Genomic DNA, 53,097 nt, shown 5'->3' on the forward strand with positions numbered 1-53,097 from the left:
GGGTCGCCGGAATCGTCCGCGGGCTCCTCCGTACGGGTTCGGTCCGCGTCGGTCATACGTCGCCACACGAGCGGGAGGCGTATCAGTCCTCGCCGCCCGCGACGGCGACCCGCCGGGATTCCGGGAACCGAACGTCTTAGGGACGGCCGAACCTAACCCGCTCGTAATGAACACGCTGTTCTGGGTGCTGACGGGGATCCTCGCGTACTCCGCGGTCGCGATGTGGCTGCGGAACCGGGGGGTCCTCCCGGACGCGTTCAGGGTCTCCGGCCCCGTGTTGACCCTCCGGACGCTCCGCGGGCGCGCCTTCCTCGGCCGACTCGCGGCCCCGAAGCGGTTCTGGCGCGCGGTCGCCAACCTCGGGCTCGGGGGGGCCTTGGTGGCGATGGTGGCGTCGTTCGCGCTCATCCTCTCGTCGGCGCGGTCGGCGTTCACGAACGCGCAGCCCGCCGCGATCCAGCAGCCGCAGAACTTCCTCATCATCCCCGGCGTCAACGACTTCCTCCCGCTGTCGGTCGCCCCCGAGATCGTCGCCGGGCTCGCCGGCGCGATGGTGATCCACGAGGGGGCCCACGGCCTCCTCTGCCGGGTCGAGGACATCGACATCGACTCGATGGGACTCGTCTTCTTCGCGCTGCTCCCGGTGGGCGCGTTCGTCGAACCCGACGAGGAGGCGACCCAGGAGGCCTCCCGCGGCGCCCGCGCCCGGATGTTCGCGGCCGGCGTCACCGCGAACACGGTGCTGACGATCGTCGTCTTCGCGCTCCTCTTCGGCCCCGTCGTCGGCGCCATCTCGCCCGCGGCGGGCTACGCGGTCGGGGAGGTGAACCCCGGCTCCCCGGCGGCCGCTGCGGACCTCTCGCAGGGCGACCGGATCGTCGAGGTCGCGGGAACCCCGATCGAGACGAGCGCCGAGTTCGAGGCCGCGATCGCCGACGCCGGGGAGTCGGTCGCGCTCACCGTCGACGGCGGCGAGACCCGCGAGACGGTGACGGTCGACCGCGAGCTACAGGTTGTCGGCTCCGCCGGCGGCAACCCCCTCGGGGTCATGATCGCGGAATCGCCCGTGACCATCGCGGCCGTGAACGGCGAGCCCGTCGCCACCGAGTCGGCGTTCTTCGCCGCGGTCGGCGACGCCGAGCGCGTGTCGCTGACGGTGACCGGGAACTCGACCGTCCTCGAACAGGTCCGCGACGCGCCCGGCGCCGAGAACGCGTCGGGGGTCGAAACGGCTGACGGCGAGGCCGCGGTCACCGTCTCTGACGTGCCAATCGGCGCATACGTCCTCGGCGTTCAGGAGGGGGGCCCGATCCACGACGAGGGCGCTCCACTCGGCGAGCCGCTGACGATCGTCTCGGTCGACGGCGAGCGCGTCGTCGACAACGAGGCGCTCTCGGCCGTTCTCGTCGACCGCGATCCGGGCGAGACCGTCCCCGTCACGGTGTACGACGCCGACGGCGAGCGCGAGACGTACGACGTGGAACTCGCCGCGCACCCGAACCGCGGCGGCGGGTTCATCGGGGTCAGCGTCTTCCCCGGGATGAGCGGGCTCGCGCTCGACGACGTGGGCGTCTCCGAGTACCCCGCGGGCGCGTACCTCGAACTCCTCGGCGGCGACGGCGGCGCGGAGGCCGCGGACGGGATCCCGCTCGGCGGGGTCACCGAGTCGCCGCTCGGCCTCGTGTTCGTCGCGCTCATCCTCCCGCTCGGCAGCCTGTTCGGGCTCCCGTTCAACTTCGCGGGGTTCACGGGCGAGGTGACCAACTTCTTCGTGGTCGAGGGGCCGCTCGCGGCGCTCGGCGGCGGGACCTTCCTGCTCGCGAACCTCCTCTTCTGGTCGGGGTGGATCAACATCCAGCTGGCGCTTTTCAACTGCCTGCCGGCGTTCCCCCTCGACGGCGGCCGCATCCTCCGGATGGTCGCCGAGGCGGTGATCAGCCGGGTGCCGATCAGCGACCGACACGCCGCGGTACGGACGATCACGGTCTCGTCCGGGCTCGTGATGCTGGCCGGGCTGATCGCGATGATCTTCGGCAACCAGATCCTCACCGCGCTGGGGCTGATCTGAGGCGGCCGGCCGACTACCGCCGCGGTCGCCGGCGGCGGTCCCCTCTCGGCCGAGGGAAACCGGTTTCCCGGGCGGGCGCGACGCCTCCGTATGACCCACTCGCGGACCGTCGAACTCGAGGGCCACATCATCGACAGCGGCACGATACAGCGCTGCTTCGGCGCAGTGATGGACCTCGGCGGCTCGTTCGACGTCGAGCGGTTCGACGTCGGGAAACACGAGACCGAGGAGTCGTACTGCCGGCTGACCGTCTCCGCGGACGACCCCGAGACGCTGCGGGACATCCTCCACGAGCTCCACCAGAACGGCGCGGTGCTCGAGGACCCCTCCGAGGTGGACCTCGTCGCGGCGCCCGCGGACAGGGTGGTCCCGCCGGACTTCTACTCGACGACGAACCACCCGACCGAGGTGCTGTACGACGGCGAGTGGATCGCGGTCGAGCGGATCGAGATGGACTGCGCGCTGGTGGTGGACCCCGACCCGGCAGCGGACGCCGGCGAGGGGAACCGAGCGGACGCCTCGCGAGGCGAGGACGGCTCTCCGCGAGCCTACACGAAGACCCTCAACGCGGTCGAGGAGGGCGACCTCGTCGCCACCGACCAGTCGGGGATCCGAGTGAACCCCCCCGAGCGCCCGCGGAGCGGCGGCGGCGCGTTCGGCTTCATGCAGGGCGGCGTCTCCGCCGAGCGCCCCTCGGAATCGACTATCCGCGAGGTCGCCGAGGAGCTGCGCGCGGTGAAAGACGAGGGCGGCAACGTGATGGTCGTCGCCGGCCCCGCGGTGATCCACTCGGGGGCCGGCGACGCGCTCGCGGACCTGGTCGCCGCGGGCTACGTCGACGCGCTCTCCGCGGGCAACGGGTTCGCCACCCACGACCTGGAGCGCTCCATCTACGGCACGTCGCTCGGGATGAACGTCGAGACGCTCGAACACCCGCGGAAGGGTCACAAACACCACATCTGGACCATCTCGGAGATCATCCGCGCGGGCGGGATCGAGGCCGCCGTCGAGGACGGCGTCGTCACCGAGGGGGTGATGTACGAGTGCGTGCGAAACGACGTCGACACCGTGCTGGCGGGGTCGATCCGCGACGACGGCCCGCTGCCGGACACGATCACCGACGCGGTGGAGGCGCAGGACGCGATCCGCGAGCAGGCCCACGAGGCCGACATCGTGATCATGCTCGCGACGCTGCTCCACTCGGTCGCGGTCGGGAACTGCCTCCCGTCGACGACGAAGACCGTCTGCGTCGACATCAACCCCGCCACCGTCACCCAGCTCCTCGACCGCGGCTCGGCGCAGGCGATCGGGATGGTCACGGACATCGGGACCTTCGTGCCGACGCTCGCGGAGTTCGTGCTGGGTGACGACGCGTGAGCCCCGAAATCCGCCCCTACGACCGCGAGCGCGACGCGGACGGCCTCTACGAGCTGAAGCGCGCCTTCGAGCGTGGCCTCGGCGCGACCACCGGCGGCGACGAGAAGGCGGCCGCCTACGAGGGGAAGCTCACCGACGCGTACCGCGACCGCTGGCTCGACTGGGTCGACCGCTGCGTCGATGACGACGATCCGCGATGCGTGACCGTCGCGGTGGAGGAGACCGAGGACTCCGGGAGCGAGGTCGTCGGCTACGTCTTCGTCCTCCCCCAGCGCATGTCGATGATCTGGGACGCGGCGGTGCTGAACGAGATCTACGTCGCGCCCGAGTATCGGGAGACCGGCGTCGCCGACGACCTGATGGACGCCGCGCTCGCGCTCGCGGCCGATCAGGACCTCCCGCTCGACCGTATGGTTCTCGACGTCGACCCCGCGAACGAGCGCGCGAAGGGGTTCTACGACCGCCACGGCTTCGAGCCGTGGGGCGAGATGGTCGCGCGGCCGCTCGACGAGTCCTGAGGGGCGACCCAGTCCGCGACCGGTCCCGCGACGGTTCCGACTCCCGAAGCTACAAGCGCGCTCGCCCGTTCTCGACGGCCGTGATACAGATCGGGATCGTCGGCTGCGGCGTCATCGGGAACCGCCTCGCCGCCGCGATAGACGACCACGACCGGTACGAACTGGCCGCCGCCTGCGACCTCGACGCGGACCGCGCGGCGTCGCTCGCGACCGACCACGGCACCGACCGCACCGCGACGACGACCGACCACGCCTCGCTCGTCGAGCGCGACGGCCTCGACGCGGTGTACGTCGGCGTGCCGCCGCTCGCCCACCGCGAGGTGGTGGCCGACGCGCTCGCGGCCGACAAGCACGTCATCTGCGAGAAGCCGATCGCGGCGGACGCGGAGACGGGACGGGAACTCGTCGCGCTCGCGGAGGAGACCGACCGGATCACGGCCGTGAACCTCCCGTTCCGCTACACGCCGGGGTTCGTCCGCCTCCGCGAGGCGGTCGCCGCGGGCGAGATCGGCGCTCCGCGCCGGGTCGAGCTCCGGTTCCGGTTCCCGGAGTGGCCCCGCGAGTGGCAGGACGTGGCGTGGCTGGAGTCGCGCGAGCAGGGCGGCCCGCTCCGCGAGGTCGGGACGCACTTCCTGTTCGGCGTTCAGGAGCTGTTCGGGCCGATCGAGGCCGTTTCGGCGGACGTCGGCTACTCGGGACCGGACGCCTACGAGGCCGACGTGGTCGGGACGTTCCGGGCCGACGGGGTCCGGGGAACGATCGACCTGCTGTGCGACCACGCGGGCGAGGAGGAGAACTCGATCACGGTCGTCGGCGACGAGGCGTCGCTGTCGCTGACGGCGTGGTACCGGCTCGTCCGGAACCGCGGGCGCGACGACGAGGAACCGCTCGTCGACGAGCGCGGCGACACCGTGAGCGCGCTCCTGACCGAGTTCGCGGCCGCCGTCGACGACGACGGCGGCGACCTCGTCTCCTTCGCGGAGGCGACGCGCGTTCAGGCGGTGCTCGACGCGATCCACGCCTCCGAGGGCGACCGCGTTCGTCCCGGGATCGACGCCGGCAGAGAGTGAATCGGCCGCGAACTCGCCGGCCGGGAACGCCCGACAGGAATTATGTGTCTCTCGGACCCATCTCCGCGTATGAGTTACCTCGTTGCGACCGACGGATCGGCGGAGAGCGACGAAGCCGTTCGGTACGCGGCGCGACAGGCGGTCGCGTTCTACGAGACGCTCGAGATCGCCCACGTGTTGACGCCTGACTCGGAGCTGGTCGACGGGACGATCGTCCTCCCGGGCGAGGAGGCCGCCGTCGAGGCCGGAGAGGGCGTCTTGGAGGGGGCTCGCAGCATCGCAGAGGCGGCGGTCGACGAGCCGATCACCGTGGAGACCCAACTGCTCACCGGACGTCCGGCCGACGCGATCGCCGAGTACGCGGCCGAGGAAGGCGTCGATGCCATCTACGTCGGCCACCGGGGGCTCTCAGAGGAGCGCGAGCAGGTCGTCGGCAGCGTCGCGAAGAGCGTCGTCGACAAGGCCGACGTCCCGGTGACGGTGATCCGCTAGGCGATGGCGGACGCCCGGGGAGGGGTCGGCGGACCCCGCGGCGAGGCCGGTCGCGAGCCGCGGCGGCGTCAGAGACGCTGGCAAGGACCTCCGTTATCCGGTCCTCAAAAGTAGTTGGGCACGTAAGATGAAGTGATGTCTGAAGACGTACTCGTCACGGCGGACTGGGTCGAAGAGCGACTCGACACGTTCCAAGACGACGACTCCGATCATCGGCTCGTCGAGATCAACAACCCGACCGTCACCGACGAGTCGGAGTACACGCCCTACGAGGAGGGCCACATCCCCGGCGCGCTGAACTTCGAGTGGGACGCCGTGTTCACCGACGAGACGGAGCGCGACATCGTCTCGAAGGAGGACTTCGCGGCCCGGAACGGCGAGGGCGGCATCGACGCCGACACGACGGTCGTCGTCTACGGCGGCGGGCGCGTCCCGAACTGGTTCGCGCTGTTCGGCTACTGGATCTACAAGTACTACGGTCACGACGACATCCGCGTGATCGACGGCGGGAAGGGGTACTGGGTCGAGAACGACTACCCGCTCTCGACCGAGGAGCCCGAGTTCACGCCCCGCGACTACGAGGCCCGCGGTCCCTTCGAGAGCGTCCGCGCGTACAAGGACGACATCGACAAGGCGATCGAGGAGGGGATTCCGATGGTCGACGTCCGCTCGCCCGAGGAGTTCTCCGGCGAGGTCATCGCGCCCGAGGGGCTCAACGAGACCGCCCAGCGCGGCGGTCACATCCCCGGCGCGAGCAACGTACCCATCGGCACCACGCTGAACGAGGACGGGACGTTCAAGAGCGCCGACGAGCTCCGCGAGCTGTACGGCGACGCCGGCGTCGACGGCGACGAGTCGACGATCACCTACTGCCGCGTCGGCGAGCGCTCGTCGATCGAGTGGTTCCTGCTCCACGAGCTGCTCGGCTACGACGACGTCCGTAACTACGACGGCTCGTGGACCGAGTGGGGGAACCTCGTCGGCGCGCCGATCGAGACGGGCGAGTAAGCGCCGCTCCGCCGCACCGTTCCGACCAGCAACGCAGCCGGTTTACAACTTCTTTCGCATCTCGACGACCCGTCCGGTCACGCCCGTCCCTTCTTGACTAGAGAACTCGTGGTCGCGTTCGGCGACCCGGTCGTACCCGTGCGCCTCGTAGAACGGAACCGCCGGCAGGGACGCCGTCAGGCCCACGGCCTCGAAGCCGTGCTCGCGGGCGCGGCGCTCCAGCTCCTCGTAGAGGCGCGACCCGACGCCCTCGCGGGCGACCGCCGGAAGCACGTAGACGGCGGTCACCTCCGCGTCGGGGTCGGCCTCGTAGCCGTCGGGAGGGTCGGCGGTCAGCGTCCCGAACCCCACGACGACGCCGTCGCGCTCGGCGACGACGCACTCCGCGTCCTCGGCGTCGATCCCGTCGGCGTAGTCCGCGTCGCCGCACCCGGCGGCCCACGCTCGGACCTGCCGCTCGTCGTATCCCTCCGGGCCGAGCCCGACGATCGACGCGTAGTGGACGGTCCGGACGGCCTCGGCGTCCCTCGGCGTCGCGTCGCGTACCTCCATTCCGAGTCGGGAGTCCCGCCGCGCGATCAGTCGTCCAGCGACGCGACCGCGGTCCGCTCCGCGCCGATCCGGCGGTCGAGGAAGTCGTCGAGCAGCTCCAGCGAGCGGATCTTCTGGTCGATGTCGCCGGAGCCGTGGCCCTCCTCGCCGAGCTCCTCGTACTCGTACTCGTCGCCCGCCTCGAAGCCGGCGTCGTCGAGCGCGTCGCGGAGGATCCGCGCCTGCGAGACGGGCACCCGCGGGTCGTTGACGCCGTGGACGATCAGGAGCGGCGCGTCGACGTTCTCGACGTAGTTGACGGGGCTGCGCTCGCGGTAAATGGCCTCGTTCTCGTCCGGCTCGCCGAGGTTCTTCACCATGAGCTCCGTCCGGAAGTGCGGCATGGTGTTTTCGTACATGTCGAACAGGTCGCTCACGCCGACCCACGTGATCCCGGCGGCGTACAGGTCCGGGTACTGGACCATCTGCCAGTTCGCGGAGTAGCCGCCGTAGGAGCCGCCGTACACGACGACGCGGTCCTCGTCCAGCCAGTCGTGCTCGTCGAGGACGTGCTCGGCGCCGGTCGCCACGTCGCCCTGCTCGGCGCCGCCCCAGTCGTCGTACAGCTCCTGGACGAACTCCCGGCCGCGTCCCGTGGAGCCGCGGTAGTTCACCTGGAGGACGGAGTACCCGCGCGAGAGCAGGAACTGGACGCGGTAGCTGAACCGTCGGGCGTCGTGGTGCCGCGGGCCGCCGTGGGGGTTGACGATCAGCGGCGAGGGCCGTCGCCCGGAGTCGAACAGCAGCCCCTCGATCTCGAACGCATCGTAGGGGTCGTGGTCGACCGCCCGCGCCGGCGTCTCGGGGACGCCGTCGGAGACGAACGAGACCGTCTCGGGCTCGACGAAGTCGTCCGGATCGAACGGGCCGTACTCGGCCTCGAACACCGTCTCGGCCGCGTCGGCGTCGAGGTCGTACGCGACCAGCTCCGGCCGCCGGCTCGACGTGGTCCGGTACGCGAGCAGGCGGTCGTCGGCCAGCCGCCCCTCCGTCACGTTGGCGACGCCGGCCGGGAAGTCGAGCTCGCGACCCTCGCCGGTGTCTGCGTCGTAGACGACCGGGACCGTCACGGCGCCGCGCGTCCGGCTCGCGACGAACCGGTCGCCGCCGTCCAGGAAGTGGCTCGGCGACTCCTCGAGCTCGTCGCCGCCGAACCAGGTCACGTCGACGTCGCCCTCCCCGCCGACCCCGCCCGAGAGGTCGACGATCCCGCTCCGACCGAGGTCGGTCGTGTTGTCGACGACGAGCAGGCGGTCGCCGTCGGGGCTCCAGTCGATCGGCGCGGCCTCCGCGCCCACGTCACCGATCTCGAGGTTCCGCGCGTTCGAGCCGTCCGCGTCTGCGACGTAGACGTCGCTGTTCTCGTAGGCGTCCGTCTCGTTGGTCGCGTACGCGATCCGGTCGCCGTCGGGCGACAGCTCGCCGGCGGCGACCGCTCGCTCGTAGTCGGCGAGCTTCGTCGTCTCGCCGCTCGGTACGTCGTGGCGGTAGAGGTTCATCTGCCCGTCGCGGCTGGAGCCGAGCAGGAGCGTCCCGCCGTCCTCGCCCACGTCGTGGAGGCGGGTCTGGCCGTCCATCTCGACGACGGGTTCGCTCTCGCCGTCGAGCGACATCGCCCACACGTCGTGCTGCTCGTTCCCGCCCTCGTCGCGGTGGTAGAAGAGGCGGTCGCCGCTCGGGTCCCACTCGAAGCCCGCCCGCACGGAGCGCGGGACATCGCCGTCGCTCAGTCGGGTCAGCGACCCGTCGGACGGGTCGAGGAGGTGGAGTTCGTTGCGGCCGGTCACGTCGTAGTAGAGCGCGACCGTCTCGCCGTCGGGCGACACTCGGGGACTGGAAAACGTCGGGAGCTCCGCGAGTTCGCGGAGTACGTCGGATTCCTCGGTCTCAGACATCCGATTGTAACGGGCGTCGGAACCGCCTTGAACGTTTCCCGGGGACCCGGCCGAGCACGACTCGACGACCCCGACAGACCCTTGTCCGGACGCGCCGAACCTCACGACGAGATGGGTTCGTCCGACGACGCCCCGCTTCCGACCGCGCCGGAGCCCGCGAGGGTTCGGGCCGCGGTCGAATCGGAGCCGCCGGGCACCGTCGTCTGGCACCGCGCAGACCTGCGAATCTCGGACCATCCGGCGCTCGCGGCGGCCGCGGCGGAGTCGGAGCGGATCCTGCCGCTGTTCGTCTTCGACCCGGCCTTCTACGACGAGCGCGGCGCGGCCTGCGACGCCCGGATCGAGTTCCTCCACGACTGCCTTCGCGACCTCGACCGGCAGTACCGCGACGTCGACGGTGCGGGGCTGACGTACGCCCACGGCGATCCGCTGGACGTCCTCGGGCGGTTCGACGACGCCGGCTGGGACGTCGTCGCGGCCGCGACCCCGACGGGTCGGTACGGGCGACGCCGGGACGAGCGGGCCCGGGAGCGGCTCGGCGTCCGGTTCGTCGAGGGCGACGGCTTGGTCCGGGACGCGGACCGTCCCCGCGACGGCTGGAGCGATCACGTCGAATCGTGGCTCGCGGCCGACCCGTTCGACTGGGACCCCCGGTCGGTCGGGGTCGAAGGCGTCGAGACGGGCGTCGACCCGGACCGCGCGAGCGACGCCTACGGCGTCGATCCGACGAAGACGCGCGTTCCGACCGGCGGGCGGGGACCGGCGCGCGATCGGCTCCGCGCGTTCACGGAGCGGATTGCGGAGTACCCCGGCTCTATCTCCTCACCGGTCGACGCCCGCGACGGGACGAGCGGGCTCTCCCCGTACCTCCGATTCGGCTGTCTCTCCGTCCGCGAGGTCCACCGGCACGTCGACGAGCGCGCGCCGGACGGGCGCGGGAAGTCGATGTTCGTCTCCCGGCTCTTCTGGAACCGTCACTACGCCCAGAAGCTGCTCGACTGGCCCGGGTGGCTCGACCGGGCGGTGAACCCGGTGTACGAGGGGTTCAATCGCGACCGTCACGACCCCGACCTCGTCGCGGCGTGGAAGCGCGGCGAGACGGGGTTCCCCATGGTCGACGCGAGCATGCGCTGCCTGCGCGAGACCGGCTGGCTCAACTTCCGGATGCGGGCGCTGTGCGCCTCCGTCTACTTCCACGTCCTCCAGCAGCCGTGGCGGATCGGCGCCGACCACTTCCACGAACACCTGATCGACGGCGACCCCGCGATCAACTACACCCAGTGGCAGTCGCAGTGCGGGCTGGTCGGCCGCCCCGGGCTGCGATTGTACGATCCACGCAAGCAGGTTCGCGACCAGGATCCGGGCGGTGAGTTCGTCACGCGGTGGGTTCCCGAGCTCGCACCGCTGCCCGCCGCGCACCTCGACGCCCCCGAGAAGACGCCGCTCGCGGTCCAGCGCGAGGTAGGCGTCGAAATCGGTGCGGACTACCCGTACCCCGTCGTCGACTACGAGGCGGCCCGCAGCGAGTTCCGCGAGCGCTACGGGGCCGTCCACGGTGCGGCGGCGGCGCGCCTCGGCGACGAGGCGATCGCCCGCCGCGCGTCGCTGTCGGGCGGGATAGCGGGCGCGCGGTCGATCGCGGCCGACCACGGCGAGCCGACGGGAACGGGAGCGGGCGACGGGCCCGCACAGACCGGTCTCGACGACTTCGGATGACCGAAGCGACCCGCTCGCGTGAGCGGGAGTGCGACCCGCCGCGGTGGAAAGCTTCATACGGTTGTGGTTAGTATTGTATGTTATGGACCAAAACGTCGGTGCGACGGACAAGCGCGTCAGGACCGCGGTCGGCGCCGTCGCCGGCCTCGCCTCGATAGCGACCCTCGCGAACGCCGCGCCGCTCCCGGCCCTCGCGGCACCGGTCTTGGGCGTCGTCGCGCTCGCGATGCTCGCGACCGCCGCGACCGGTACCTGCGGCCTGTACGCTCTGTTCGGCGTCGACACCTGTCCCGCGGACGCCGGTGGGTCGCGCTGAAAATCGCTCCGGAAGCGTCGAATTATAGCGTCAAGACGGGTTTAAACCATATTTTCGCTTCGGACCGACGGTGCCCTCAAGTGGCCCGAGTGCGTACCGATCACATGTTCGACTGCGACCCGAATCGACGGGGTATCGGGACGGACGGCGGCGCCGGCTCGCCCGGGGTGAGCGCCGCGTGAGCGACGACCCGACCGTCCTCGTGATCGGCGGCGGCGCGACGGGCACCGGGATCGCTCGGGACCTCGCCGCCCGCGGGGTCGACGCGACGCTCGTCGACCGCGGCGGGCTCGGGAGCGGGACCTCCGGCCGCTCCCACGGCCTCCTCCACAGCGGGGCCCGGTACGCGGAGGCCGACGCCGAGGGCGCCCGCGAGTGTATCGCGGAGAACCGGACGCTCAGGTCGATCGCCGGGGCCTGCGTGCGCGACACCGGCGGACTCTTCGTCCGCCTCGCCGGCGACGACCCGGAGTACCTCGAGGAGAAGGTCGCCGCCTGCGAGGCGATCGGCATCGAGACGGAGCGGCTCGACGCAGACGCCGCCCGGGAGGCGGTGCCGGGGCTCGCGGACGACGTGGCGGCGGCGTTTCGGGTCCCGGACGGCGTCATCTACCCCTCGCGGCTGGTCGCCGCAAACGCCGCTGACGCCGAGCGCCGCGGGGCGACCGTCCGCCCGCACGCGCCCGTCGAGGACGTGACCGTCCGCGACGGCGCGGTCGAGTCGGTCCGGGTGGGCGGCGACGTCGACGGGACGCTCTCGCCCGAGGTCGTCGTCAACGCCACCGGCGCGTGGGCGGACTCGATCGCCGAGATGGCGGGCGTCGAAGTCGGGATGGCGCCGAGCCGGGGCGTGATGGTCTCGGTGGAGTACGACGGGCTCGGCCCGGTGTTGAACCGGTGTCGCGACCCGGACGACGGCGACATCGTCGTCCCCCACGACGGCGAGGTCGTGCTCGGCACGACGAGCGTCCCCGTCTCGGACCCGGACGACTACGAGACCGCCGACTGGGAAGTCGAGCGCTCCGTCGAGGAGTGCGCCGCGATGCTCCCCGCGGTCGCCGACGCGCCGACCGTCCGGACCTGGTGGGGCGTCCGCCCCCTCTACGCGCCGGACGAGGCCGGAGAGGAGCGCCGCGGGATCTCCCGCGGGTTCACGCTGCTCGACCACGAGCGCGACGGCGCCGCCGGCCTCTACAGCGTCGTGGGCGGGAAGCTGACTACCTACCGCCAGATGGCCGAGACGACCGTCGACCGCGTCTGCGACCGGCTGGGGGTCGACGCCGCCTGCGAGACCGCGGCCGAACCGCTCGCACACGCCGACGAGCCCGATCGGCTGGACGAACTCGTCGTCGAGTACGGCGGGGCGAACCCCACGGACGCCGACGTGGTCGGCGCGCGAGCGGGCGACTGACCCGGCCGGTCGGCGACTCCGCGGCGGGGAGCCCGCGCCGGCACGCACACTCAAGTCCCTTCCGGGCGACGGCGTCGTATGGACACCGCGAACTTCCTCTTCGTCTCGGCCGACGCGGCGCTCATCACGGACCTGGCGTGGCAGGTCCGCCGCGAGGGCCACGACGTGAAGTACTACATCGAGGCCGAAAGCGACCAAGAGATCGGCGACGGGTTCGTCCCGAAGACGGACGACTGGCGCGCCGAGGTCGACTGGGCCGACGTGATAATCTTCGACGACATCTGGGTCACGGGACCCGACCAGCGGGAGGGTCCCGGAACGAACGAGCGGGGTGACACCCCGCGAGTCGGATCGGATGTCGGCACCGGTGAACTCGCACGGGAGCTCCGCGAGGACGGGCACGCGGTCGTCGGCGGGACGCCGAACACCGACCGGCTCGAGGAGGACCGCGGCTACGCGATGGAGGTCCTCGAAGCGCACGGCGTCAACACGGTCGAACACCACGTCTTCCACGAGTTCGACGCCGGCATCCGGCACGTCCGGGAGAACCCCGCGCCGTACGTGATCAAGCCGCTCGGGGAGGTCCAGAACGTCAAGCGCCTGCTGTACGTCGGCAACGAGGACGACGGCAGCGACGTGGTCGACGTGCTTCGGGCGTACGAGAAGGCGTGGGGCCACCGGATGAAGGGCTTCCAGCTCCAGCGGAAAGTCGAGGGCGTCGAGGTCGCGGTCTGCGGCTTCTTCGACGGGAACGAGTTCGTCGATCGGGTGAACTTCAACTTCGAGCACAAGAAGCTGTTCCCGGGGAACATCGGCCCGTCGACCGGAGAGATGGGGACCTCGATGTTCTGGGCGGGAAAGAACAGGCTGTTCCAGGAGACGTTCGGCAAGATCGAGGGGTGGCTCGCCGACGAGGGGTACGTCGGGAGCATCGACATCAACTGTATCGTCAACGAGACCGGCATCTACCCGCTGGAGTTCACGCCGCGGTTCGGCTACCCGACCATCGCCCTCCAGGAGGAGTCGATCGAGTCGTCGACGGCCGAGTTCTTCTACGACCTCGCGCATGGGGACAAGCCCGAGCCGGACCTCCACGGCGGCTACCAGATCGCCGTGCGGGTCGTCCTGCCGCCGTTCCCGTTCGACGACGAGAAGACGTACGACGAGAACTCGCGGAACGCGGCGGTCGTCTTCCAGACCGACGACCGCGAGGGAATCCACCTGGAGGACACGAAGCAGGTCGACGGGCAGTGGCGCGTCGCCGGCGAGAGCGGGATGCCGATCGTCGTCACCGGGAAGGGGGAGACGATGGGCGCGGCGCGCGAGCAGGCGTACGACCGGATCGACGACGTGGTCATGCCGAACCTGTACTACCGCGACGACATCGGCGAGCGCTGGGTCGACGGCGACGGCGACCGCCTCCAGGCGTGGGGGTACCTCGGACCGTGACCGCCGGCCCGAGCGACGACTCCCGACCCGCGTCGCCGGCCCGTCGGTGACGGACCTCGCCCTCCACGACTTTTTAATGACCCGGCCCCACTACTCGTGGTATGCCGAAGTACTCGACGGGCGGCGGCGGCGGCGGCGACGACGGCGACGCGTGCGAGCTCTGTGGCCGCGAGACCACGGACCTCCGGAAGGCGACGGTCGCCGGCGCGAAGCTGCTCGTGTGTTCGAACTGCCGCCCCCACGACGACGCCGGCAACGCGCCGAGCGGCGGCGGCGGGTCGCGCGGCGGGAGTTCCGGTGGCAGCCCCGGCGGTGCCGGCGGCTCCGGCTCGGAGGCGACCGAGAGCCGGAACAAGGAGCTCGCCCGCAAGCAGGCGAAGATGTACGACTCCGCGACGGGGGACTCGAAGCGCTGGGAGGAGGAGGGAACGAGCTACGAGGCCGACCGGCTCCCGTACCTCGTCTCCGGCTACGGCGACGTCGTCACCGAGGCGCGACGGGACGCCGGGCTGACTATCGAGGAGGTCGCCGCCGAGCTGGAGGTCGACGAGGACGACCTGCTCGCGGTCGAGGACGGGCGCGCCGCGACCGCCAACGTGGGCGGGTCGGTCGTGCGAGCGCTCGAAGAGCGGTTCGGGATCGACGTCGTCGACGAGTGACCCGCGCCGTCTCCCCCGTCGCCGCGTCCAGTCCGCGGACCGAGCGGGACCTCCGGTGCCGGCGATGAAGGCGATCAAGGACAGCGTCCACGGCCACGTCCGGCTCGGCGACGTCGCCGCCGAGCTGGTCGACACGCCGGCGTTCCAGCGGCTGCGACACATCAAGCAGCTGTCGACGGTCCGGCTCGTCTACCCCTCCGCGAACCACACGCGGTTCGAGCACAGCCTCGGCGTCTACCACCTCGCGGGCCGCGCGGTCGAGGGCCTCGGCGTCGACGACGACACCGCGGCGCACGTGCGCGCCGCGGCGATGCTCCACGACGTCGGCCACGGCCCGTACGGCCACCAGACCGAGGGGATCATCCGGCGCGCGACCGGGCGCGACCACGACGACGTGGGGTGGCTCCTCACCGACGCGGACCGCGAGGCCTGTCAGGTCCTCGAACGCAACGGCCTCGACCCCGAGCGCGTCGCCGGCCTCATCGACGGCGAGGGCGCGTTCGGCCCCCTCGTCTCGGGCGAGCTCGACGTCGACCGCATGGACTACCTCGTGCGCGACGCCCACCACACCGGCGTCCCGTACGGCACGGTCGACACCGGCCGGCTCGTCACCGAACTCCGACTGGTCGGCGGCGACGAGACGGGAGCCCCCGCCGACCTCGTCTTAGACGAGGGGAACGTCGCCACCGCGGAGAGCCTGCTCGTCGCGCGGTCGCTGATGAACGCCGTCGTCTACCGTCACCACGTCTCCCGGGTCGCGGGCGCGATGCTGGAGCGTGCCTGCGAGCGGTACCTCGACCGCACGGAGACCGACGTGGCGACGTTCCGCCGGATGGCGGACCACGACCTCCTCGTCGAGCTCCGGGACCGCGTCCCGGCGCTCGGCGAGCGCATCGAGCGGCGCGACCTCTACAAGCGCGCCGTCTGGGCCGGGATCGACGAGGTGCCGGCCGGCACGGTCGACGCCGGACGCGCGGAGGAGCGCGCGGCCGAACGCGAGATCGCGGACGCGGCGGGGATCGACCGCGACGCGGTCCTCGTGGACATCCCCTCGCGTCCGGCGCTCAAGGAGTCCGGCTCCGCCGTCGTCGTCGACGGCGTCCCCCAGCGCCTGGAGGACGCCTCGGAACTCGTGACGGGGCTCCGGGCCGCGGAGCGCCGCCGCTGGACGCTCGGCGTCTACTGTCCCGCCGAACGCGTCGACGCCGTCGCGGGCGCGGCGCGGGAGGTCTTGGGGCTGCGCGCGACGGGGCGACTCTCTGTCTGAGCACCGCGGTCGGTTTTTCACCAACCGTCGCACGTTGCGGTCGGCTTTTCACCGAGCGTCGCGCGTCGCCGCCTTACTCTCCGTCCGGCCCCGGAACCGCCAACACCGGGCGGTCCGCGTTCAACACGACCGTCTGCGTGGTGCTGCCGAAGACGGCCTTCCCCGCCGGGCTCCGCTTGCGACCCGAGACGCAGATGAGGTCGGCGTCGACCTCGTCCGCGGCCGCGATCAGCTCCTCGCCCGGATCGCCGCTGGCCTCGTAGTGAACGCAGTTCACGCCGGCCTCCTCCAGAATCTCGCGGGCGCGTCGGACGGTCCCGAGCTGGTGGACCGACGCCCCCTCCGGATTGTCCTGGAAGACGTGACAGAGGTGCGCAGTCACCTCGTTCGGCGCGTCCGGGAGGTCGGCGACGACCTCGGCCTGTGCGACCGCCCGCTTCTCGTCGTCGAGCCCGATACCGAGTAACACGTCGTACATACCCGGCGCTTCGGCGAGCCGGAACATAAATCACCCCGCGAATTCACGGTCGGCGGAACCGGGTCGCGGCGGAGTCGACCTGCCGCGGTCGACACTCCCAGCCTTTTATCGGTTGCCGCCGAAGGCGACGTATGATCACGGTCAAGGACACCGTCCACGACCACATCGAGATCGACGGTGTCGCCGCGGACCTCGTCGACACCCCCGCCGTCCAGCGGCTCCGCCACGTCAAACAGCTCGGCACGGTCCAGCTCGTCTACCCCTCCGCGAACCACACGCGGTTCGAGCACAGCCTCGGCGTCTACCACCTCGCGAGCCGCGCGCTCGATCACCTCGGAATCGAGGGGAAACGCGCCGACCGTATCGAGGCCGCGGCGATGCTCCACGACGTCGGTCACGGCCCGTTCAGCCACAACCTCGAGTCGCTCACCCACCGGCGAACCGGGAAGTACCACGACGACGTCGACGAGTTACTCGCGACCGGCGCGGTCGGGGAGGTGCTTCGCGATCACGACCTCGATCCGGACCGGATCGCCGGGGTAGTCGCCGGCGAGGGCCCCTACGCCGGGCTCGTCTCGGGCGAGCTCGACGTCGACCGCATGGACTACCTCGTGCGCGACGCCTACCACACCGGCGTCCCGTACGGCACCATCGACACCGAGCGGTTCGTCCGCGAGCTGACGTTCGTCGAGCGCGACGCGGTCGCGGACGGCGACGGGGTCGGTGCGGACCGCGACGCTGCCGACGACGACTGGACCGGCCGCCACGGCCCGGAGCTCGTCTTGGACGAGGGGAACGTCCAGACCGCCGAGAGCCTGCTGCTCGCGCGCGCGCTAATGAACCCGGTCGTCTACACCCACCACGTCGCGCGCATCTCGAAGGCGATGCTGCGTCGGGCCGCGAGCGAGCTGCTCGACGCGACCGCGACGACGGCCGCCGACCTCCGCCGGATGGACGACCACGACTTCCTGGCCGCGATCCGCGACTGCCGGGCGACCGCCGAGCTCTCCCGCCGCTACGACCAGCGCGACCTCTACAAGCTGGCGGTGTGGGCCGAGTACGACGACGTCCCCGAGCGCGTCCACGAGGCGGACCACGCGGCCGAGACGGCGCTCGAACGCGAGATAGCGGCGGAGGCGGGCGTCGCCCGCGACCACGTGATCCTCGACGTGCCGGCCGAACCGACGATGCGCGAGTCGACGGCACGCGTCACCGTCAACGGCGAGATACGGCGCCTGGAGCGACAGTCCCCGCTCGTCTCGGCGCTCCGGACCGCCCAGCGAGACCAGTGGCGCCTCGGCGTGTACGCCCCGGCGCCCGCGACCGAGCGAGTCGGGCGCGCCGCCGCCGACGTGCTCGGACTCGACCCCGACGGGCTCGTCAGCGAGGCCCGGAAGGCGATGCCGACGACGCTCGACGAGTTCGAGTAGCGAACTCCGCGGCGCTCCACCGGCCCCTTCCCGTGACGTTTTAACCCCGCGCTGGCGAGCCATCGGCATGCATCTCGAGGGGACGGTTCTGGTCGGTCCCGACTTCGAGCCGGTCGAGGGCCGGGTCGTCGTCGCGGACGGCGAGATCGTCCGGATCGAAGAGACGGGGGTCGAGAGCGACGCGGTGATCCTCCCGGCGTTCGTCAACGCGCACACCCACATCGGCGACTCGATCGCCAAGGAGGCGGGCGAGGGGCTCTCGCTCGACGAGCTCGTCGCGCCGCCGGACGGGCTGAAACACCGCCTCCTCCGGGACGCGGACCGCGAGGAGAAGGTGGCCGCGATGGCGCGCACGCTGCGGTTCATGGAGGCGACGGGGACGGGCACTTTCCTGGAGTTCCGCGAGGGCGGCGTCGAGGGCGTCGCCGCGCTCCGCGACGCGCTCGCGGGCGAGGGGGTCGCGTTCGGCGAACGCGCGATCGAGTCGGTCGTCTTCGGCCGCGACGACCCCGACGTGCTCTCGGTCGCCGACGGGTACGGCGCCTCCGGCGCGCGCGACGCCGACTTCGGCGCGGTCCGGGCGGCGGCGCGCGACGCCGACAAGCCCTTCGGGATCCACGCGGGCGAGCGCGACGCCGCCGACATCAATCCCGCGATGGACTTAGAGCCGGACTTCCTCGTCCACATGGTCCACGCGGAGGGGATCCACCTCGAACGGCTCGAAGACCGCGGCACGCCCGTCGTCGTCTGCCCGCGTTCGAACCTCGTGACGAACGTCGGCGTGCCTCCGGTCCGCCGGCTGACCGAGCGGACGACCGTCGCGCTCGGCACCGACAACGTGATGACCGACTCGCCGTCGATGTTCCGCGAGATGGAGTTCGCGGCGAAGCTCTCCGACCTCCCGGCCCGAGAGATCCTGCGGATGGCGACGGTCAACGGGGCCGAAATCGCCGGGCTGAACCGCGGCGTGGTGCGGAAGGGGGCCGACGCCGACCTGCTCGTCCTCGACGGCGACTCCGACAACCTCGCCGGCGCGCGCGACCTCGTCCGCGCGGTCGTCAGGCGCGCCGGCCACGCCGACGTCTCGCGGGTCGTGATCGGCGGCGAGCCCGTCGTCCCCCGCGACGGCTGACGCCCGGCCGGTCCGGCGTCTCCGGGCGGGGGCTCCCCCGCCGACGGAGTGAAACGGCTCCCGCCCGTGTCCCTCCCTATGACGACGCTCTCGCTGCTCGCCGGCCTCGCGTTGGGGCCGGTCGTCGGACTCGTCGCGACGCTCGCGATGGACGTGGTGATGGCCCGGCTCCCGGAGGGAACGACCGCGCCGAAGGTGGCCGCCGGCGTGCTCACCGAGACGCCCGTCGACGACGCGCCCGAGCGGCTGGCGACGTGGGTCCACTACGTCGCCGGCGGCGGCTCGGGGCTGCTGTTCGTCGGCCTCGTCGCAGCGACCGGGCGGGTCCTCGGGGCCGGGACCGCCGTCACGGTCGCCGTCGCCGGCGTCGCGCTGTTCGCGCTGATGGTCGGCTTCTTCGCGCTCGTCCCGCTGCCGCGCGCGTCCGGACTCCCGCGCCAGCGGCTCGGCCCGATACGGCGCGACTGGGCCGCGTCCGCGGCGGCGTACGTCGTCGTCGCCGCGGTCGTCGTCGCGGTCGCGACCGGGATCTGACGCGGCGCCGGCGGGCTCGACATCGCGCCCGTCGTGCCCCGGGAGAGAAACGGTTTAGTCGCTGGCTCCGGCCCGATACGGTATGCACGCCATCACTCGATCCGGGTGGATCGAGGTCATTTCCGGGTCGATGTTCTCGGGCAAGACGGAGGAGCTCCTCCGCCGGCTCCGGCGCTCGGAGATCGCCGGCCAGTCGGTCGCCGTCTACACGCCCGCGATCGACGACCGCTACGGCGAGGCGACCATCGGGAGCCACGCCGGGCGGCAGTGGGAGGCGACCGTCGTCGACAACGAGGGCGACGGCCCCCTCGAGATCCTCGACGACGACCCGGCCGAGGTCGTCGCCATCGACGAGGCGAACTTCTTCTCGGACGCCCTCATCGAGGTCTGTAACGCCCTCGCGGACCGCGGCAGCCGCGTGATCGTCTCGGGCACCGACCAGACGTTCCGCGGCGATCCGTTCGAGCCGCTCCCGCAGCTCATGGCGACCGCCGAGTACGTCGACAAGCTCCAGGCCATCTGTTCGGTCTGCGGCGAGCCCGCCTCGCGGAACCAGCGGCTCATCGAGGGCGAGCCGGCTCACGTCGACGACCCGACGATCCTCGTCGGCGCCGAGGAGTCCTACGAGGCTCGCTGTCGCGACTGCCACGTCCTCCTGACCGGCGACCGCCCCGAGGGGGAGCGACCCTTCGAGAGCGCCGAGGCCGACTCCGCGAACGACTGAGCCGACCCCCGGGGGCGGCCGACCCGTCGGGAGTCGGCGGCGCCGTCGCGGGCCCCCGGCTCAGTCGGTCGAACGCGCCCGCCGGTAGGCCCACAGGTGACCCTCTCCGTCCGGCAGGTCGATCGGTCGGTACGTCAGGATAAGCGTTCCTCCGTTCGCGAGCGCGATCCGCTCGCCGTCGACCGGGCGTCGCCCCTCGATTACCGCTTCGATCCGCTCGACGAACGCCTCGGGGTCAGCGAACGACGCGCTCAGTTCGGCGGCGAGCGCCTCGCAGTCGCGGCCGGCGGCGGTCTCCGGGTCCCCCTCGACGTCGAACAGCTCGTACAGCCGCTCGTTCACCTGGAGGACCCGTCGGTCCGCGTCCTCGACGAGCATCCCCACCGGCAGCGCGTCGAGCGCGGTGGACAACACGGCGTTCGTCCGCTCGATCTCGCGTTTGCGCGCCGTCGCCTCAGTGACGTCTTCGAACTGCGAGAACACGCCGATCACCGCCCCGTCGGCGTCGGTCACGACCTGGTTGTGCCACGCGCAGCGGATCCGCTCGCCGTCGCTCCGGACGTTCTCGTTGACGCTCTGGAACCCGCCCCTGTTCGAGAGCAGGTCGCGTTCGAGCGCAGCGACGTGACGGCGCTCCGGCTCGGGGACGAACGGGAGCCACGTCCCGCCGAGCAGCTCCGACTCGGCGTACCCGAGGATCTCCTCGGCGGCCGGGTTCACCCGGACGATCCGGAACGCGTCGTCGTACTCGATCGTCCCCAGCGGCGACTGGTCGATGAACCGCGAGAGCCGCTCCTCGCTCTCGGCCAGCGCGACCCGCGACCGGTGCCGATCGACGGCGTTTCGCACTCGGTTCGCCAGCACCTCGTACTGGTCGTTACGGCCGCGCTTCTGGATGTAATCCGTCGCGCCCGCCGAGATGGCCTCGCTCGCGATCTCTTCGCTCCCCTTTCCGGTGAACAGCACGAAGGGGACCTCGATCCCCCGGTCGCGGACCCGCTGGAGGAGCGTCAGCCCGTCGGTCTCGCGCATCTCGTAGTCCGAGACGACGCAGTCGATCGGCCCCGTCTCCAGCGCGTCGAGCGCGGCGTCGACGTCCGTCTCGGACGTCACCTCGAACGCCTCGTCGATCCGTTCGAGGTAGGTCGCGGTCAGATCGAGGTAGGCGGGGTCGTCGTCGACGTGGAGGACGCGAACCGTCGACGCGCCCTCCGACCTGTGGTCCGCGGGAGGCCCCGACATGCGAACTCGTACCGGGACCCGTCGGATATACGTTCGGATCAGTCGGCTCGGCGGCGCGGGCGGGCTATCGGCTCACTCCGCGGCCGACGCGGCGTCGTCGTCCGCGGTCGCGAGCCGGAACAGGCCCACGAGCGCGCCGGCCGCCACCAGCGCTCCCTCGGCCTTCGCGGCCGCGTACGTCCACTCGCGCGGCTCCGCCTCGCCGGCGTTCCGGTAGAGCGCGCGCGTCCAGAGCGCGACGGCGCGCCGCGGCGCGACGGCTTCGAGCAGTCCCCCGATTCCGGCCACCAACAGCAGGAGCGCCTTCATACGCCTCCTTCGCCGGCGACCCTCAAAAGGGAACGGGGGATCGTCGCGTCCGACCGAATTCGGGTCCGCTCAGGCGCCGGTCACCCGTTCGGCGGCGTCGAGGTAGCGCCGACAGGTCGCGGCCGCCCACTCGCGGACCGACGGGTCGTCCGTCCACAGGAGGGCGGCCACCCCGTCTCCGTCCGTCAGCCCGACGACCGCGCGGTCGTCGACGAGGGCTACCGTCACCGGCGACTCCCCCTCGTGACGGTACGCGTCGACGCCGCGGTCGACGAGCGCACGCCGGACGATCGACCCCGCCGCCCCGGAGAGGCGGTCGGCCGCGGACCCGGTGAACACGACGCGGACCGCCCGCAGCGCGCTCGCCCGGAACTCCTGGTCGCTCTCCCCGTCCGTCTCGTCGCCTCCGGCCGCCGGCGACGCGTTCAGCCGTCGGGCGAGGTCGGCGTCGAACCGCGGGACGACGGCGACGACGCTGTCGGCCTTGCCGACGAGTTCGGCCAGTCGTCCGGCCGGAGTCGCGGCGGCGTCCCCGGCCGCGTCGACGGCCTCCGACCCGCTCCCGCGCTCGACGACCTCGATTCGACCGGCGAGGTCCGCGGGGTCGGCGTCGACCGCGCGCGACACGAACGACCGGAGGACCGCCGCGGGCGACCCGGAGTCGTCGTCGCTCACGCGTCCCGCCCGTCCGCGTCGGTCGAGTCGTGTCCCTCACTCGGCCACCGGTCCGGCGCCTCCGGGCGCGTCGGGTACGACTGCCGGCCGCCCGTCGCCTTCCGTGCGAGCAGTCGAGCCGTCGCGCGGCGGCGGTCGCCCGGGCGCTCCGTGGTCGTCTCGTCGTAGTAACGCACGCTCAGCCCGAGCCCGGCGCGGAGCAGCTCGTTCGCCGCGAAGCGGTAGCGGTCGTCGCTCGGCCCCGACGGGGACGGCTCCGCCGACCGGAGGTGGCCCTCAACGAAGAGGTACCCGCCGGGCGCGAGCGACTCGACGAGGTCCGCGAACCGATCGAGCGTGTGGAAGTAGCTCATCGCGATCACGTCGTACGTCTCGGTCGGGAACTCGTACGTCGACACGTCGGCCCGAATCGTCTCGATCCGGCCGCCGATCCCGCGCTCCGCGGCGCGCTCGCGGACGATACCGAGTCCCTCCGCCGAGGCGTCGAGCGCGTCGACGTCGCGGCCGCGGTCCGCGAGGAACACCGCGTTGCGTCCGGTCCCGGCGGCCACGTCGAGCGCGCGGCCCTCGGGAAAAGACGGCTCGTACGCGCGGAGCACGGGGGACGGCTCGGGGGCGCGCGGGTACTCGCCCGACGCGAAGCGCTCGTCCCAGTCGGTGTCGGTCACGGTCGCCCTTCGGCGCGCCAGGGCGTAAACCTCAGGGGCGCCTCGCTCGGAACGGGGGTATGGAGGACGCGACGGATCCCGCCGAACGCCTGAACGCGATCCTCGGCGACCGCGACGAGACGCTGGCGACCGCGGAGTCGCTCACGGGCGGACTGGTCGGGTCGCGGGTGACCGACGTGCCGGGCGCGAGCGACTACTTCGACCGCGGATTCGTGACCTACTCGTACGACGCCAAGCGCGAACTACTCGGGGTCTCCCGCGAGTCGCTCGACGCGAGCGGCGCCGTGAGCGACCCGGTCGTCAGCGAGATGGCGGCCGGCGCGCGCGACCGAGCGAACGCGGACTGGGCGGTCGCGACGACCGGTATCGCGGGGCCGACGGGCGGGACCGACGAGAAGCCGGTCGGACTCGTCTACGTCGGCGTCGCGTACGCCGCCCCGTGGGGCACCGAGGCGTCGTTCGTTCGCACCGAGCGGGCGGTCCTCGACGGCGACCGCGACGCGGTGAAGCGATCCGCGGCCGAGCGCGCGCTCGACGCGCTCGTCCGGGCGATCGAAGACGTCGACGGCTGAGACGCGACCCTCGACCGACACGCGTCCGCGAGGCGTCCGACACCGACATCAGCAGGCAGTCACGCGGCGGGGAGTCACGCGGGGCGCCGCGCTCGTCGTCACTCGATGTAGGCGTTACCGACGACCGCGACGAGCAGCGCGGCGATCACGATCCAGGTAAGCGGTTCGACGGCGAGGAGGCGGAGCGGCCGTGTGACCGACCCATCGAAGCCGAAGAGCGCGCCGGCGGCGAACGCGATCGCCGCCACGAGTGCGCCGACGATTCCGGCCACGCCGAGCAGCGCGCGGTCCGACGGGTCCATACCCGACGTGCGCGTCGCGGGTACTTAAGAAATTTCCGCGGAAGGAGTCGTGGAGCGGGGCGACCACGCCGTTCGAAGCCAGGGCAGGGATTTGAACCCCGGAAGTCTCGATTACAAGTCGAGTGCATGACCCACCCATGCTCCCCTGGCGCGTGCGGCCGTACTCGGTCCTCCTATGAGTGCGTGTCGCTTTCCGCGAACCCGGCCGGCGTCAGTCGCTTTCGACCGCGGATTCGGCGTCCTCGTCGCGGCCGTCGCCGCCCTCGGCGTCGTCGCTCTCGTCGCCCGAGTCGTCGGCGTCACCGCCCTCGTCTCCCAGCGACTTCGCCAGTTCGACGCGGTGGGGGTCGTAGCCGCGGTCCGCGTAGAACGCTCGGGCGCGGTCGTTGTCGGCGAGCGCCTCCAGCGCCACTCGCTCGGCGCCCATCTCGTCGAGCGCGCGCTCGGCCGCGTCGAGCAGCGCCGCGCCGACCCCCTCGCCGCGTCGCTCCGGCACCACGAAGAGGTTGCTGACGGTGCCGCGGACGGCGTCGCGCTCGTAGTCCCCGCGTTCGAGCGAGAAGCCGACGAAGCCGACGACGGCGGACCCGTCCGGTTTCGAGTCCCGAGCGACGAGCAGGTCGCCCGTGACGACCGACCCCGCGACCCACTCGCGGACCGTCGCGCGGTTCGCCTCGGCGCGGAGCGTGGCGCCGTACTCGCGCTGGCTCGCCGCGAGCGCCACCCACATGTCGGTGACGGCGTCGACGTCGTCGGCGGTCGCCGGTTCGATTCGGGCGTCCGTCTCGGCCATACGTTCGGCTTCGGCTCGCGGCGTGTTGAGGCTGCCGCCCGGGGAATCGACCGCGCCGTCGGCGCGTCGAGCGTCGGGTCAGCGACTCAGATCTCGCGACAGTTCGGACAGACGGCCTGCCCGTTCGCGGTGACGAGGTCGGGGACGAGCGCGCCGCAGTTCTCGCAGACGCCCTGCGTGGAGGCCCCGATCGACGCTCCCGCGACCGCCTCGGAGCCGTCGGTGTCGGGGGCCCCGCCGCGCGACGCGGTCCCGTCGCGGCCCGCTACCGCCTCCGGCTCTATCGACGCTCCGGCGCCACGCTCCGCGTCGGAGTCCGCGACGGTCGCCGAGGGCACCGTTCCGTCCGGCCGGGGGTCGCCGGTCGCGGTCTCCTCGCCGAAGCCGTCGGTCCCGGTCCCCGTTCGCGGAGCGCCGGCGGCGAGCACGTCGCCGTCCGTGACGACGCCGACCGCCTCTCCCTCGTCGACGGCGACCACTCGGTCGGCGCCCTCCGCGACGAGGCGCTCCTCGACCGACGCCAGCGAGTCGTCCGGCGACACCGCCGGCAGCGGCGGGCCCATCGCGTCGGCAACGGTGCGGTCGGCGGGGTCCGCGGCCCCGTCCGCTCCGCCGCCGACGGCGGTCGCGTCCAGCAGCGCGTCGAGCGCGTCGCGGGCCTCCAGCCGTCCGACCGGTTCGCCGCCGCGCACGACGACCAGGCAGTTCGTCTCCTCGTCGACCAGCAGCGCGGCCGCTTCCGGGAGCGAGTCCGACTCGCTGACGCCGAGGAACTCGCGGTGCATCACGTCACGGACCGTGGTGTCTGTTCGCATATGACTCGGATCCGCTCCGACCGGCTAAAAGGTGCCCCCGGTAGCGTTTTATTCGCGCCGGCCGTACGCATGCGATCGGTTCGCACGCTCGGGCGAGAGACGCCCTGTGCTCGGCGGTGGCGAGAACCACGCGCGAGGACAAAAAGGGAGCGTTCAAACCCTCCGACGTTCGAACGTCGGTATGGTCATTCCCTCGTTCGTGATCGGGATCGCGGGGGGGACGGGCGCCGGGAAGACGACGGTCTCTCGACTCGTCACCCGCGACCTCGGCGACAGCGTCACCCGGATCCCGCTCGACAACTACTACGAGGACCTCTCGCACCTCGCGTTCGAGGAGCGCCAGGAGGTCAACTACGACCACCCCTCGGCGTTCGAGTGGGACCTGCTCAGGGAACACCTCGAGGCCCTCTTGGAGGGACAGTCCGTCGAGATGCCGCAGTACGACTTCGAGATCCACAACCGGAAGGACGAGCGCGTCACCGTCGAGCCGACCGACGTGATCGTGTTGGAGGGAATCCTGGCGCTGTACGACGAGGAGATAAACGACATGATGGACCTCCGGCTGTTCGTCGAGACGGACGCCGACGTGCGGATCCTGCGGCGGATTCGGCGCGACGTCATCGAGCGCGGGCGCGACCTGGAGGGCGTCATCGACCAGTACCTCTCGACGGTGAAGCCGATGCACGAGCAGTTCATCGAGCCGTCGAAGAAGCACGCCGACGTGATCATCCCGGAGGGCGCCAACAGCGTCGCCGTGAACCTCCTCGAAGAGAAGCTCCGCGCCGAGGTCGAGGGCGATGCGGTCCGCAGCTGGGAGCGCGGCAGCCTCGAACAGGAGCTCGGCGAGAAGCGCTCGCTCGACGTCGACGGCGACGACTGACCCGGCCGGCCTCGCCCGCGCACGGCTCGCCGCCGGACCCGGGGAGAGACTCCGTGGATACCGGTATCGCGACCCCGTGATCCCCAAACGCTGATAGGAACCGACGCGAATGAGCGGCTATGAGCGAGGGGAGCGGCCGATCCGTCGACCCCAACGAGGCGTTCAGTCTGGTCGCCAGCGAGACGCGCTTCGCCGTCCTGCGAGCGCTGTGGGACCTGACGACCGGGACCGGCGAGCGGTCGGCCTCGTTCGCCGACCTCCGCGAGGCCTCCGGGATCAGCGATTCGGGGCAGTTCAACTACCACCTCGACCAGCTCACCCCGCAGTTCGTCCGCAAGGCCGACGGCGAGTACCAGCTGACGGCCGCGGGTCGGCGGGTCGTGGGCGCGGCGTTCTCGGGGGCGTTGACCGACATGGAGACCGCGGTCGATCCGCGCCCGGTCCGAGACTGCCCCGAGTGCGGCGGACCCATCTCCCTGCGGTACGAGGGCGGGCAGATGCACGTCGAGTGTCGCGACTGCGGACACCACGAGGCCGACATGCACGCGCCGCCGGCGCTGGTCGCGGCGGCCGACTCCGACGAGCTCGAAACCCTGCTGGGAAAGCACCTTCTGACCAAGATTCAGCGGCTGAACCGCGGTTTCTGTCTGTACTGTAGCGGTCCGTTGGAGGCGGAGTTCCACCGCGACGACGACGGGCAGTTACACGAGGACTGGAGCGTCACGTTCTCCTGTGAACTGTGCGGACACGTCGCGTACTCGCTCGTCACCGGCGTCGTGCTCGACCATCCGGCCGTCGTGTCGCTGCTCCACGAAGCGGGGATCGACCTCCGCGAGACGCCGCTCTGGGAGCTCGACCCCCTGATCGAGGCCACGGAACGGGTCGTCGGGGAGGACCCACTCCGGGTCGAGACGACCGTCGAAACGGCCGACGCCGCGCTGACGCTCCGCCTGGACGAGTCTCTGTCCGTCGTCGAGTACGAACGTCGCGAGCGCGACCACGCCGTCGAGTGAGATCACAGGGACCGGTCAGTGCCGCCGGCTCGCCACCCGCTCCTCGGCGGTCTCGGCGCTGACGAGCTCGTAGAGGGTCGCCCGCCCGCCGTCCTCCTTCGGGCGAAGCACGCGGCCGAGCCGCTGGGTGAACTCGCGCTCGCTGCCCGACCCGGAGAGCAGGACCGCGACGTTGGCGTCGGGAACGTCGACGCCCTCGTCGAGGACGTTGGCGGCGACGACGCGGCCGTAGGTGCCGTCGCGGAAGCGTTCGAGGATCTCGCGGCGTTCCTTCGCGCCCGTCTCGGCGGTGATCGCGGGCAGCAGGAAGCGCTCGGAGAGCCGGTAGACGAGGTCGGTGTGGGCCGTGAACACGATCACGCGGTCGTCGCGGTGACGGTCGAGGATCTCCGCGAGCCGGTCGATCTTGCGGTCGGCGTTCATCATGATTTCGCGGGCGTCCTGCTTCGCGAGGAGGGCCTCCCGGGCCGCCGGGTCGTTGCCGGACCGCTTGACCAGTTCCTGGTAGTCGCTCCCGCTCGAAAACGTGATCCCCGCGTCGCGCACGTACTCGACGAACGTGCCCTGCCTGTCTTCGTAGCGCTCGCGCTCCGCGTCGGTCAGGTCCACCTCGATCCGCCGGATGTCGTAGGGCGCGAGGTGGTCGCCCGCGAGGTCGTCGACGTCGAGCGCGTAGACGCGGTCGCCCACCAGCTCCGCGACCGCCTCGTGGGCGCCGTCCGGACGCTCGAAGGTGGCGGTGAGGCCGAGCCGCGCGGGCGCCGCGAGCAGTCGGGCGGCGTCGCGGTAGCCCTCGCCGCCGAGGTGGTGGACCTCGTCGAAGACGACGAACCCGAAGGCGTCGCCCACGCCGTCGGCCTTCAGGTACGCCGAGTCGTACGTCGACACCGTGATCGCCTCCCGGCGCTGCTCGCCGCCGCCGAACCGGCCGATCGGGAGGTCGAACTCGCGCTCCAGTTCGCGCTGCCACTGGTCGAGCAGGTCCACCGTGGGGACGACGACGAGCGTCGGGACGCCCACCTCGACCATCGCGCGGATCGCGATCACGGTCTTGCCGGCGCCGGTCGGGAGCTCGATCACCCCCCGCTCGCCGGCGTCGCGCCACGCGTCGAGCGCCTCGCGCTGGTACTCGCGGAGCTCGTAGTCGGTGGCGAGCGCGTCCGGCAGCCCGGCCGCCTCGGCGGCGCGGTCGCTCGCGTCGAGCACCCGGTCCTCGACGCCGATCCCGGCCACCCGGAGCGCGCGACGGAGTTCGGCGTAGCGGTACGCGGGCGCGCGGCTCGTCCCGGAACGCGGGTCCGTCTCGACGCCCGGGAGCGGCGGGAGCGCGTCGGGCGCGAGGTCGGCGTCCGCGTCGACCCGGATCGTCCCGTCCTCGTAGGTCAACCGGACGTCCATCGCCCGGAATTGCCGACCGACTTACAAAGTCCCACCGCCTTGGTCCGCCATGCGCGCGGCCGAACTCGACCCGGACCTCGCCGCGGCGATCGACGAGATCGAGTCGCTGGGACCGCCCGCGTGGAGCGACCTCTCCGTCGCGGCCGCCCGACGCTTAGAGGACGAGCTGTTCTCCGGTCCGCCCGAGCCGCCCGTGGCTGACGTCCGCGACCTCGCGTTCGACGGGCCCCACGGCGAGGTACCGGTCCGGACCTATCGTCCCGAGGGCATCGTTGAAGACTCGGCGGAGCCTCGCGTCCTCGTCCACTTCCACGGCGGCGGGTGGACGCTCGGCACGCTCGACTCGGTCGACGGGATCTGCCGCGAACTCGCGGTCCGCGCCGACGCGGTCGTGGTCTCAGTCGACTACCGACTCGCCCCCGAACACCCGTTCCCGGTCGCGGTCGACGAGGCGGCCGCGGCGGTCGCGTGGGTCGCGGAAACCGCGGGCGCGCTCGGCGTCGACGCCGACCGGATCGGCGTGTCGGGGACCAGCGCCGGCGGCGCGCTCGCGGTCGCGACCGCGCTCCGTGCCCGGGAGTTCGATTCCCTACCGACCCCCGCCGGCCAGTTGCTCCTCTATCCGATCGCCGGCCGCGACTTCGAGACGGACTCCTACCGGGAGAACGCCGACGGCCCCCTGCTCACTCGGGGGGACATGCGGTGGTTCTACGACCGGTACCTCCGCAGTCCGGTCGACGCCGCGAACCCCTACGCGGTGCCGCTCCGGGCGACCGACCTGGGTGACCTGCCGCCCGCGACGGTCGTCACCGCCGGGTTCGACCCCCTGCGCGACGACGGCGTCGCGCTCGCGGAGCGGTTCGAGGACGAGGGAACCTCGGTCGAACACCGCCACTACCCGGCGATGGCGCACGGGTTCTGTAGCCTCGCGGACCGGGTCGACGCCGCGGAGGCGGCGCTGGAGGCGGTCGCGAGGGACGCGCGGAGCTATCTGTGACTGTCGCGGGGACTCAGGCGTCGACGGTCGTCTTCACGATGCTCACCGGGGCGGGGGACTGCCGGGAGACGCGCTCGGTGACGGAGCCGAGCATCCGGCGGTAGTCGCCGGAGCGCGTCTTCGACCCCATCACCGTGAGGTCGACGTCCGCCTCGTCGACGTACCGGAGGATCTCCTCGTGCGGGACGCCGTACCGCAGGGCGGTGACCGCCTCCACGCCGGCCTCACGGGCGCGTGTCGCCACCGCGTCGAGCGCCTCGCGTCCGGTCTCTTCGAGCGTCTCCTCGGCGCCCTCGGCGCCGTCGACGAACTCGTCGCCGGAGTAGGCGTTCACCACGTCGCTGTCGACGACGTAGAGCACGTGGAGCGTCGCGTCGTAGCGCTCGGCGGCGTCGATCGCGTGGTCGGTCGCGCGGTCGACGCCGACGCTTCCGTCGGTGGGCAGGAGGACATCGTCGTACATACGCGGCGCTTCGTCGGGCGAGCGAATAAATCGGTCGCCGGTTCCCGACCGGCGCGGTCGCCGTTTCCCGAACGGTTAACACGCTGTGTGCCCCCCGAATTCCCATGACAGAGGCCGCGGACCGGATCTTCGTGAACGGGGAGGTACACACGCTCGCGGACCCGGACGACGGCGACGCAGACGACGGCGACGCGGTTCACGAGGCCGTCGCGGTGCGCGACGGCGCAATCGTCCGGACCGGCCGGACGCACGACGTGGAGCTGCTCGCGGGCGTCGACACCGACGTGGTCGACCTCGACGGGCGCGTCCTCCTCCCCGGGTTCGTCGACGCGCACACGCACCTGACCACCGTCGGTCGCTACCTCGTCCACGCGGACCTCTCGGCCGCCGACTCGCCCGAGGCGGCCGTCGACCTGCTCGCGGAGCGCGCGTCGGAAGTGGAACGCGTGGCGAAAGCGACGGGAGAGGAGGGAGACGAGGGGGACGGGACAGACGACTGGGTGCTCGGCTACGGCTACGACGAGTCGACGTGGGCCGACGCTCGCTACCTCACCCGCGCGGACCTCGACCGCGTCTCGACCAAGCGACCGGTCGCGGCGTTCCGCGAGGACATGCACGTCGCCGCGGTCAACGGCGTCGCGCTCGACCGGTTCGCGGACGACCTCGCGGCCGCCCCGGACGGGACGGTGCCGACCGATGACGACGGCGAGCCGACCGGAGTCCTCCTCGAAGCCGCAATCGACCCGATCTACCGGGCGGTCGAACCGGATCCGTCCGAGACGCGCGACATCGTCGAGGCCGCGCTCGAAGGCTGCGCCGCCCGCGGGGTCACCGCCTTCCACGACATGGTCCGAGACTCGCACGCCCCCCGCGTCTACCGCGATCTCGACGCGGCAGGGGAGCTCACCGCCCGCGTCCGGATCAACTACTGGAGCGACCACCTCGACGCGGTCCGGGAGGTCGGCCTCGCGACGAACGCCGGAAGCGAGATGGTCGAGACCGGCGCGATCAAGTCGTACACCGACGGGAGTATCGGCGGCCGGACCGCGCGCCTCTCGGAGCCGTACGCCGACGCGCCCGACGAGACCGGCCAGTGGGTCGTCGACCCCGAGGAGCTGAACGAGACGGTGGCGGACGCGACCGACGCCGGCTTCCAGTTCACCGCCCACGCCATCGGCGACGAGGCGGTCGACGCCGTGGTGGACGCCTACGCGGACGCCTCCCGAACCGACGCGGGCGACGCTCGCCACCGGGTCGAACACGTCGAACTGGCCGACGACGACGCGATCGGGAGACTCGCGGAGACGGGCGTCGTCGCGAGCGTCCAGCCGAACTTCCTGAAGTGGGCGCGGGAGGGCGGTCTCTACGAGGAGCGACTGGGGCCCGAGCGCACCGCGGAGACGAACCGCTACCGCGACATGCTCGACGCCGGCGTCCGACTCGCGTTCGGCTCCGACGGGATGCCGATGGACCCGCTGTTCGGCGTCCACCACGCCGTCAACGCCCCCGCGGCGGCGCAGCGGCTCACCGTCACCGAGGCGCTGCGCGCGTACACGAGCGGCGCCGCCTACGCCGGCTTCGACGAGGACCGGCTCGGCACGATCGAACCGGGAAAGCGGGCCGACCTCGTCGCGCTCGACGCGTCGCCGTGGGAGCACGACGACGCGATCGACGAGGTCGACGTCGCGCTGACGGTCGTCGACGGCGAGGTCGTGTTCGACGGGCGGTGAGTCGGCGGGTTCGGGTGGCCCGACGAGGGTCGACGGCGAAACGCGCAATCGCTGCCAGAAAACAGTAGTTATTAATCGTGTAGTTCCAAGTAGTGCGCATGACAGAGATAGCCATCGAGTACGCCGCGGGGGACCGCCTCCGGTCCGAGGCGGAGACCGCCCGACGGCTCATCGACGCGTATCTCGGCGACCGCCCCGACGTCGACCGCGTCACGTTGTCTCCCTCCGGCGACTCCGTCTTCTGCGTCAGCGTCGAAGGGGACCGCATCTGGTGTACCGACCCCCGCGAGTGGATCGACGCGATGGAGGCGGTGACCGCCGCGCGGCGGCGGCTCTCCGAGGTGTCGTAGCGCTCCGTTCCGCCGCGCGGGGGCTCTCACCCGGAGCCGTCGTCGCGGGCGCTCGCGTGCGAGTACGCGAACTCCCGCAGCAGTTTGCCCGCCACCGCCGCCGCCTGTCCGTCGTCGCGATCGTTCACTTCGACGACGTCGAACCCGTCAGCGCGCGGCGCGACCGCCCGGACCAAGTCGCGGACCTCCCGCGGCTCCAACCCGAACGGCTCCATCGTCCCGGTTCCCGGAGCGTAAGCGGGGTCGAGCGCGTCGACGTCGACCGAGCAGTAGACGGAGTCGTCGGCGTCGAACGACGGGTCGTCGGCGTCGAACGGCGGCCCGCCGTCGAGCGCGTCGAGCCACCCGCGGGCGTCCTCCGGCGCGACGACCTCCACGTCGGCGTCGGCCGCGCGGTCCCACTCCGCCTCGGAGCCGGTCCGGGCGCCGACGATCACCGCGCGGTCGACGCCGAGGTCGTCGAGACACCGACGCGTGACGCAGGCGTGGTTCCACGGACTTCCGTCGTAGCTCTCGCGCAGGTCGAGGTGGGCGTCGCAGACGACGAGGACCTCGGGGTCGACGGCGTCGACGCCCGCGTAGGTGACCGTGTGTTCGCCGCCGACGAGGAGGGGGACCGCGTCGTCGTAGGCGACGCTCCGCAGTTCGGCGGCGAGGTGGTCGAGGTACGCCGGCACGTCGTCCCACGGGCGCACGTCGCCCGCGTCGTGGACGCCCAGCGCGGAGAAGCGACTGTCGGTGCGGCGGTCGTAGTCGTCGCAGTTCTCGGCGAATCGCCGGACTCGGTCCGGTCCGAACCGGGTACCCGGCTGAAAAGTGGTCGTGGCGTCGAGCGGAGCGCCGACGACCACGTAGGAAGCAGCTTCGCGGTCGGTCGTCGCCCCGGGGAACATGCCGGCTACCCGATGATCTTCCGTTGGCCCTCGTAGTCGAGGTACTCGATGTTGTCGTCCGAGGTGAACTCCTCGCCCTCGGGGATACGCATCGTGAACGTGTCGTAGGTGTCTAAGTCCATCACCTGGACCTCGTCGCCGCTCACGTTGACGACCTGTCCCTGCTTGCGCTCGATGATCGGGACCCACACCTTCGCGTCGACCGGCTGCGAGAGCGAGCGCTTCTTGTCGTCGAAGACGCCCTTCCCCTCGACGCGGGCCTTGGCGCTGCCGTGTTTTCCGGGTTTGGCGGTGCTGTAATGGTTGATCTTACAGGGCGCGCTGTCCATCATCACGTAGCTGCCCTCTTGGAGTTCGCGAACCTGCTTCTGCTCTCGCGGCATAGGCGCTACTTCCCGCGGCGCGTGTATAAACGGTTTGGAACGCCGTCGGGACGCGGCTCGAAGCGGCGTTCACGCCCGGTCACGGGGCGGAAGAGCGGGGCGGAGGGGTGAAGTCGACCGTCGGGTGTGACGGTGACGGCCGCGGCGACGTAACGGCCGAGAGAGCCGCGGCGGCCGGACCGGGCCCGAGGAACCGGTCTACGGGTCGAGCTCGTCGACGTACTCCTCCGGCTCGTCGTCGTCGACGTTCCCGTCCGGCGGGACGAGCCCTCCCGTGTACAGGTAGCTGACGAGGAACATGACGATGAAGCCGACGCCGACCGCGGCCGTCGTCCGGACGACGAACGGGAAGTCGACGAAGTAGAGGGCGCGGTCCGCGACCGCGATAGCGACGAACGCCACCAACAGCACCTTCTGCTCGTCGGTCGGGTCGCGGACGAAGCCGACCACGTCGTCTTTGAGGTCACCGAGCAGACCCATCAGGCGTCACCCCCGCTTTCGGTGGTCGCGCGGTCGGCGGCGGCGTCGACGCCGTCGGCCGCCTCGATCACGCGGCTCACCCGGTCGAGACCCTCCTCCAGTTCGTCGGTCGGGAGGCCGAACCCGATCCGGAACCGATTCGGGAACCCGAACAGGCCGCCGGGCGCGAGGACGACGCTCGCCTCCTCGACGACCGTCCGACAGAACGCCTCGGCGTCCGCGAAGCCCTCAGGGACGGTTACGAACGCGTTGACGCCGACGGGGTCGAGCCAGTCGAGGTCGTGGTCGTCGACCCACTCCGCGACCGTTTCGCGGTGGTCAGTCGCCAGCTCGCGGTTCTCCGACAGGATGCGGTCCTCGCGTCGGCCGAGCGCCTGCTTCGCGACGTGTTGGCCGAAGAGGCTCGGCGAGATGGTGGTGTAGTCCTTCCAGCGCCACGCGCGCTCGACGACCGGCTCCGGGCCGGCGATCCAGCCGAAGCGCAGTCCGGCGAGGCCGTACGCCTTCGTGAGACTCGTGGTGGAGATGCCGTGCGCGCCGTAGCTCGCCACCGGCGGCTGCGGGTCCTCGGCGAGCAGGCGGTACACCTCGTCGCAGAGCAGGTAGGCGTCGCGGTCGACGGCGACGTCGTAGACCGCCCGCATCGCGGCCTCGTCGTGGTACCGCCCGGTGGGGTTGTTCGGGTTGTTGACGACGATCACGGCGGTGTCGTCGCGGGCGGCGTCAGCGACTGCCTCGGGGTCCAGTTCCCACTCCGGCGGCTCCAGTTCGACGCGGCTCACGCCGCCGAACGCGTCCGGGACGGCGTGGAGCGCCTGATAGGTGGGGGTGACGACGACCGCGTGGGTGCCGGAGCCGACGCCGGAAGGCGGGGCGGCGGCCCCGTTTCCGTTCCCCGCACCCCCGTCGACCGGGCGCTCGTCGCCGAGCAGCGAGAGGAACGTCAGGAAGTTCGCCTCCTGCGTGCCGCAGGTGAAGAGCACCTCGTCGGCGGCGCGGTCGTAGCGATCGCCGACGGACGCCCGGAACTCGGGGTCGCCGTTCGTCGGGATGACGTAGCCGAGCTTCCCCGGGTCGAGGTCGAACCGGTCCGCGTCGAGCGACCGGATGCCGCTTTCGGCCAGCATGATGTCGGCCTCGTGTTCGTGCTCCGCGAACCAGCGTTCGAGGCCGAACGGGTCGATGCGCATACCGGCTCTCGGGCGGGCGCGAGGTTAGGTGCTGTGGTTGCCGGCGACTCACTGCCGCCGGCGCCGTCGCTCACCGGCGCACGGACCGACGTCCGCGCTCGCACCCCAACGACTATCCTCGGGGATCGAGACGTCGGAGCATGGGTATCAACCGCCAACGGCTGCTGGGCGTGCTGCTCGTCCTCACGGCCACCCTCGCCGCGGTCGTGCTGGCGGAGGTGCTGCGGACGGTCGTGTTCGCGGTCACCGTCGCGTACGTCCTCTATCCGGTTCGCAAGCAGCTCGTGGGTCACGGCCTCTCGCGGCGGATCGCGTGCGCCGCCACCACCGCGGTCGCCTTCCTCGGCGCAACCCTGCTCGTGGCGCCGCTGTTGTACGCGCTGTACCGCCGTCGGTCGCAGCTGATCGCGATCCTCCGACAGATCCCCGACGCCGTCCCGATCAGCGTCGGCGGCTTCCAGACGACCGTCGAGGTCGCCCCGTACGTCGCGGCCGCCGAGACGTTCATCCGGGACGTCGCGCTCGGGGTCGCCGGCGCTGCGCCGGTGCTCGTCTTACAGCTCATCGTGTTCACCTTCCTAGTGTACGGGATCCTGTATCGGCCGGGCGCGGTCGGGACCGCGCTCTTCGGCGTCGTCCCGGCGACGTACCACGACATCCCGACCCGGCTCCACGAGCGCACGCGGCGGACGCTGTACTCGATCTACGTGCTTCAGGCCGCGACCGCGGCGGGGACGTTCGTCCTCGCGCTCGGGGTGTTCTGGACGCTGGGGTACGGGTCGCCGGTCCTGTTGGCCGTCATCGCGGGGATCCTCCAGTTCATCCCCGTCCTCGGCCCGAGCGTCCTCGTCGTCGCGCTCGGGGCCGGAGACGCGCTCGTCGGCGAGACCGGACGCGCGGTCGCCGTGCTGGTGATCGGGATCGTCGTCATCGGCTTCGTCCCGGACGCGGTGATCCGGACCCAGCTCGCCGACTGGACCGGGAAGATCTCTCCGGGGCTGTACTTCGTCGGGTTCGTCGGCGGGATCCTCACGCTCGGCGCGATCGGCGTCATCGTCGGCCCGCTCGTCGTGTCGCTGCTGCTCGAAGTGATCGAGATGCTCTCCGAGACCGACGCCCCGACGGAGTCGGCCGACGGGACCGCGGACGCGGCCGAGTAGCCCGACCGGCACGGCTTTCCCTCGGCCGACCGTCCGTTCGGTATCTGATGCCCCCGACGGATCCCCCCGTTGCGGTCGGCAACGCGCCGACCCTCACGCCCCGACGGCTCGACGGCCTCACCGAGCGCGTGACGCGCTCGCGGCCCGCGGACGACGACGCGAGCGACCGCGGCGACCGCATCGACGTGTTCGCTCCGGCGACCGCCGAGCGGATCGGGAGCGTCCCGGCCTGCGACGCGGGCGACGTCGAGGCCGCGGTCGAGCGCGCCCGGGACGCGCAGGCGGAGTGGGCGGAAACGCCCGCGGCGGAGCGCGCCCGAATCGTCGAGCGGTTCGGCGACCTCGTCGCGGAGCGCCGCGAGGAGCTGCTCGACGTCCTCCAGGTCGAGACCGGGAAGTCCCGGCGCACCGCGGTCGAGGAGGTGTTCGACGTGCCGACCGGCTGCGCGTACGTCGCTGGCGAGGCGCCAGACGCGCTCGCTGCGGAGCGGCGGCGGGGCGTCGCGCCCGGAATCGCGACGGCGACGGTCACCCGCGAGCCGGTCGGGGTCGTCGGCGTGATCTCGCCGTGGAACTACCCCCTCACCCTGTCGATGGCCGACGCGGTCCCGGCGCTGGCCGCGGGCAACGCGGTCGTGCTCAAACCCGACGAGAAGACGCCGTACGGCGCCCTCCTGTGCTCCGAACTACTGGAGGTCGCCGGCCTCCCCGACGGCCTCTTCCAGGTCGTCACCGGCGAGGGCCCTCAGGTCGGCCCCCCGCTGATCGACGCGGTCGACTACGTCGCGTTCACCGGCAGCACGTCGGTCGGGCGGACGATCGCCGAGCGCGCGGGGCGGAACCTGATCGGCTGCTCGCTGGAGCTCGGCGGCAACAACCCGCTCGTCGTCCTCGGGGACGCCGACGTCGACGAGGCCGCCCGCGGCGCGGTCCAGGCCTGTTTCTCGAACGCGGGCCAGCTCTGCCTCTCGGCGGAGCGGATCTACGTCGTCGAGTCCGCGTACGACGCCTTCCTCGACGCGTTCGTCCGCGAGACCGAGACGCTGACGCTCGGGACCGGCTACGACTACGACGCCGACCTCGGCTCCCTCGTCGACGCCGACCAGCTGGCGCGCGTCGAGTCGCACGTCGCTGACGCTCGCGAGCGCGGCGCGACCGTCGAGACCGGCGGGCGAGCTCGCCCCGACGTCGCGCCGTACTGCTACGACCCCACGATCCTGACCGGCGTCGACCCGGACGCGACGGTCGCCTGCGAGGAGACGTTTGGCCCCGTCGCCGCGGTGACGCCGGTGCCGGACGCGGACGCGGCGGTCGCGGCCGCGAACGACTCGCCGTACGGCCTGAACGCGAGCGTCTGGACCGGGGACCGCGAGCGCGGCGCGGCGCTCGCCCGCGAGATCGACTGCGGCACGGTGAACGTCAACGACGCGTTCCTCGCGACGTGGGGCGCCGTCGACGCGCCGATGGGGGGGTTCGGCGACTCGGGGCTCGGGCGTCGGCACGGCCGGGAGGGGATTCAGCGCTACACGGAGACGCGGACCGTCGGCGTCTCGCGGGTCGGCCCGCTGACCTTCCCCGACCGGATCCCGGCCGACTGGTTCGTCCGCGGCGCGTTCGCGGCGATGCGTGCCGCTCGCGGGACGCGTCGAGCGACGAGGAGAATTCGTCGTCGGCTGTCGCGTCGCTGAACGGAACGGGTCGCGCTGCTCGCGCGGGAGGGCGCGCCGAAATGTCCCCTACTCCCCGTCGTCGCGCCTACTCCCCGTCGTCGCGCAGGTCCCCGAACACGCTGGCCGCGGTGTCGGGCACGTCGAAGTCGTGGTAGTGCTCGCCCTTCTCGTTCGAGAGGATGTTGAGCGCGGCGGCGGCGCCGTCGCCCGCGGAGATGACCGCCTGCCACTCCTCGGCGCGGGCCATCGCGCCGGTCGCGTAGACGCCCTCGACGCTGGTCTCCATCGAGACACCGACGCTGACGGTGTCGTCGTCGTCGAACTCGCAGCCCAGCTCCTCCGCGAGGTCGCGGTTCGCGCCCGTGGCGAGGACGACGTAGTCGGCGTCGTACTCGCCCTCCTCGGTCGAGACCGTGAAGCCGTCGCCGGCCGACTCGACGCCGGTGACCTCCTCGCCCTGGTGGCGGTCGACGCCGAAGTCGTCGACCTGCTGGCGCGCGGTCGCCATGAACTCGCTGCCGCCGATAGAGCCCACGCCGAGGTAGTTGAACAGGTGCGCCTTGTGCATCCACGTCCCGTCCGTGTCGAAGAGGACGGTGTCGAGTCCGTTCTTGCTCGCGAACAGTCCCGCGCTCAGTCCGGCGGGTCCACCGCCGACGATTGCGACATCTGTCATGGGCCCACTTACGCGGCCCGGGTCATAAGGGTTGACGGAAGCGGGGATCGACAGGGACGGGACCGTCGACGGCGCTGACGGACCGGGCGATCCTCACTCCGCGAAGTCGGTGAGCGACCCGGTTCCGTCGACTTCGGGATCGTCGTCTTCAGCCCCATCGTCTCCGGGATCGTCGTCTTCAGCCCCATCGTCTCCGGGGTCGTCAGGTTCGGAATCGTCACCAGTCGACTCCGGACTCTCCCACGGATCCTCGGGGTCGACCGGCTCGACGGTCCGGTCGAGCTCGGCGGCGTCGTACTCGACGTCCTCGTCGAGCAGCATCGCGAGCCGCTGCCAGCGCGCGCTCTGCTCGTCTTCGCCCTCCGGGCCGACGCGGGCGCCGTGGGTCTTGAAAAACCGGGTGCCGCGACCCCGCTTTGACCCCTCGCCGGTGTGGCCGTCGAAGACCGCGTCGAACCTCCCGTCGGGTTCGAGGTCGCCGACCGGGAAGTCGTGGGCGGGTTCCTCGCCGCGTTCGCGGGCCTCGGCGCGGGTCTCGGCCACCGCGGAGAAGTAGGCGTCCGCGTTCGACGCCTCGCGGGTCGAGCGAGCGCGAGCGGCCGCGAGCGCGGCGTGGATCGCACAGAGGCGGCCCTTCCACGCGTCCGGCTCCCAGCGCTCGGTCGCGAGCTCCTCGTAGCGCTCGATCAGGAGCGCGACCTCGTCGCCCGCGCGGAGGTCCTCGACGACGTAGAGGTTCAAGCGGTCCCAGAGGTTCCAGGCGTACCCCGAGCGGGCAAGCTCCCACGCCGCCCACGCCGCGACCTCCTCGTCGGAGCGCCTGACCGCCTTCTGGAGGAGGCTGGAGACGACGTACCGACTGTACCCGCCGTCGGTCTCGTTCGGCCCCTTCTCCTCGCCGTAGTCGTTCTCGCCCGTCGCGTCCGGCGTCGTCTCGGTCTCGAGGCTTCCGTCGGACCCGAACGTCGCCTGTCTGTCGTCGCCGTCGGCCATGCCCCCGCTCCCGCCGCGAGCGACTTAATTGCCGCGCGGCGAGCGCGGACACGAGGGCTTCGCCGCGGCGCCCGGGTCAGTCGATCGGCGCCGCGGTACGGCGGATCACACCGGTTCTGAAAGGGAACGCTTAAGTCCGATCCAGCGGCTACGTTTCGGTAACCGCCCTTAGCTCAGCTTGGTAGAGCAGTCGACTGTAGATCGACTTGTCCCCCGTTCAATTCGGGGAGGGCGGATACCAACTCCTCGCCGATTCTGGGTGGAACCCGGAACCGGCGATTTCAGTCCGTAGAAGACGTGAGCCGTTAGGCCACGTTTTCAGAAGACGCCCCGAAAAATCGGAGTTCAACAAGGTTCGTAACGCCCCCCGACGCCGTCGTGCGAATTTCGAAGTGGACGGGGGTGAAGCATGAGTACTCGTCGCGACAGCGACGAGACGGTCGACATCGAGATCGACATCGAGGGCGACACCCTCGAAATCGAGCGCGAGCGGATCGAGAACGTTCGCGTCGACCAGCTCTTTCAGCCGGTCGAGTCGGGCCGCGCCGACGCGCGCCTCCAACTGTGGAGCGACAGCGCCGGGTGGAACGGCTACGAGCGTCGCGACGGCGAGTTCTACCACGTCAACGTCCTGACCGAGACGACCATCAAGGACGACCAGGTCGTCGTCGAGTCAACCTACATCCACGAGGAACAGGTCCCACCGGAAGACGTGGCGGAGTCCGTTCGCGACCACGTTCTCGACAGACATGCGGGTGCCGTCGGTACCTTCGTCCGGGGGTGTTCTCCCCCATGAGCCGGTCTCGCTCCGGAGGTCGGTTCGAGGAGTTCGGTCGCGTCGACACCGAGATCGGCGAGTCGATCAACTTCGACCGCCTCGCCGGTTCGGACGACACCTCGTGGAACAAAGCGGTGCCCTACGAGTCCGACATCGAGACCGTCTCCCGGCTCGGGTTCAAGGTACGCTCCCCGGACAGCAAGGAGTGGCACCACGTCGTTCTCGCTCGCGAGGGAGACCACCACGTCGGTCTCTGCGACTGTAAGGGGTGGGAGTACAACGACGGCCCCTGCGTCCACCTCTGCGCTGTCAGAAAGGCGGCATGGACCGGGGTCACGCCGGAGCGCGACATCAACGGGCGGACGGTCCGCATCTGCGACCTCGACGCCGCCGACGCCGCCGAGCGCCGCTACCCGTACCTGACGGACAAGCAGCGCGAGGCGTATCTGGCGTGCGAACTCGGCGACACCGGCGTTCGCGAGTTCCAGCGCGAGCAGGGCTACTCGTCGCCCGGCACGGTCTCGAACCGGCTCCGGGTTGCTCGCGAGAAGGTCCACGAACACGAACAGCAGCTCCGCGCCGACGGCGGTCGCGACGGTCATCGAGATCCCGCGACCGACGATCGCCGCCTGCTCGGCGAGGGGGTGAGCCGATGATAGACGCGTTCTGTGTGACAGACGGCCGCCGTGTCACACAGGCAGTTTCCGCAGTCAACGGGGGTAACAAGAACGCTACTGCCGGAACTGCCCTGTGTCACACAAACGGGGGCGCGTCATCAGAACGGCGTCTCCCCTCACACACGGGCGATGTGCGGGCGAACTTAGCGCGGCGCGCGCGCCGGTGCGCATTATGCGACCGCCCGAGCGTCCGCAGGCGGAGCGGGGTTGGCCGATGAGCGCCGGTTCGGCCGGTAAGCGCGTGTCGGCGCGAGTGAGCGACGACGACCTCCTCAACGCGCTCGACGAGGCGGCGGACGAACACGGATCGCGTTCCGAGGCGATCCGGGCGGCGCTGCGCGAGACCTACGCGGACCGCGACCGCAACGAGGTCAACGTGGCCCGGCACCTCCCGGACGACCCGATAGTTCGCCGGGGCTACGAGGTTCTCTGTGACGAAGCCTCGCCGTTCCAGTCCCGGATTGATATCGACACCGCGATGAGCCGGGTCGCGAACCGCCTCAACATCCCGAAGGGGAGCGTGAAGCGGCGCGTGATCCTCCCGCTCGAACGGCAGCGGGTCGGCGGCAAGCAGATCGTGGAGCCGAACTGGGGCGTGCTGGTGGTCCGACAGCCTGACGAGCTTACCGAACTCGCCGGCGCCGTGCGGACCGACGGAGGGGAGCGCGATGCGTAACGACGCGACGGTCCAGGGCGCGGCGCCGAACATCGACCTCCGCGGGAAGCGCGACGTCGAGGCCGCCGCGGATCGGAACCGGCGCCGGGTTTTCGACGTGACGTGCCTGACGTGCGGCCACAGCGAGCGGGTCCGCGTCGAACCGGGCGACGACCGGACGGTCGAACACGACCGGCAGAACGCGACGCACTGGGTCGAGTACCACGAGGTGGGCCGATGACGATCAAGCACCGCGCTACCTGCCCGGAATGCGACTACACGGGGGAGCCGAAGTTGATGAACGGCGCCGCCCGCGATGCCGATGAACACCGCGACGAGACCGGCCACGCCGCGAAGATCGAGCGCGCCGGGGTCACCGACGGCGGTGTCTCTCGTGACGACCTCAAGGAGTGCTGGTGCTGCGACGGCCTCCACGACAATCCGGGCACGCTCTGCCCGAACTGTTCAGACGCCGGTTGTAACCGGTTCACGGACGGCTGCGAGTCGGATCACAAGCCGGCGCTGCCCGACGGCGGCCGCGAGCCGGGTGAAGGCGAGAGCTACGACTGCGCCGGCCACGTCCGCCCGGTTCCGCCGCACGTCCCGCCGACGCCGGAGGTGGACGATGTCGAGTGAGCAGCCGACCGACGCAGTCATTCAGGGTGACGCGTTCGACGCGCTCGCTTCCCTCGAGGAAGACTCCGGCCACGCCGCGATCGTCGATTACCCGTGGAAGTTCGAAGCGCAGAACGGCACCGGTCGGTTCGGGAACGACGGGGATCGTGGCTTCGACGCCTACGGGACCGAAGACCACGAGCGCCTCGCCGACGTTCTCGACGAGCTGGCGGAGTCGTTGGTCGACGGCGCGTGGATGTTCGTATTCGCCGACGACGAGACGAGCCCGGAGTTCCGTCGGATCGTTGAAGAGTCGCCGCTTACGTACCGACGAACGCTGGCGTGGGACCGCGAGAAGTTCGGGATGGGGACGTACCACCGCGTTCAACACTACCCGATCATCTCGGCGACGAACGGCGAGACCGAGCGATACATCCGCGACCGAGGAACAGTGTTCCGGGCGATGAAGCACGACGGGACGCCGTCGACCAACGACTACCCGACAGCGAAGCCGGTCAAGCTCTACCGACAGATGCTCCGGCCGCCTGTCCTCGAGGAGGGCGAGCGCCTGCTCGAACCGTTCTGCGGGAGCGGGCCGGGAGCCGCGATCGCCGCCGAGCGGGTTCTGGACTACTGGGGGGTCGACGCCAACCCGGACGCCGTCGACCAAGCTCGCGAGCGCCTCGAACAGCAGCGGATCGGGCAGGTGACCCTCTGATGACCCGCGACATCACCCACGCGGTGACCTGCGACAACTGCGGAGCCGAGACCTTCGCGTTCGAACGCAACTGCGTGAACTGCGGGGTGAACCGGTGGCGTGGTAACGCCTAAGACGAGTTTGGGATTCTCTATATAGAAACCCAAACTCGCACCTTCCTTCCCCTGAACCGTTTATAAACCAACTACCTCGAAACACCCCGAACAATGGAAACCCAAACTCAGGACAAAGCGACCGTCTGGCTGAAGCCGGAGCAGGTCGACCGGATGCGTTCCGCGACCGTCGAAGCGAGCGCGCCGTACCTCGCCGCTCGCAACGACGCGCTGATCGCGACGCTCTACGACTCCGGGCTCCGCGTCGCGGAGGCCGTCGCGCTCGACGTGGCCGACCACGTCGACCTCAACGACGGCGTTCTCGCGCTCCCGGCCGACATCCAGAAGGACTACCCGACCGACCGCACGCCGAACTACACCGAGATCGAACTGGCCGACGAGACCGTCCGGACGCTCCGGACGTACCTCGCCGGCCGCTGGAAGGAGACCACAGCCCTGTGGCCGTCGCGACAGTCTGACCGGATGACTACGGAGTCCGTTCGGAACGTCGTTCGAGAGGCCGCCGTCGGCGCCGACGTGCGACCGATAACGGTCACCGGGCGAGGCGACCCGGAGGACGTGACGCCGCACACGCTCCGGCACAGCGTCGCCTACCGGATGCTCAACGTCGAAGAGGGCCACACCTTCTACGACGTGCGGAACCGGCTCAGGCACGCGACGATCCAAACCACCGAGCGAGTCTACGACCACATCGACCGAGTTTAAATCGCTATAATATCCTCGGAGACATTTCGTACTCTTCTGGTAGTTTCTCGATTCGAACTTTTACTAACATTGGATGCTGTTCCGTATTCGCCTCTGAAATCGCTTCTAAGACTTCTTTCTGGTCGCGTTCCAGCTCAGCGTACTCTCCAGACTTCACCTCTACCGGGAAATGAATCTCTTTTTGGATATTCCATTTATTTGTGATTCGTCCATCCCGCCCCCATTCAATCTCATCCTCGTAGATTTCAGGTATGACTTTCGCGGTAAATGCCCCGTCTGTCCGAGCGGACACTGTTTCACCGTTTTCAGTAGATACTTTGAAATGGTCGGCAGATCCGTGAGAGACTCGAATAGGTGTGTCCTCTGCTAGTGAATATGTATCTTCGATAAATGATCGTATCTCGTCTTCAATCGGGTTTGGCACAATTCGACCACCGAAGACGAGTGCTTCACCGATCGCCCCCTTCTGATTGGGACCAACGCTGTCTGTTTCCATACACAAACGTCTCGAACACAGTTATATGAAAGACGGCTTTTGCCCCAGTCTGATCGTCTCCTCTTCACAATTTATTCAGTTATTAATTGAGCAATAATAACTATACAGCGGCCGTGTGACGTGTCGGTATGGTCGCCACAGACCTACCGACGCCGAAAGAGTTCGAGGAAGCACAGGAAGCAGCCGAGAACGGCAACCACGACGAAATCAAGCCCTTCTACGGGTTCAGCCGCATCGAGGAGTTCGACGACTACACCGACTTCATGAGCTACGTGGCCGCGAAGAAGGCCGCATCTGCCAGCGAGGACGCGTTCGAGACGCGGAGGTCGTTGGATGGCTACGAGAGCGCCGCGAAGGGGCTGCTGCTCGGTATCGGTGCCGCGGCTCTCATCGAGGCGGTGATCGGTGATGCGCGTCTCTGAAGCCGGCGCCGCCCTCGCGCTCCAGCCGGAGGACGAGGGCGAGCGGACCGCGCTCTCACGGCTTCGCGAGATCTACCGCCGAGCGACTGCGTACCGCCTGCCGTGTCCGTTCTGGGACGACGATCCGGGCCGGTACTGTGACCTCAACCCGACCGGTGCCGACGCCCTGGTGCTTCGCGACGGGATGGGCTCCGACGCCGTCGACGGCGAGGCTGCCGAAGGGGCGCGCGTCGACGACGGGGAACCCTGCCCGTCGCTCGCGTTCGACCCGACCGGCGCGGACATCGCGGAGGGCTGTGCGTGACGGAGATCGTCGAATTCGGCACCCGAGCCGACGCCAACGCGGTGCGCGACGACCACGCCGACCACCTCACCGGCCGGTTCGACCGACGGTTCGCCAAAGTCGAGCTCGCCGACGACATTCCCGACGACGTCGAGGCGGAGATCCGCGGCATCGCCGCCGACGGCCGCGCCGACCGGGAGGGCGGCGCCGGGCACGTCGAACTCACGGACGGCGAGAAGCGTCGCGTCGGCCCGTTCACCGGGTCGAACAACTACCGGAAGGCGACCGCGGTCAAGGCGGCGTTTCTCGACGCGGGGATCGACGACTGGGAGGCCCACTACGACCCGACACTCACCGCCGACGAGAACACCGGTCGGATCGAGGAGGTGCGCCAGCAGCAGACGGGCGCCGACGTGAGCGACGGGCCGACCGAACAGGAACGCCTCCAGAAAGAAGCGGACGCGGCGCAGCGCGTCGACGGCGAGGGATGCGACCACGCCCGGAACATGTGCCAGCACGGCAACCCGGACGCCTGCGAGCATCTCGCCGAGGACTGCGGCGCCGACGAGACCGAGATCTCGTCTCTCCTCGATTTCGCCGAGGCGGTCCCTTACAAACACCTCGACGGGGAGACGAAGGGCGCCCTCTCGCGTTCGTGGCGCGGCTACAAGACCAGCGTCCGCCGGCTCGCGGGTCTCCTCGACGAGGTACAGCGCGAGTTCCGGAACGCGGAGCGCGCCGCTGCCGCGATCGACGCGATCGAGGAGGGGATCAGCGACGCCGACACGGAGCGGTTCGAGGCGCTGGAAGGCCACCACCGGACGCTGTTGAACCTCTACGGGAGCCACGACGACCGGCTCCACGGCCAGCCGGGGCGCGGCCGCGATCCGACCGACATCGACCTCGCCGAGCGCGCGCCGGACCGGCCCGCGGTCCCGGAGCGACCGGACGCACTGGGTGGGTCCGCAGGCAGCGACGACACGAGCGAGCAGCTCCTTCGCGACGATCGCCACGTCGACGACCCGGATCCCGACGACGGACTCGGCCGGTTCGGCGTCGAGCCCGAGGAGGGCCGTGACGGCCCCTCCGAAGAGCATCGCCGGGCACAGAACCGCGGATACGCCCGGAGCGGCTCTCGCGGCTTCGACGAGGGCGCCAGCGCCCGCGACGGGCTCGGACAGTTCGCCGCGACGGGCGGCGAGGAGACGTTAGACAACTACGAGGAGACCGATGCCTGAACTCGCCTGTAAGATCGATGGGTGCGACTACGAGGGGACGCCGCAGGGGCTCCGGTCGCATCTCCACGGACGGAAGGACGACGACCATGTCGAGGCCGCGGCCGACCGGCGCCATCACGACTGGTACCCGAGCGCCTACGGCCTCGACGACGAGGGTACCGCGGTCGAAGGGGGTGACGAGGGAGCCGAGAGCCCCTCCGAAGGCGCCGATCCGGCCCCCTCTGAAGAGGGTACCGGCGAAGGGGGCGGAGATACCCTCGATCCCGACCCCTCTGAAGGGGGTCCCGAATCGCCCGACGAGGCGGACGAATACGCCGCGCAGTGGGAGGGCGCAGATACCCCCACCGAGACCCCCTCCGAAGGCGCCGATCCGGACCCCTCCGAGGAGGGTACCGACGGAGAGGGCGACGATACCCCCGATCCGGACCCCGCTGAAGAGAGTGGCATGGGGCTCGGCACGGCCCTCGTGCTGGGTACCGGCGCCCTCGCGGTCGCGGTGTTGCTCCGCGGACGGGGGTCGGACCCCACCGAATCGCCCGACGCGACCAACCCCACCGATACCCAAAACGAGGGCGGAAGTGGGGGGTCGGGATGGGACCAGAGCGGGGGGTCGACCCCCATCGACGGCACCGACACGGACGACATGGAGTTCACGCCGACCGAAACATGACTGACGACCCCACCAACGACGACGCCGACCCGGACGAATCGCCCGACGACGAGACCCCCGACGAGCCCGACGAGGCCCCCGCCGAAGGGGGCGACGAGGGGGACGAACGACCCCCGATCGACGACGAGGAGCGGGCCGACGTTGACCTCGCGGCGATCTCCGAGGAGATCAACGAGGAGGAAGGGGGCGACGGCCCCCCTGAAGAGGGGTCCGAATCGCCCGACGAGACCAACCCCGACGATACCCAATCAGAAGGGGGTGAGGAGGGGGGAGAGACCCCCTCTGAAGGGGGTTCGTGGGGCGAGATGTATGTCGAGTCCCTCTCGGTACTCCTACCGGAGGTCGCCTCGGAGATGCGCGACGAGGGCGACGCCGAGGCGATGTCCTCCGAGGAGGTCGCGGCCCTCGCGACCGAGCCGCCCGTGGAGCTGGATCAGAAGTTCGACGCGGTCGTTTCGGATATGGGCATGGAGGAGATGAGCGACAAGCAGGCGCTCCTCCTCTCGACCGCGATCGTCTGCGGCACCGTGCTGCTGAAGGATGGTGACGTGGCCGGGAAGTTCGTTGGCGCCGCCTCCGAGGAGGTGAGCGCGTGATGTTCGGGCTCCAGAAGCAGGCGATGAAGCAGATGATGTCGAACCCCGCGGAGAACGAGCAGATCCGGGCCTACGCGGGGATCCTCGCCGGGCTCGAACGCGAGCAGCGGGAGCAGATGCGACAGCACGCCGAACACCTCGGCGTCGACCCGGACGAGGTCGGCCTCGCCGAGCCGCCGGACCCCGAGGTGCGCGTGGCGGAACTCGCCGATGCGGTCGGTGCGCACGTCGTCGGCGACGCGTGGAGTCTCTACGTCGACCACCTCGCGCCGGACGAGCTGGAGAACGCCGACCGGGCGGGAGAGTTCGCCGGCGTCGACGCCGACGAGTGGGACGCCCAGATCGAGGAGTGGGCGGCGACGTTCCGGGACCGAGCCGGCGACGCCGTCGCGGACCGCTCCGACCGCGATCTCGCTGACGTCCACGTTCGCGAGACGTTCGGCGTCACCCTCGACGAGTTCGAGGAGGAGATCGTGGAGTTCGAACCCGCCCGCGTCTTTCAGGAGGTCGTCGCAGGCCCGATCGAGACGCACACCGAGGCGCTCGCGGACCTCGACCGGGAGGTGTAGCAGATGCACATGCTCGTAAGCGCGGTCTCGGGATGGGGGAAAGGCTGGCTGGCGCACGCTCTCGCCGAGAAGAACATCAAGGGCGACACCTACGACCGCGTCGTCGTGCTGGACACGTCCGACGAGTTCCGGGGTCTGGTGAGTAAAGAGACCGGGCCGGGGCTCGCGTCGCACTGGTTCGCCGGCCCTCGCGAGCGGGACCACTTCGACCCCGGCGTGTGGGGCAACATGATCGACCGGAACGAGGCGCTCGTCGTTGGCCGCCACGTCGACAAGGACGACTGGCAGGAGGTCGCTCGCGACGTGATCCTCGCGTGTCGCCAGTCTGAACACGACGTGCTGGTCGTCATCGACGAGGCGCACGGGGTCGCTCCGGAGAGCGAGGGATACCCCGACGAGATCAAGGGTCTCGCGACGGACGGCCGGACCGAGGGCGGCTCGGCGACGTCGTCGATCTGGATCACTCAACGGCTCGCCCAGCTCTGTAAGAAGATAGTCGGGAACTGTACCGCCCGGTTCCTCGGCGGCTACCAGTCCGGCAACGACCTCAACGCGGTGAAGGACGTGCTGGAGTACCCGAAGGAGGCGCACAACACCGGCGGGCAGTCGGTCCCGAACCTGCCGGCGAAGCTCCATGCGTCCGACGAGGGCGCGATCTCTGTCCGAAAGTGGATCGAGGAGGGGCCGGACGGCGAGCCCCAGACAGTCAACTCCGAATGGATCTACTCCGACGACTCGGGGAAGATCGAGCGCGTCGAGTCGAACCGCTACGAACCGGAGTGTGACCACGTCGGCGCCGAGGGGAAACGCATCGAGGTGGGGCTGTGACCCGTCCGAGCGAAGAGGTGGCCCTCTATGGGGAGACGGCGGACAGCTTCCGCGAGGTAAAAGAGGAGATCGAGGCCATTCGGGGCCACGAGGTCGCCCGAACTAGAGTCGTCGAGGATCTGATGCTACTCTATCGACAGCATGGGCTCCCCTACGACGACCCGAGAGAGAGATGATTCACTAGCTAAAAAAGCTGAACCAGTCTCTGAATTTGTACCCCCCAATTCCGAAGAGGAGAGGAAGGAGCGTATACAGTATTCCCGGTTGTACACCAGCTTGTACAAAGAGTTGAGCGACTTGTGCTAAGGCTCCGACAGATAGAATAACTGTTAGAGCCATGATGATTGCTTGAATCCGGTTCTGACTACGCTTTTCTTCTCGACTCGCTGCGACCTCAAACCCCTTCGGCTCAAGTAAATAGAATCCATCCTCTCGTTGAGAAACCAAGTCATGCTGTTCCAAGAATGATAGCGCTGCTTGTACCTCACTAAATGACAAATCGGTATTCTCTACGATTGGATGATCCGGAGTGACTCCGCCTGCTTTAGAGAATCGTATCCACTCCTCTTCGCTGACATACAACAAGTGAAGTACCTCCTCCCAGTTTCGTTCCATGCGTACTGTTGAACGTACTTGATGTGTAATTTTTCGGGAAACCTCATACAACCACCAATAAAATTCATCCACGGCCAACTCAGCGGGGCGGCCTATCACAAACGGACCCCGTTTCGGTCCGCTCGCATGGCCTACGATGTAACGGCTGGCTTCGACAAGCTGGCTGATCAGCAGTTCATGATGGACGCCGGCGCGGTCGGCGGCGGCGTCCTCGGAGGAGAAGCGCTCGGATACCTCGCCGACGGCCACTCGGTCGCCGGCTTCGACACGCCCGCTGAACTCGGCGGGGTCGCTGTCATCGCTGGCGCCGAATACGCGCCGATGATCGAGGGACGGACGAAGCGACACCTCCAGGTCGGCGGCGGTGTCGCCCTGATCCTCTCGCTGATGGAGCGTTTCGGTGTCCGCGACTCCCTGAATGAGGTGCTCGCCTGATGGCGGACATCTACATTTCCAACGGCTCGGCGTCCGAAGTCGTCGTCAAGCACACGAACGCGGCCGGGATCGAGCGGGCGACCCCGATCCTCGAAATCGACCCGGACCGGGGGACGTTCCTCCGGCTCCTGAACCGCGTGGCGCGCGGCGACGAGGTCGGGATTCCGGTCTACATGAAGCTCCGCGACTCGAACGGCGACCCGCTCCCGACGAACACGCTCGTCAAGTTCGAGCTGGAGCGCGCCGGCGGCGACGACCAGCACAAGGTGAGCGAGGAGGTCAAGCAGATCAGCTTCTGGAACTCTAACGACATCACCACGCAGCGCGACGTCGACAACATCGACAACGCGAAGGTGACGCTGGAGTACCCAGAGGCCGCCAGCGAGAACGGTGCGGCGCCGTTCCACGACGTTCGGGACGTGGACTCGTTCTACGTCTCGGTCGAGTCGGCGGCCGAAATCGACTGGAACGAGTCGGAGTTCTACTTCGACACGGCCGCCATCGAGGAGGGATCGCGGTAGATGTTCGACGAAGTGATGGAGCGACTGGACGACGCGAACGTGCGTAACACGGCGCTCGCGCCGCGTCAGTTCGAAACGTCGACCAACTCGCAGGGGTCGCTTTCGGACATCGCGACGCTCGTCGCCGACACCGCGCTCGCGCTCCGGACCGGGCGCCGCAACCCGCTCCGCATCGCGGTCCCGGCGTACCAGTCGTTCACCACGGCGGGCGACGGGAGCGATCAGACGTTCAACGTCACCCACGACCTCGCTGAATGCCCGGACACGCAGGACGTGGTGGTCTGGTTCGACGACGCCTATCAGGGGTCGCCGAAGTCGATCAACCACGACACCGACGAGTTCACCGTGTCGGGGCCGGGATCGGCGGTCACCGTTCACGCCTACTACATCAGCGGGAAGGCGGCGACGTTCGAGCTCCGCAAGAAGACGCCGTCGGCGAAGACCTCGAACTCCGAGAAGCTCTACGAGGCAAATCTCGGGCTGATCCACGATGCGAACCAGTCCGAACAGCCGGAGTTCCTCGAACTCAACGAGTCGGCGCTCCAGCGGTTCCTCGCGAGCGACATGGAGCTGACCGCACGACTGAAGGCACCGTATCAGGTCCGTTGGACCGACCCGGACGGGGACGGCACGGAGCCGACGAACGCGCTCCTTCAGGTGCCTGCCCAGAAGTCCAACGGCGAGATCGAGGGACTCACGTCGGCCATCAGCGCCGACATGGGTCGGTAGCGAGGGCGTCACCATGTCCGATTTTTCGACGACAGTCAACGGCGATCCGTGGCAGAGCCCGTCCATCAGCGACGGCCCCGTGACGACGATGGGGTCCGGCGGTGCGCCCGGGGGCGCGTCGGGCGCCGACGGTCTCGCCGCCGACGTGGACGTGACCGACATCGAGAGCCCGCTGTCGAAGTGGCTCGCCGACTCGCGCTGGTCGCGGCGTGACCTCGAACTGCTCACCGACCTCATCGGTGCGATCGGAACGCTCGGATTCCTCTACCTCGCGCTGAACGGAGGTGCCGGCGCGTGAGCCGCGTCGAGACCCGCGTGGAGGTCGAGGACCTCTCCGAGGGAGAGCGCGATCGACTCGAAGAGGAGCGCAAGGGCGACGGGGGTGAAGCGTGACCGACGTGGTCCCGGCGCCGAGCGCGGAGGACATCCCGGTCAACGAGCCGGTGTCGGTCGACATCGGTCCGGGCCAGCAGGCGACGGTGACGTTCACCGCCCGCCAGCGGACGAACGACGGGTTCGTGCTCCCGACCGTCGCGGTCTCGAAGCGGTCGCAGTCGACCTACGAGATCACGATGGACGACGAGGAGGTCTACGGCCCGGCGTCGATCCCGCCGACCGATATCGACGATCTCGGCGTGTGCTTCGTCCCGGCCTACGAGTTCGGACAGGAGCTGGAGGTTCAGGTGGCGAACCTCTCCGACACCGAGCGGGAGTACCACGTTCAGCCGATCGGCTACGAACGCCGCGGTAACGGGGGTGCCTGACGTGGGGCTTGAGAGCGAGGTGGAAAAGATCAAGGCCCGCGGAGCGTCTGGTACGGCCCTCACGGACGGCCCGGAGGACATCTCCGACGGCAGAGAGGCGAGCCTCTCGACGGGGACGGGAGCGGCGTCGTCGGCGACGCTGTTCATCGCGACCGAGGGCGCCGTGGGGCTCACGATCGAGTTCTCGCCGGACGGTGAGACGTGGAGAGAGCCGGGCGACGAGTCGCCGATCGGCTTCGACGCGGCCGGTGAGGACGTGGCGTTCATCGACTACGACGCCGCTGCGGTCCGAATCACTGCGTCGAACGACACCCCGGTCGACCTCGATCTGCGGGTGACAGCATGACCCGCTTCCCGGCTTCCGGCGGCGGGTCAGGGCCGCCCTACACCTACGTGATGGACGGCTACCCGAGCGACGCCGAGGAGGGCGAGAGCCTCTATCATGTCACAGAAGACGCCGCCTACGTGTACACCGGAAGCTCATGGGTCGAGCAGACCGTTACGAACCACGGGCAACTCGCTGGTGTGTCGGCGGCCGATCACCACAGCCGATATACTGACACCGAAGCCCAGTCGGCGGTCCACGACAGGCCCACATCTACGCAGCAAGCATCCGGTGGGACTCATCGGCAATATATCAGCTTGGGTATTGAAAACAGCAGCCCGCAGATCGGTTCCTACGTTGAGAGGGTCAGTTTTTCCTCGACTTACGACTCTACTGACCAAGTGAATTACACTATAAACGGCTTCGGCGGCACTATCGAGTCCGGATCGTTTGGAGCGAATAGTGGCACGGTGGTCTCTGTCAACGAACTTGTTGACACCATCTCGGGCGGCTATCAGGTCGTTCTCGACTGGGTAGAGGTGCCATCCGGTCAGAACC

General features: G+C 70.1%; 67 protein-coding genes and 2 tRNA genes (2 of these 69 only partly in view). 47 read left to right on the top strand and 22 right to left on the bottom strand.

Going from position 1 to position 53,097, the window contains the following annotated elements; genetic code table 11:
* On the bottom strand, positions 1–56 hold the 5' portion of the coding sequence (locus EXE42_RS08005) for a DoxX family membrane protein (protein ID WP_092923968.1). It extends 415 nt beyond the left edge of the window; 56 of the gene's 471 nt are visible here — the first part of the coding sequence; it begins with the start codon at positions 54–56; its stop codon lies off the left edge, out of view.
* Between the two features lie 110 nt (positions 57–166).
* Between EXE42_RS08005 and EXE42_RS08010 the strand changes: the two genes are divergently transcribed.
* The 6 genes from EXE42_RS08010 (at position 167) to EXE42_RS08035 (ending at position 6,533) form a co-directional block, all read left to right on the top strand.
* Positions 167–2,068 (top strand): site-2 protease family protein, encoded by a 1,902-nt coding sequence (locus tag EXE42_RS08010; protein ID WP_137693560.1) that lies wholly within the window; start codon positions 167–169, stop codon positions 2,066–2,068.
* 90 nt (positions 2,069–2,158) lie between these two features.
* Positions 2,159–3,445, top strand: coding sequence for a TIGR00300 family protein (locus tag EXE42_RS08015; RefSeq protein ID WP_137693559.1), 1,287 nt, complete (start codon positions 2,159–2,161; stop codon positions 3,443–3,445).
* Complete coding sequence (locus EXE42_RS08020; RefSeq protein ID WP_137706278.1) at positions 3,442–3,963, top strand: GNAT family N-acetyltransferase; 522 nt, start codon at positions 3,442–3,444, stop codon at positions 3,961–3,963. Before EXE42_RS08015 ends, EXE42_RS08020 begins: the two co-directional genes overlap by 4 nt.
* Before the next feature lie 80 nt (positions 3,964–4,043).
* Complete coding sequence (locus EXE42_RS08025; RefSeq protein WP_137706279.1) at positions 4,044–5,033, top strand: Gfo/Idh/MocA family protein; 990 nt, start codon at positions 4,044–4,046, stop codon at positions 5,031–5,033.
* Positions 5,034–5,102: 69 nt separating this feature from the next.
* Positions 5,103–5,525 carry a universal stress protein gene (locus EXE42_RS08030; RefSeq protein ID WP_092923983.1) on the top strand — a complete coding sequence of 141 codons (423 nt, stop codon included), beginning with the start codon at positions 5,103–5,105 and terminating at the stop codon, positions 5,523–5,525.
* A gap of 135 nt (positions 5,526–5,660) precedes the next feature.
* On the top strand, positions 5,661–6,533 hold the full coding sequence (locus EXE42_RS08035; RefSeq protein ID WP_092923985.1) for a sulfurtransferase: 873 nt from the start codon (positions 5,661–5,663) through the stop codon (positions 6,531–6,533).
* A 42-nt stretch (positions 6,534–6,575) separates the two neighbouring features.
* Here the strand turns inward: EXE42_RS08035 and EXE42_RS08040 are convergent, their stop codons facing one another.
* Positions 6,576–7,085 carry a GNAT family N-acetyltransferase gene (locus EXE42_RS08040; protein ID WP_137706280.1) on the bottom strand — a complete coding sequence of 170 codons (510 nt, stop codon included), beginning with the start codon at positions 7,083–7,085 and terminating at the stop codon, positions 6,576–6,578.
* A gap of 26 nt (positions 7,086–7,111) precedes the next feature.
* Positions 7,112–9,019, bottom strand: a complete 1,908-nt coding sequence (locus EXE42_RS08045) for a prolyl oligopeptidase family serine peptidase (RefSeq protein WP_137706281.1) — start codon at positions 9,017–9,019, stop codon at positions 7,112–7,114.
* A gap of 111 nt (positions 9,020–9,130) precedes the next feature.
* Between EXE42_RS08045 and EXE42_RS08050 the strand changes: the two genes are divergently transcribed.
* The 6 genes from EXE42_RS08050 (at position 9,131) to EXE42_RS08075 (ending at position 15,837) form a co-directional block, all read left to right on the top strand.
* Positions 9,131–10,735: a cryptochrome/deoxyribodipyrimidine photo-lyase family protein gene (locus EXE42_RS08050; protein ID WP_137706282.1), complete on the top strand. Its 1,605-nt coding sequence runs from the start codon at positions 9,131–9,133 to the stop codon at positions 10,733–10,735.
* Positions 10,736–10,817: 82 nt separating this feature from the next.
* Positions 10,818–11,051, top strand: coding sequence for a DUF2892 domain-containing protein (locus EXE42_RS08055; protein ID WP_092923997.1), 234 nt, complete (start codon positions 10,818–10,820; stop codon positions 11,049–11,051).
* Between the two features lie 178 nt (positions 11,052–11,229).
* Positions 11,230–12,462 carry an FAD-dependent oxidoreductase gene (locus EXE42_RS08060; protein WP_137706283.1) on the top strand — a complete coding sequence of 411 codons (1,233 nt, stop codon included), beginning with the start codon at positions 11,230–11,232 and terminating at the stop codon, positions 12,460–12,462.
* Between the two features lie 78 nt (positions 12,463–12,540).
* Entirely contained in the window at positions 12,541–13,911 is a 1,371-nt protein-coding gene (locus EXE42_RS08065) for a phosphoribosylamine--glycine ligase (protein WP_137693553.1), read from the top strand.
* A 101-nt stretch (positions 13,912–14,012) separates the two neighbouring features.
* Positions 14,013–14,570 carry a transcriptional regulator gene (locus EXE42_RS08070; RefSeq protein ID WP_092924006.1) on the top strand — a complete coding sequence of 186 codons (558 nt, stop codon included), beginning with the start codon at positions 14,013–14,015 and terminating at the stop codon, positions 14,568–14,570.
* 64 nt (positions 14,571–14,634) lie between these two features.
* Positions 14,635–15,837: an HD domain-containing protein gene (locus tag EXE42_RS08075; RefSeq protein ID WP_137693552.1), complete on the top strand. Its 1,203-nt coding sequence runs from the start codon at positions 14,635–14,637 to the stop codon at positions 15,835–15,837.
* A 73-nt stretch (positions 15,838–15,910) separates the two neighbouring features.
* Here EXE42_RS08075 and EXE42_RS08080 read toward each other — a convergent pair whose 3' ends face one another.
* Positions 15,911–16,315, bottom strand: coding sequence for a universal stress protein (locus tag EXE42_RS08080; protein WP_092924009.1), 405 nt, complete (start codon positions 16,313–16,315; stop codon positions 15,911–15,913).
* Positions 16,316–16,446: 131 nt separating this feature from the next.
* On the opposite strand from EXE42_RS08080, the gene EXE42_RS08085 reads away from it, so the two are divergent.
* The 4 genes from EXE42_RS08085 (at position 16,447) to EXE42_RS08100 (ending at position 20,135) form a co-directional block, all read left to right on the top strand.
* A complete protein-coding gene (locus EXE42_RS08085) occupies positions 16,447–17,745 on the top strand; it encodes an HD domain-containing protein (protein WP_092924012.1) in 1,299 nt (432 codons plus the stop codon).
* 67 nt (positions 17,746–17,812) lie between these two features.
* On the top strand, positions 17,813–18,877 hold the full coding sequence (locus EXE42_RS08090) for an amidohydrolase family protein (protein WP_137693551.1): 1,065 nt from the start codon (positions 17,813–17,815) through the stop codon (positions 18,875–18,877).
* Positions 18,878–18,955: 78 nt separating this feature from the next.
* Positions 18,956–19,411, top strand: a complete 456-nt coding sequence (locus EXE42_RS08095; protein ID WP_137706284.1) for a hypothetical protein — start codon at positions 18,956–18,958, stop codon at positions 19,409–19,411.
* 82 nt (positions 19,412–19,493) lie between these two features.
* On the top strand, positions 19,494–20,135 hold the full coding sequence (locus EXE42_RS08100; protein WP_092924021.1) for a thymidine kinase: 642 nt from the start codon (positions 19,494–19,496) through the stop codon (positions 20,133–20,135).
* A 60-nt stretch (positions 20,136–20,195) separates the two neighbouring features.
* On the opposite strand, the gene EXE42_RS08105 is transcribed toward EXE42_RS08100, so the two are convergent.
* From EXE42_RS08105 to EXE42_RS08120, 4 genes are all read right to left on the bottom strand, one after another.
* Complete coding sequence (locus EXE42_RS08105; protein ID WP_137706285.1) at positions 20,196–21,377, bottom strand: PAS domain S-box protein; 1,182 nt, start codon at positions 21,375–21,377, stop codon at positions 20,196–20,198.
* A 72-nt stretch (positions 21,378–21,449) separates the two neighbouring features.
* Positions 21,450–21,686: a hypothetical protein gene (locus EXE42_RS08110; protein ID WP_092924027.1), complete on the bottom strand. Its 237-nt coding sequence runs from the start codon at positions 21,684–21,686 to the stop codon at positions 21,450–21,452.
* 69 nt (positions 21,687–21,755) lie between these two features.
* Positions 21,756–22,361: a hypothetical protein gene (locus EXE42_RS08115; RefSeq protein WP_137706286.1), complete on the bottom strand. Its 606-nt coding sequence runs from the start codon at positions 22,359–22,361 to the stop codon at positions 21,756–21,758.
* Positions 22,358–23,029 (bottom strand): bifunctional 2-polyprenyl-6-hydroxyphenol methylase/3-demethylubiquinol 3-O-methyltransferase UbiG, encoded by a 672-nt coding sequence (locus EXE42_RS08120; RefSeq protein ID WP_137693547.1) that lies wholly within the window; start codon positions 23,027–23,029, stop codon positions 22,358–22,360. The genes EXE42_RS08115 and EXE42_RS08120 overlap by 4 nt, the downstream gene beginning before the upstream one ends.
* 59 nt (positions 23,030–23,088) lie before the next feature.
* Here EXE42_RS08120 and EXE42_RS08125 point away from each other — a divergent pair, with 59 nt between their 5' ends.
* Entirely contained in the window at positions 23,089–23,601 is a 513-nt protein-coding gene (locus EXE42_RS08125; protein ID WP_092924037.1) for a CinA family protein, read from the top strand.
* A 98-nt stretch (positions 23,602–23,699) separates the two neighbouring features.
* Here the strand turns inward: EXE42_RS08125 and EXE42_RS08130 are convergent, their stop codons facing one another.
* The 4 genes from EXE42_RS08130 to EXE42_RS08145 form a co-directional block, all read right to left on the bottom strand.
* Positions 23,700–23,903: a hypothetical protein gene (locus tag EXE42_RS08130; RefSeq protein WP_092924040.1), complete on the bottom strand. Its 204-nt coding sequence runs from the start codon at positions 23,901–23,903 to the stop codon at positions 23,700–23,702.
* Positions 23,904–23,979: 76 nt separating this feature from the next.
* Positions 23,980–24,053 (bottom strand) — tRNA-Thr (locus tag EXE42_RS08135).
* A gap of 61 nt (positions 24,054–24,114) precedes the next feature.
* Positions 24,115–24,696: an N-acetyltransferase gene (locus EXE42_RS08140; RefSeq protein ID WP_092924043.1), complete on the bottom strand. Its 582-nt coding sequence runs from the start codon at positions 24,694–24,696 to the stop codon at positions 24,115–24,117.
* Between the two features lie 86 nt (positions 24,697–24,782).
* Complete coding sequence (locus EXE42_RS08145; RefSeq protein WP_137706287.1) at positions 24,783–25,511, bottom strand: HPP family protein; 729 nt, start codon at positions 25,509–25,511, stop codon at positions 24,783–24,785.
* A 181-nt stretch (positions 25,512–25,692) separates the two neighbouring features.
* Here EXE42_RS08145 and udk point away from each other — a divergent pair, with 181 nt between their 5' ends.
* Together udk and EXE42_RS08155 are read left to right on the top strand one after the other, a co-directional pair.
* Positions 25,693–26,391, top strand: a complete 699-nt coding sequence (udk, locus tag EXE42_RS08150; RefSeq protein WP_092924049.1) for a uridine kinase — start codon at positions 25,693–25,695, stop codon at positions 26,389–26,391.
* A 119-nt stretch (positions 26,392–26,510) separates the two neighbouring features.
* A complete protein-coding gene (locus EXE42_RS08155; RefSeq protein WP_137706288.1) occupies positions 26,511–27,404 on the top strand; it encodes an ArsR family transcriptional regulator in 894 nt (297 codons plus the stop codon).
* Between the two features lie 15 nt (positions 27,405–27,419).
* On the opposite strand, the gene EXE42_RS08160 is transcribed toward EXE42_RS08155, so the two are convergent.
* Complete coding sequence (locus EXE42_RS08160) at positions 27,420–28,802, bottom strand: DEAD/DEAH box helicase family protein (protein WP_137706289.1); 1,383 nt, start codon at positions 28,800–28,802, stop codon at positions 27,420–27,422.
* 49 nt (positions 28,803–28,851) lie between these two features.
* On the opposite strand from EXE42_RS08160, the gene EXE42_RS08165 reads away from it, so the two are divergent.
* Positions 28,852–29,799 carry an alpha/beta hydrolase gene (locus EXE42_RS08165; RefSeq protein ID WP_092924058.1) on the top strand — a complete coding sequence of 316 codons (948 nt, stop codon included), beginning with the start codon at positions 28,852–28,854 and terminating at the stop codon, positions 29,797–29,799.
* Positions 29,800–29,812: 13 nt separating this feature from the next.
* On the opposite strand, the gene EXE42_RS08170 is transcribed toward EXE42_RS08165, so the two are convergent.
* Positions 29,813–30,262, bottom strand: coding sequence for a universal stress protein (locus EXE42_RS08170; RefSeq protein ID WP_092924061.1), 450 nt, complete (start codon positions 30,260–30,262; stop codon positions 29,813–29,815).
* A gap of 104 nt (positions 30,263–30,366) precedes the next feature.
* Between EXE42_RS08170 and EXE42_RS08175 the strand changes: the two genes are divergently transcribed.
* The gene (locus EXE42_RS08175) at positions 30,367–31,992 is read left to right on the top strand and encodes an amidohydrolase (RefSeq protein ID WP_137706290.1); all 1,626 of its coding nucleotides are present in this window, start codon (positions 30,367–30,369) and stop codon (positions 31,990–31,992) included.
* 98 nt (positions 31,993–32,090) lie between these two features.
* On the top strand, positions 32,091–32,342 hold the full coding sequence (locus EXE42_RS08180) for a hypothetical protein (RefSeq protein ID WP_092924067.1): 252 nt from the start codon (positions 32,091–32,093) through the stop codon (positions 32,340–32,342).
* A gap of 26 nt (positions 32,343–32,368) precedes the next feature.
* On the opposite strand, the gene EXE42_RS08185 is transcribed toward EXE42_RS08180, so the two are convergent.
* From EXE42_RS08185 to EXE42_RS08200, 4 genes are all read right to left on the bottom strand, one after another.
* On the bottom strand, positions 32,369–33,235 hold the full coding sequence (locus tag EXE42_RS08185) for an agmatinase family protein (protein WP_137706291.1): 867 nt from the start codon (positions 33,233–33,235) through the stop codon (positions 32,369–32,371).
* 5 nt (positions 33,236–33,240) lie between these two features.
* On the bottom strand, positions 33,241–33,618 hold the full coding sequence (locus tag EXE42_RS08190; RefSeq protein ID WP_092924072.1) for a translation initiation factor IF-5A: 378 nt from the start codon (positions 33,616–33,618) through the stop codon (positions 33,241–33,243).
* 198 nt (positions 33,619–33,816) lie between these two features.
* Positions 33,817–34,098, bottom strand: a complete 282-nt coding sequence (locus tag EXE42_RS08195) for a hypothetical protein (RefSeq protein ID WP_137706292.1) — start codon at positions 34,096–34,098, stop codon at positions 33,817–33,819.
* Positions 34,098–35,288, bottom strand: a complete 1,191-nt coding sequence (locus EXE42_RS08200; protein ID WP_137706293.1) for an aminotransferase class I/II-fold pyridoxal phosphate-dependent enzyme — start codon at positions 35,286–35,288, stop codon at positions 34,098–34,100. The genes EXE42_RS08195 and EXE42_RS08200 overlap by 1 nt, the downstream gene beginning before the upstream one ends.
* Positions 35,289–35,428: 140 nt before the next feature.
* Between EXE42_RS08200 and EXE42_RS08205 the strand changes: the two genes are divergently transcribed.
* Both EXE42_RS08205 and EXE42_RS08210 read left to right on the top strand, forming a co-directional pair.
* Entirely contained in the window at positions 35,429–36,448 is a 1,020-nt protein-coding gene (locus tag EXE42_RS08205; protein ID WP_092924081.1) for an AI-2E family transporter, read from the top strand.
* A 47-nt stretch (positions 36,449–36,495) separates the two neighbouring features.
* Positions 36,496–38,136: a succinic semialdehyde dehydrogenase gene (locus EXE42_RS08210; protein ID WP_137706294.1), complete on the top strand. Its 1,641-nt coding sequence runs from the start codon at positions 36,496–36,498 to the stop codon at positions 38,134–38,136.
* Between the two features lie 67 nt (positions 38,137–38,203).
* On the opposite strand, the gene EXE42_RS08215 is transcribed toward EXE42_RS08210, so the two are convergent.
* Together EXE42_RS08215 and EXE42_RS08220 are read right to left on the bottom strand one after the other, a co-directional pair.
* On the bottom strand, positions 38,204–38,794 hold the full coding sequence (locus EXE42_RS08215) for an NAD(P)/FAD-dependent oxidoreductase (RefSeq protein WP_137693535.1): 591 nt from the start codon (positions 38,792–38,794) through the stop codon (positions 38,204–38,206).
* A gap of 93 nt (positions 38,795–38,887) precedes the next feature.
* Positions 38,888–39,787, bottom strand: a complete 900-nt coding sequence (locus EXE42_RS08220; protein ID WP_137706295.1) for a hypothetical protein — start codon at positions 39,785–39,787, stop codon at positions 38,888–38,890.
* A 162-nt stretch (positions 39,788–39,949) separates the two neighbouring features.
* Here EXE42_RS08220 and EXE42_RS08225 point away from each other — a divergent pair.
* From EXE42_RS08225 to EXE42_RS08260, 8 genes are all read left to right on the top strand, one after another.
* Positions 39,950–40,023: transfer RNA gene (locus tag EXE42_RS08225), tRNA-Tyr, on the top strand.
* Between the two features lie 173 nt (positions 40,024–40,196).
* On the top strand, positions 40,197–40,583 hold the full coding sequence (locus EXE42_RS08230) for a hypothetical protein (RefSeq protein ID WP_137706296.1): 387 nt from the start codon (positions 40,197–40,199) through the stop codon (positions 40,581–40,583).
* Positions 40,580–41,221: an SWIM zinc finger family protein gene (locus EXE42_RS08235; protein ID WP_137706297.1), complete on the top strand. Its 642-nt coding sequence runs from the start codon at positions 40,580–40,582 to the stop codon at positions 41,219–41,221. The genes EXE42_RS08230 and EXE42_RS08235 overlap by 4 nt, the downstream gene beginning before the upstream one ends.
* A gap of 274 nt (positions 41,222–41,495) precedes the next feature.
* The gene (locus EXE42_RS08240; RefSeq protein ID WP_206750716.1) at positions 41,496–41,918 is read left to right on the top strand and encodes a ribbon-helix-helix domain-containing protein; all 423 of its coding nucleotides are present in this window, start codon (positions 41,496–41,498) and stop codon (positions 41,916–41,918) included.
* Positions 41,911–42,138 (top strand): hypothetical protein, encoded by a 228-nt coding sequence (locus EXE42_RS08245; RefSeq protein ID WP_137706299.1) that lies wholly within the window; start codon positions 41,911–41,913, stop codon positions 42,136–42,138. Before EXE42_RS08240 ends, EXE42_RS08245 begins: the two co-directional genes overlap by 8 nt.
* Positions 42,135–42,533, top strand: a complete 399-nt coding sequence (locus EXE42_RS08250; protein WP_137706300.1) for a hypothetical protein — start codon at positions 42,135–42,137, stop codon at positions 42,531–42,533. The genes EXE42_RS08245 and EXE42_RS08250 overlap by 4 nt, the downstream gene beginning before the upstream one ends.
* A complete protein-coding gene (locus tag EXE42_RS08255) occupies positions 42,523–43,230 on the top strand; it encodes a DNA methyltransferase (RefSeq protein ID WP_137706301.1) in 708 nt (235 codons plus the stop codon). The genes EXE42_RS08250 and EXE42_RS08255 overlap by 11 nt, the downstream gene beginning before the upstream one ends.
* A 206-nt stretch (positions 43,231–43,436) precedes the next feature.
* On the top strand, positions 43,437–44,048 hold the full coding sequence (locus EXE42_RS08260; protein WP_137693528.1) for a tyrosine-type recombinase/integrase: 612 nt from the start codon (positions 43,437–43,439) through the stop codon (positions 44,046–44,048).
* 4 nt (positions 44,049–44,052) lie between these two features.
* On the opposite strand, the gene EXE42_RS08265 is transcribed toward EXE42_RS08260, so the two are convergent.
* The gene (locus tag EXE42_RS08265) at positions 44,053–44,544 is read right to left on the bottom strand and encodes a hypothetical protein (protein WP_137693527.1); all 492 of its coding nucleotides are present in this window, start codon (positions 44,542–44,544) and stop codon (positions 44,053–44,055) included.
* Between the two features lie 128 nt (positions 44,545–44,672).
* Between EXE42_RS08265 and EXE42_RS08270 the strand changes: the two genes are divergently transcribed.
* Genes EXE42_RS08270 through EXE42_RS08305 form a run of 8 tightly spaced genes read left to right on the top strand, consistent with a single transcriptional unit; the run spans position 44,673 to position 49,326 of the window.
* Entirely contained in the window at positions 44,673–44,966 is a 294-nt protein-coding gene (locus EXE42_RS08270) for a hypothetical protein (RefSeq protein WP_137693526.1), read from the top strand.
* Entirely contained in the window at positions 44,953–45,270 is a 318-nt protein-coding gene (locus tag EXE42_RS08275; RefSeq protein WP_137693525.1) for a hypothetical protein, read from the top strand. Before EXE42_RS08270 ends, EXE42_RS08275 begins: the two co-directional genes overlap by 14 nt.
* Entirely contained in the window at positions 45,267–46,487 is a 1,221-nt protein-coding gene (locus EXE42_RS08280) for a hypothetical protein (RefSeq protein WP_137693524.1), read from the top strand. Before EXE42_RS08275 ends, EXE42_RS08280 begins: the two co-directional genes overlap by 4 nt.
* A complete protein-coding gene (locus EXE42_RS08285; RefSeq protein ID WP_092924115.1) occupies positions 46,480–47,157 on the top strand; it encodes a hypothetical protein in 678 nt (225 codons plus the stop codon). Before EXE42_RS08280 ends, EXE42_RS08285 begins: the two co-directional genes overlap by 8 nt.
* On the top strand, positions 47,154–47,753 hold the full coding sequence (locus EXE42_RS08290) for a hypothetical protein (RefSeq protein WP_137693523.1): 600 nt from the start codon (positions 47,154–47,156) through the stop codon (positions 47,751–47,753). The genes EXE42_RS08285 and EXE42_RS08290 overlap by 4 nt, the downstream gene beginning before the upstream one ends.
* On the top strand, positions 47,753–48,322 hold the full coding sequence (locus EXE42_RS08295; protein ID WP_137693522.1) for a hypothetical protein: 570 nt from the start codon (positions 47,753–47,755) through the stop codon (positions 48,320–48,322). Before EXE42_RS08290 ends, EXE42_RS08295 begins: the two co-directional genes overlap by 1 nt.
* A gap of 3 nt (positions 48,323–48,325) precedes the next feature.
* On the top strand, positions 48,326–49,150 hold the full coding sequence (locus EXE42_RS08300; RefSeq protein ID WP_137693521.1) for a hypothetical protein: 825 nt from the start codon (positions 48,326–48,328) through the stop codon (positions 49,148–49,150).
* Complete coding sequence (locus EXE42_RS08305) at positions 49,147–49,326, top strand: hypothetical protein (RefSeq protein WP_137693520.1); 180 nt, start codon at positions 49,147–49,149, stop codon at positions 49,324–49,326. Before EXE42_RS08300 ends, EXE42_RS08305 begins: the two co-directional genes overlap by 4 nt.
* Positions 49,327–49,330: 4 nt before the next feature.
* On the opposite strand, the gene EXE42_RS08310 is transcribed toward EXE42_RS08305, so the two are convergent.
* A complete protein-coding gene (locus tag EXE42_RS08310) occupies positions 49,331–49,765 on the bottom strand; it encodes a hypothetical protein (RefSeq protein WP_137693519.1) in 435 nt (144 codons plus the stop codon).
* A 126-nt stretch (positions 49,766–49,891) separates the two neighbouring features.
* Between EXE42_RS08310 and EXE42_RS08315 the strand changes: the two genes are divergently transcribed.
* From EXE42_RS08315 to EXE42_RS08345, 7 genes are all read left to right on the top strand, one after another.
* Positions 49,892–50,200, top strand: coding sequence for a hypothetical protein (locus EXE42_RS08315; RefSeq protein ID WP_137693518.1), 309 nt, complete (start codon positions 49,892–49,894; stop codon positions 50,198–50,200).
* The gene (locus tag EXE42_RS08320; protein ID WP_137693517.1) at positions 50,200–50,721 is read left to right on the top strand and encodes a hypothetical protein; all 522 of its coding nucleotides are present in this window, start codon (positions 50,200–50,202) and stop codon (positions 50,719–50,721) included. Before EXE42_RS08315 ends, EXE42_RS08320 begins: the two co-directional genes overlap by 1 nt.
* Positions 50,722–51,450 (top strand): hypothetical protein, encoded by a 729-nt coding sequence (locus EXE42_RS08325; protein WP_137693516.1) that lies wholly within the window; start codon positions 50,722–50,724, stop codon positions 51,448–51,450.
* A gap of 13 nt (positions 51,451–51,463) precedes the next feature.
* A complete protein-coding gene (locus EXE42_RS08330) occupies positions 51,464–51,748 on the top strand; it encodes a hypothetical protein (RefSeq protein WP_137693515.1) in 285 nt (94 codons plus the stop codon).
* Positions 51,749–51,839: 91 nt separating this feature from the next.
* Complete coding sequence (locus tag EXE42_RS08335) at positions 51,840–52,214, top strand: hypothetical protein (RefSeq protein WP_199233591.1); 375 nt, start codon at positions 51,840–51,842, stop codon at positions 52,212–52,214.
* A gap of 1 nt (position 52,215) precedes the next feature.
* Positions 52,216–52,560 (top strand): hypothetical protein, encoded by a 345-nt coding sequence (locus tag EXE42_RS08340; protein WP_137693514.1) that lies wholly within the window; start codon positions 52,216–52,218, stop codon positions 52,558–52,560.
* On the top strand, positions 52,557–53,097 hold the 5' portion of the coding sequence (locus tag EXE42_RS08345; protein ID WP_137693513.1) for a hypothetical protein. 17 nt of this gene lie beyond the right edge of the window; only the first 541 of its 558 coding nucleotides appear in the window; the start codon lies at positions 52,557–52,559; its stop codon lies off the right edge, out of view. Before EXE42_RS08340 ends, EXE42_RS08345 begins: the two co-directional genes overlap by 4 nt.

This window comes from Halorubrum sp. SP3, assembly GCF_005435195.1.
GTDB lineage: Archaea > Halobacteriota > Halobacteria > Halobacteriales > Haloferacaceae > Halorubrum > Halorubrum sodomense.

Bases quoted from the DNA above. Each gene is read 5' to 3' on its own strand.
- EXE42_RS08210 (WP_137706294.1), top strand. From the start codon at position 36,496: ATGCCCCCGACGGATCCCCCCGTTGCGGTCGGCAACGCGCCGACCCTC.
- EXE42_RS08010 (WP_137693560.1), top strand. From the start codon at position 167: ATGAACACGCTGTTCTGGGTGCTGACGGGGATCCTCGCGTACTCCGCG.
- EXE42_RS08285 (WP_092924115.1), top strand. From the start codon at position 46,480: ATGCCTGAACTCGCCTGTAAGATCGATGGGTGCGACTACGAGGGGACG.
- EXE42_RS08040 (WP_137706280.1), bottom strand. From the start codon at position 7,085: ATGGAGGTACGCGACGCGACGCCGAGGGACGCCGAGGCCGTCCGGACC.
- EXE42_RS08320 (WP_137693517.1), top strand. From the start codon at position 50,200: ATGGCGGACATCTACATTTCCAACGGCTCGGCGTCCGAAGTCGTCGTC.
- EXE42_RS08190 (WP_092924072.1), bottom strand. From the start codon at position 33,618: ATGCCGCGAGAGCAGAAGCAGGTTCGCGAACTCCAAGAGGGCAGCTAC.
- EXE42_RS08195 (WP_137706292.1), bottom strand. From the start codon at position 34,098: ATGGGTCTGCTCGGTGACCTCAAAGACGACGTGGTCGGCTTCGTCCGC.
- EXE42_RS08125 (WP_092924037.1), top strand. From the start codon at position 23,089: ATGGAGGACGCGACGGATCCCGCCGAACGCCTGAACGCGATCCTCGGC.
- EXE42_RS08105 (WP_137706285.1), bottom strand. From the start codon at position 21,377: ATGTCGGGGCCTCCCGCGGACCACAGGTCGGAGGGCGCGTCGACGGTT.
- EXE42_RS08325 (WP_137693516.1), top strand. From the start codon at position 50,722: ATGTTCGACGAAGTGATGGAGCGACTGGACGACGCGAACGTGCGTAAC.
- EXE42_RS08255 (WP_137706301.1), top strand. From the start codon at position 42,523: ATGTCGAGTGAGCAGCCGACCGACGCAGTCATTCAGGGTGACGCGTTC.
- EXE42_RS08290 (WP_137693523.1), top strand. From the start codon at position 47,154: ATGACTGACGACCCCACCAACGACGACGCCGACCCGGACGAATCGCCC.
- EXE42_RS08175 (WP_137706290.1), top strand. From the start codon at position 30,367: ATGACAGAGGCCGCGGACCGGATCTTCGTGAACGGGGAGGTACACACG.
- EXE42_RS08185 (WP_137706291.1), bottom strand. From the start codon at position 33,235: ATGTTCCCCGGGGCGACGACCGACCGCGAAGCTGCTTCCTACGTGGTC.
- EXE42_RS08155 (WP_137706288.1), top strand. From the start codon at position 26,511: ATGAGCGAGGGGAGCGGCCGATCCGTCGACCCCAACGAGGCGTTCAGT.
- EXE42_RS08230 (WP_137706296.1), top strand. From the start codon at position 40,197: ATGAGTACTCGTCGCGACAGCGACGAGACGGTCGACATCGAGATCGAC.
- EXE42_RS08090 (WP_137693551.1), top strand. From the start codon at position 17,813: ATGCATCTCGAGGGGACGGTTCTGGTCGGTCCCGACTTCGAGCCGGTC.
- EXE42_RS08235 (WP_137706297.1), top strand. From the start codon at position 40,580: ATGAGCCGGTCTCGCTCCGGAGGTCGGTTCGAGGAGTTCGGTCGCGTC.
- EXE42_RS08100 (WP_092924021.1), top strand. From the start codon at position 19,494: ATGCACGCCATCACTCGATCCGGGTGGATCGAGGTCATTTCCGGGTCG.
- EXE42_RS08245 (WP_137706299.1), top strand. From the start codon at position 41,911: ATGCGTAACGACGCGACGGTCCAGGGCGCGGCGCCGAACATCGACCTC.
- EXE42_RS08275 (WP_137693525.1), top strand. From the start codon at position 44,953: ATGCGCGTCTCTGAAGCCGGCGCCGCCCTCGCGCTCCAGCCGGAGGAC.
- EXE42_RS08265 (WP_137693527.1), bottom strand. From the start codon at position 44,544: ATGGAAACAGACAGCGTTGGTCCCAATCAGAAGGGGGCGATCGGTGAA.
- EXE42_RS08300 (WP_137693521.1), top strand. From the start codon at position 48,326: ATGCACATGCTCGTAAGCGCGGTCTCGGGATGGGGGAAAGGCTGGCTG.
- EXE42_RS08270 (WP_137693526.1), top strand. From the start codon at position 44,673: ATGGTCGCCACAGACCTACCGACGCCGAAAGAGTTCGAGGAAGCACAG.
- EXE42_RS08260 (WP_137693528.1), top strand. From the start codon at position 43,437: ATGGAAACCCAAACTCAGGACAAAGCGACCGTCTGGCTGAAGCCGGAG.
- EXE42_RS08050 (WP_137706282.1), top strand. From the start codon at position 9,131: ATGGGTTCGTCCGACGACGCCCCGCTTCCGACCGCGCCGGAGCCCGCG.
- EXE42_RS08110 (WP_092924027.1), bottom strand. From the start codon at position 21,686: ATGAAGGCGCTCCTGCTGTTGGTGGCCGGAATCGGGGGACTGCTCGAA.
- EXE42_RS08070 (WP_092924006.1), top strand. From the start codon at position 14,013: ATGCCGAAGTACTCGACGGGCGGCGGCGGCGGCGGCGACGACGGCGAC.
- EXE42_RS08215 (WP_137693535.1), bottom strand. From the start codon at position 38,794: ATGACAGATGTCGCAATCGTCGGCGGTGGACCCGCCGGACTGAGCGCG.
- EXE42_RS08080 (WP_092924009.1), bottom strand. From the start codon at position 16,315: ATGTACGACGTGTTACTCGGTATCGGGCTCGACGACGAGAAGCGGGCG.
- EXE42_RS08205 (WP_092924081.1), top strand. From the start codon at position 35,429: ATGGGTATCAACCGCCAACGGCTGCTGGGCGTGCTGCTCGTCCTCACG.
- EXE42_RS08035 (WP_092923985.1), top strand. From the start codon at position 5,661: ATGTCTGAAGACGTACTCGTCACGGCGGACTGGGTCGAAGAGCGACTC.
- EXE42_RS08140 (WP_092924043.1), bottom strand. From the start codon at position 24,696: ATGGCCGAGACGGACGCCCGAATCGAACCGGCGACCGCCGACGACGTC.
- EXE42_RS08095 (WP_137706284.1), top strand. From the start codon at position 18,956: ATGACGACGCTCTCGCTGCTCGCCGGCCTCGCGTTGGGGCCGGTCGTC.
- EXE42_RS08315 (WP_137693518.1), top strand. From the start codon at position 49,892: ATGGCCTACGATGTAACGGCTGGCTTCGACAAGCTGGCTGATCAGCAG.
- EXE42_RS08015 (WP_137693559.1), top strand. From the start codon at position 2,159: ATGACCCACTCGCGGACCGTCGAACTCGAGGGCCACATCATCGACAGC.
- EXE42_RS08220 (WP_137706295.1), bottom strand. From the start codon at position 39,787: ATGGCCGACGGCGACGACAGACAGGCGACGTTCGGGTCCGACGGAAGC.
- EXE42_RS08130 (WP_092924040.1), bottom strand. From the start codon at position 23,903: ATGGACCCGTCGGACCGCGCGCTGCTCGGCGTGGCCGGAATCGTCGGC.
- EXE42_RS08075 (WP_137693552.1), top strand. From the start codon at position 14,635: ATGAAGGCGATCAAGGACAGCGTCCACGGCCACGTCCGGCTCGGCGAC.
- EXE42_RS08085 (WP_092924012.1), top strand. From the start codon at position 16,447: ATGATCACGGTCAAGGACACCGTCCACGACCACATCGAGATCGACGGT.
- EXE42_RS08065 (WP_137693553.1), top strand. From the start codon at position 12,541: ATGGACACCGCGAACTTCCTCTTCGTCTCGGCCGACGCGGCGCTCATC.
- EXE42_RS08200 (WP_137706293.1), bottom strand. From the start codon at position 35,288: ATGCGCATCGACCCGTTCGGCCTCGAACGCTGGTTCGCGGAGCACGAA.
- EXE42_RS08160 (WP_137706289.1), bottom strand. From the start codon at position 28,802: ATGGACGTCCGGTTGACCTACGAGGACGGGACGATCCGGGTCGACGCG.
- EXE42_RS08250 (WP_137706300.1), top strand. From the start codon at position 42,135: ATGACGATCAAGCACCGCGCTACCTGCCCGGAATGCGACTACACGGGG.
- EXE42_RS08330 (WP_137693515.1), top strand. From the start codon at position 51,464: ATGTCCGATTTTTCGACGACAGTCAACGGCGATCCGTGGCAGAGCCCG.
- EXE42_RS08170 (WP_092924061.1), bottom strand. From the start codon at position 30,262: ATGTACGACGATGTCCTCCTGCCCACCGACGGAAGCGTCGGCGTCGAC.
- udk (WP_092924049.1), top strand. From the start codon at position 25,693: ATGGTCATTCCCTCGTTCGTGATCGGGATCGCGGGGGGGACGGGCGCC.
- EXE42_RS08165 (WP_092924058.1), top strand. From the start codon at position 28,852: ATGCGCGCGGCCGAACTCGACCCGGACCTCGCCGCGGCGATCGACGAG.
- EXE42_RS08045 (WP_137706281.1), bottom strand. From the start codon at position 9,019: ATGTCTGAGACCGAGGAATCCGACGTACTCCGCGAACTCGCGGAGCTC.
- EXE42_RS08145 (WP_137706287.1), bottom strand. From the start codon at position 25,511: ATGCGAACAGACACCACGGTCCGTGACGTGATGCACCGCGAGTTCCTC.
- EXE42_RS08180 (WP_092924067.1), top strand. From the start codon at position 32,091: ATGACAGAGATAGCCATCGAGTACGCCGCGGGGGACCGCCTCCGGTCC.
- EXE42_RS08295 (WP_137693522.1), top strand. From the start codon at position 47,753: ATGTTCGGGCTCCAGAAGCAGGCGATGAAGCAGATGATGTCGAACCCC.
- EXE42_RS08055 (WP_092923997.1), top strand. From the start codon at position 10,818: ATGGACCAAAACGTCGGTGCGACGGACAAGCGCGTCAGGACCGCGGTC.
- EXE42_RS08030 (WP_092923983.1), top strand. From the start codon at position 5,103: ATGAGTTACCTCGTTGCGACCGACGGATCGGCGGAGAGCGACGAAGCC.
- EXE42_RS08310 (WP_137693519.1), bottom strand. From the start codon at position 49,765: ATGGAACGAAACTGGGAGGAGGTACTTCACTTGTTGTATGTCAGCGAA.